Source organism: Vulcaniibacterium thermophilum, from assembly GCF_007923255.1.
GTDB classification, from domain to species: domain Bacteria; phylum Pseudomonadota; class Gammaproteobacteria; order Xanthomonadales; family Xanthomonadaceae; genus Lysobacter_F; species Lysobacter_F thermophilum.
Window position 1 is genome coordinate 1 of sequence record NZ_VOHJ01000006.1, and the last position, 55400, is coordinate 55400.

The following is a 55400-nucleotide window of genomic DNA, read 5'->3' on the forward strand; positions in this document are numbered from 1 at the left end:
GCCACGCCCGCCGCCGCACCGACCGCGCCGCAGCCGTCGGCGACGCCCGCGCCCGGCGCCGATGCCGCGCGGGCGCCGACGCCCGGGGTTTCGCTGATCGGCGAGTTCGCCGGCGGCGGCGTGCGCCTGTCGGTGCGCAGCGATGGCGCGTTCGAACTCGCCCAGGGCGCGGAACGCGTGGAGGGCACCTGGGCGGTGGAGGACGACGGCCGCGTGCTGCGCCTGGATCCGAACAGCAAGGCGCAGGCCGACCGCGTGTTCGACGTGGTCTCCGCCGACACGCTGCGCGCGCGCGGCGAAGCCGGCGTGCTGACGCGCCAGCCGGCGGAGTGAGGCGATGGGCCGCTGGCGACCGCCGCCGGAATCCAGCACCGCGCTGATCACCCGCGAAGGCCATGCGCGGCTGAAGGCCGAGCTGGACGAGCTGTGGCGCGTGCGGCGGCCGGATGTCGTCCGGGCGCTCGCCGCCGCCGCGGCCGAAGGCGACCGCTCGGAGAACGCCGAGTACACGTATCGCAAGAAGCAGCTCGGCGAGATCGACCGCCGCGTGCGCTACCTCAGCAAGCGGCTGGAAGCGCTGAAGGTGGTCGATGCCGCGCCCGCCGACCGCGAGGCGGTGTTCTTCGGCGCGTGGGTGGAGATCGAGCGCGTCAGCGACGGCGAAGTGCAGCGCTACCGCATCGTCGGCCCGGACGAGACCGACCCGAAGCTCGGCTACATCAGCATCGATTCGCCGCTCGCGCGTTCGATGCTGAAGAAGCGCATCGACGACGAGTTCGACGCGCAGTTGCCGGGCGGGCCCGAACGGTTCGTGATCGTCGACGTGCGCTACGGCGCGGGGGACTGAGCGCGCTCGCGCGCGCCCAGGCGGTTGATCCAGGTATTCGAAGGCAGCGGATGACGAGCGAACGCCGACAGCTGGACGCCATCGCCGACGCCCTGCTCGCACCCGGCCGGCAGGCGCAGCGCGAACGTGCCGCGCGCCTGCGCCTGCGGCGGAAACGGCAGCGCAAGCTGTCCGGCGCCGGCGCGATCCTGGGCGTGTCGGTCGGCGGCGTGACCGGCCATGCCGTGAGCGGGCATCTGTTCCCGGGCAACGTCATCGGCGTGTTCGTCGGTGGACTGGCCGGCCATCTGCTTGCCGCCATCCGCCCGGCCGGCGAGTAGGCGCGCTTCACTGCAGCGTGATCGGTGCGGCGATCGCCGCGGCTTCGCTGCCGGGTTGCGGGCGTTGCTGCAGGGCGTCGATCAGCGTCTGCGTGAACACCTCGACGTCGTCCGGCTTGCGGCTGGTGATCAGGATGCCGTCGCGCACGACCGGACTGTCCTCCCAGTGCGCGCCGGCGTTCTCGAGATCGCGCCGCAGCGAGGGCCATGAGGTGACGCGCCGGCCTTCGACCAGACCGGCGTCGATCAGCGTCCACGGGCCGTGGCAGATCGCCGCCACCGGCTTGCCCTGGGCCGCCATGCGGCGGACGAACTCGATCGCCTCCGGGTGCTGGCGCAGCGTATCGGGGTTGATGACGCCGCCCGGCAGCACCAGCGCGTCGTAGTCCTTCGGTTCCACCTCGGCGAGCGCGGCCTCGGCGTCGACGGTCTGGTGCCACTCGCCGTGCTGCCAGCCCCGGATCGGCCGCTTTTCCAGCGAGACCACGTCCACCCGCGCGCCCGCTTCTTCCAGCAGGCGGCGTGGGCCGGTGAGCTCGGAATACTCGAATCCGTCGGTGGCGAGGATCGCCACCGTGCGTCCATCCAACTGCATCGTCATCGCCGGCACCTGCGCTTGCGGGCGCTGCGCCCGCCGGCGCATCGCAGCATGCGCGGCGAAAAGGAGCCGTGAACCGTCAGTCGCGATCCCCGCCGGTGCGCGCGCTGCGCGCGGCGAGTTCGGCCTCGACGAGCGTGGCGGCGTCGGGCGTGTCGCCGAGCAGCACCGGCCCGCTGCGGCGGACGCCGCGTTCTTCGGGCCGATCGACGTAGGCGCCGCCCTCGTCGAGCGCGCGACGCCGGGCGATCAGCGCACCGGTGAGCAGGTTCCAGCTCAGCTCGAACGCGTCGTGCGCGTTGGTCCGCGAGTAGAAGGTGGCGTCCAGACCGATCAGCCGCAGCGCGCCGCGCGCCGGATCCCAGCGGTAGCGGTAGGTGCCCTGCGTCGCGGTGGTGCCGCCGACCAGCTCCTCCAGGATCAGCACGCCTTTCCGCGTCGCCCGCAGTGCGGGCGGGCCGAGGCCGCCCATCTCGAACGTCTCGCGACCGACCACGCCGCGCGACCCGTCGGCACGGGTGGCGAGCACGACCAGCTCGTAGGCGCTGCCGGTGTCGCCGACGAACGCGGTATCGGCCCGGCCGTCGGCGGTGAGGTCGGCATCGACGCGGGCCTCGATCCGGCTGCCGGGCGGCAGGTGCGCGAGCAGGTCGCCGTCTTCGGCCACGGCCGGCGCCGCAAGCGCGCCGCCGGTCAGCAACGACGCGAACATCGCGATGGTGCGCATGGGCCTCTCCCTGTCAGGCGAGGCCGGGCACCTCGCCGTACAGATCATGCTCGTCGCTGCCGAGAATTTCGACATCGACGAACTGGCCGGGCCGCAGCCCCGCCGCCGCGCCGTTCTGGATCTGCACCAGGCCGTCGATCTCGGGCGCATCGGCCTTCGAGCGCGCGATCGCGAGCTCGCCGTCGATGGCATCGACCAGGCAGCGCTGCACGGTGCCGACCTTCGCTTCCAGCCGCGCGGCGGAGATCTCCGCCTGCCGCTCCATGAAGCGCGCCAGGCGTTCCTCCTTGACCTCGTCCGGCACCGGATCGGGCAGCGCGTTCGCGGCCGCGCCCTCGACCGGCGAGTAGGCGAACGCGCCGACGCGGTCGAGCTGCGCTTCGTCGAGGAAGTCGAGCAGCGCCTCGAACTCCTGCTCGGTCTCGCCGGGGAAACCGACGATGAAGGTGCTGCGGATCGTCAGCTCCGGGCAGGTCGCGCGCCAGCGCTGGATGCGCTCGAGCGTTTTCTCCACCGCGCCCGGCCGCTTCATCAGCTTGAGGATGCGCGGGCTGGCGTGCTGGAACGGGATGTCGAGGTACGGCAGCACCCTGCCCTCGGCCATCAGCGGGATGACCTCGTCGACGTGCGGGTACGGGTAGACGTAATGCAGGCGGGTCCACACGCCGAGTTCGGCAAGACCCTCGCACAGCGCGGTCATGCGCGTGGCGTACGACCGGCCGCGCCACTCGCGTTCGGCGTAGCGCAGGTCCACGCCGTAGGCGCTGGTGTCCTGCGAGATGACCAGCAGCTCCTTCACCCCGCCCATCGCCAGCTTCTCGGCCTCGCGCAGCACCTCGTCGACCGGGCGCGAGACCAGGTCGCCGCGCATCGACGGGATGATGCAGAAGCTGCAGCGGTGATTGCAGCCCTCGGAAATCTTCAGGTAGGCGTAGTGCTTCGGCGTCAGCTTGATGCCGGCGGCCGGCACCAGGTCGAGGAACGGATCGTGCTTCGGCGGCAGCGCGGCGTGCACCGCATTCATCACGCTGGCGTAGTCCTGCGGGCCGCTGATCGCCAGCACGTCCGGATGCGTCTCGCGGATCAGCTCCGCGCGCTTGCCGAGGCAGCCGGTGACGATGACCTTGCCGTTCTCGGCGAGCGCCTCGCCGATCGCGTCGAGCGATTCCTCCACCGCGGCGTCGATGAAGCCGCAGGTGTTGACCACGACGACGTCGGCGTCGTCGTAGCTCTGCACGATGTCGTAGCCCTCGACCTTGAGCTGGGTGAGGATGCGCTCGGAATCGACCAGCGCCTTCGGACAGCCGAGGCTGACGAAACCGACTTTCGGGTTCTGTACGGACATGGAGGCGACCGCGGGTGGGGCTCGGGGCGGTCGGACGACGGCCCGGTGCGGGCTGCGGCGGGCGCAGCGGGGTGCGGATTATAGCCGCGGCGGCAGCGCCGGACCGACGGCCGCGCCCGCGCCATGAACGTGGCGCCCGTCCGGCGCGCGACGGCGGGTGGCCACGATGCCGCGCCCGCCACGCCCGCGCTCACTACACTGGCCCACTCCAGCGAGGACACCTGCCCATGGGTCAATGGACCGAACTCGACACCCCGCATGGCCGCATCGGCGCCTGGCGCGCGGATGCGGCGTCGCCGACCGGACGCGCGGTGGTGGTGATCCAGGAGATCTTCGGCGTCAACGCGCACATCCGCGATGTCGCCGACCGCTTCGCCGCCGCCGGTCTCACCGCACTGGCGCCGTGCGCGCTCGACCCGGTGGAACCCGGCGTCGAGCTGGACTACGACGAGGCGGGCATCGCGCGCGGCCGCGCGCTGGTGGCCGAGCTCGGTTTCGAGCGCGCGGTGGACGCGGTGGGCGCGGCGGCGGAGACATTGCGCCGCGAGGGCCTGGCGGTCGGCGCGGTCGGCTTCTGCTGGGGCGGCACGGTGGCGTTCCTGGCGAACACGCGGCTCGGGCTGCCGGCGGTGAGCTACTACGGCGGCCGCAGCGTGCCGTTCCTCGACGAGCCCGCACGCGCGCCGCTGCTGTTCCACTTCGGCGAACGCGACCCGATCATCCCGCCCGAGCACCGCGAACTGCACCGACAGAAGCAGCCGCAGGCCGAGTTCCACGTCTATCCCGCCGGCCACGGCTTCAACTGCGACCGCCGCGGCGACTTCGACCCCGAAAGCGCCGCGCTGGCGTGGACGCGCACGCTCGAGTTCTTCGCGAGGCATCTGCGGTGAGCGGCTGGACGCTGCACCCGCAACTGGCGGCCGACACCCACGCGGTGGCGTCGTGGCCGCTGTGCGAGCTTCTGCTGATGGACGATGCGCAGTATCCGTGGCTGATCCTGGTGCCGCGCGTGGACGGCGCGCGCGAGCTGATCGACCTGGCGCCCTCCGACCGGCACCGGCTGCTGGACGAGATCGCCCGCGCCAGCCGCCTGCTGCAGACCCTGTTCGCGCCCGACAAGCTCAACGTCGCCGCGCTCGGCAACGTGGTGCCGCAGTTGCACGTGCACGTGATCGCGCGCTTCCGCGACGACCCCGCCTGGCCGCGACCGGTGTGGGGCGTGCATCCGCCGCGGCGCCATGCGGCCGAGGCGCTGGAGACGATGCTGCGGCGCCTGCGCGCGGCGGCGGATGCGCCGTGAACGCGGCACGGATCGAACCGCTCGGCGACCACGGCTGGTGCGCGGTGCTGGGCGAACGCATCGACGCGGCGCTGAACGCCCGCGTGCACGCGCTCGCCGCGCGGCTGCGCGAACGCGCGCCGGCCGGGGTCGAGGACATCGTGCCGGCGTACGCGTCGCTGGCGGTATGTTTCGACCCCGAGCGCGCCGACGCCGACGCCGTGCGCGCGGCGATCGCCGACGCGCTTGCGGCGACCGCCGGCGGCGGAACGCCCGCATCGCCTGCGGCCGATGCGCGCGAGATCGAGATCCCGGTCGTCTACGGCGGCGAAGCGGGCCCGGATCTCGCCGACGCGGCGGCCGCGCTCGGGCTGACGCCCGAAACGCTCGCCGCGCGGCATGCCGCCGGCACGTACACGGTGGCGATGCTCGGCTTCGCGCCGGGCTTTCCCTACCTCATCGGCCTCGACCCCGCGCTCGCCCTGCCCCGCCTGCCCACGCCGCGCACGCGCGTGCCGGCCGGCAGCGTGGCGATCGGCGGCGCGCAGACCGGGCTGTATCCGCGCGAAAGCCCGGGCGGCTGGCGGCTGATCGGACGCACGCCGCTGCGGGTGTTCGACCCCGCACGCGCGCCGCCGGCGCTGCTCGCGCCGGGCGATCGCGTGCGCTTCCGTGCGGTGGCGCCGGACGCGGTCGCCCGGGACGACGGCGTGCCCGCGCCCGCCGTGCCCGCGACGGCGCGCGCGATGCGGGTGCTGCGGCCGGGTCCGCTCACCACCGTGCAGGATGCCGGTCGCATCGGATGGCGCCACCTCGGCGTGGGCCGGGCGGGCGCGCTCGATCCGGACGCGGCCGCGCTCGCCAACGCGCTGGTGGGCAATCCGCCGGACGCCGCCGTGCTCGAGCTGACGCTGCAGGGCCCCACGCTCGCGCTCGACGTTCCGGTGCGCGTCGCGCTGTGCGGCGCCGCGGTGGAGGCGCGCTTCGAGGACGCCCACGGCAGGACCGCGCACGTGCCCGGCGGACGGCCGGTCGCGCTGCCGGCGGGAATCCTGCGCCTCGGCGCCCTGCGCGGCGGCGCGCGCGCCTGGATGGCGATCGCGGGCGGAATCGACGTGCCGCCCGTGCTGGGCAGCCGCAGCACCGACCTGCGCGGCGGATTCGGCGGTGTGGCCGGACGCGCGCTGCGCAGCGGCGACGTCCTGCCGCTCGGCGAGTCGCGGGCGCCCGCCGCGGATGCGCCGCACGCACCGGCCTGGTGGATCGACCCCTGCGACGACGAGGACGCGCCCGTGCGCTTCGTGTCCGCACGGACCGGGGACGCCGCGGCGCTCGCGGCCCGCGCGTGGCGCGTGGATCCGCGCAGCGACCGTCAGGGCGTGCGGCTGGCGGGCGAGGCGCTGCCCGCGGCCGCGCACGACGGCGTGTCCGCGCCGGTGGTGCCCGGCACGATCCAGCTTCCCCCCGACGGCCGCCCGATCCTGCTGCTCGCCGATGCGCAGACCACCGGCGGTTATCCGGTGCTGGGGCACGTGATCGCCGCCGACCTGCCGCGGCTTGCGCAGTTGCGCCCGGGCGACGCGCTCGCGCTGCTGCCGGTCGATGCCGGCACCGCGGCGGCGGCGTGGCGCGAGCGCCGCGCGCGTCGGGCGCGGCTGGCGGTCGCCATCGCCATGCGCCTCGAGCGCGACGCGCATCCGTGACCTCCGGCGATTGCCGCGCGGGGGCCGATTCCCTAGGCTCGGCGCGGCATGCGCATCGACCTCAACTGCGACCTCGGCGAAGGCTGCGGCGACGACGCCGCGATCGTGCCGTGGATCAGCTCCGCCAGCATCGCCTGCGGCGGTCATGCCGGCGACGAGGCGACGATGCGGGCGACGCTCGCGCTGTGCCGGACGCACGGGGTCGCGGCCGGTGCGCATCCCGGCTATCCCGACCGCGAGCACTTCGGCCGCCGCGAGCTCGACCTGTCGCCCGGGGCGCTGCGCGAGACGCTGCTGGCGCAGATGGCGCGGCTGCGCGCGGTCGCCGGCGCCGAGGGCGTGCGGCTCGCGCACGTGAAGCCGCACGGCGCGCTGTACAACCGCGCCGCGCGCGATGCCGGGGTGGCCGCCGTGGTGGTCGAAGCCGTGCGCGCGTTCGATCCGGCGCTGACCCTCTACGCGCTGTCCGGCTCCCTGCTGGCCGAGACCGCGGCGCACGCGGGCTTGCGGGTGGCGCACGAAGCCTTCGTCGAGCGCGGCTACGGCGCCGATGGCCACCTGCTGCCGCGCGGCACGCCGGGCGCGGTGCTGGACACGGTCGACGCGGCGGTGGCGCAGGCGCGGGCGCTGCTGCGCGGCGCCCTGCGCGCCCGCGACGGCACGAAGCTTGCGATCCGCGCCGACACCCTCTGCCTGCACGGCGACCGCCCCGACGCTGCGGCGTTCGCCCGCGCGCTGCGCGAAGCGCTCGGGAACGACGGCGTCGCGGTCCTGCCTTTCGGAGCATCCGCATGAACTACTGGCCCCTGCTCGGCGTCGCCGCGGTGGTGCTCGGCTTCGCGCTGCGCCTGAACCCGGCGCTGGTGGTGGTCGCCGCCGGTTTCGTCACCGGGCTTGCCGCGAAGCTCTCGCCGCTGGAGGTGCTCGACATCCTCGGCCGCGCCTTCACCGAGAAGCGCTACCTGCTGCTGCTCCTGCTGACGCTGCCGGTGGTCGGCCTGCTGGAGCGCCACGGATTGAAGGAACACGCGCAGGCGTGGATCGCGAAGCTGCGTGGCGCGACGTTCGGGCGGCTGCTGATCGTCTACCTGTTCCTGCGCCAGCTCAGCGCCGCGCTCGGCCTGACCAGCCTCGGCGGCCATCCGCAGACGGTGCGGCCGCTGCTGGCGCCGATGGCCGAAGGCGCGGTCGAAGCGCGCCACGGCCCGCTGCCGGAAGCCGAGCGCGAGCGCGTGCGGGCGATGTCGGCGGCCACCGACAACGTCGGCCTGTTCTTCGGCGAGGACATCTTCATCGCGTTCGGCGCGGTGCTGCTGATGCAGGGCTTCTTCGCCGACCACGGCATCCGCCTGGAGCCCCTGCAGATCGCGCTGTGGGGCATTCCGACCGCGATCTGCGCGTTCCTCATCCACGCCTTCCGCGTGCGGCGCTTCGAGCGGCGTCTGGCGGCGCGACTGGCGGACCGCGCGTGATCGCCCTCACCCACGCCTACTGGCTGCTGGGCGGCTACGTCGCCGCGCTCGCCTGGCGCGGCTGGCGCGACCGCGGCAACCCGCGCCGCCACACCACCGCGCTGTTCTGGGCGCTGCTGGCGCTGGTGCTGCTGGCCGGCGAGGGGCTGCCGCCGCGGCTGGCCGGGCTGATCGTGGTGACGCTGGCGCTGCTTGCCGGCCTCGGCGGCCTGCGCATGGGCCGCTATGCCGAAGCGAGTGCGGAGGCGAAACGCGCCGAAGCCGCGCGGCTCGGCAACCGGCTGTTCTGGCCGGCGCTGCTGATCCCGCTGCTGACGCTGGCCGGCGCGCTGGGCCTGAAGCACGTGCGCCTGGGCGATGCGCCGCTGCTGGAAACCGCGAACGTCACCCTGATCGCGCTGGCGATCGCCTGCGTGATCGCGCTGGCGGCCGCGTGCCGGCTCACCCGGCAGTCGCCGTGGAGCGCGGTCGAGCAGTCGCGCCGGCTGGTGGACGCGATCGGCTGGGCCGCGCTGCTGCCGCTGCTGCTGGCCACGCTCGGCAGCGTGTTCGAGGCCGCGGGCGTGGGCCAGGCGGTGGCGGGCTTGGTGCGCGCGGTGATCCCGGTCGACAACCCGTTCGTGGTGGTGCTCGCCTATGCGCTCGGCATGGCGCTGTTCACCCTCATCATGGGCAACGCGTTCGCGGCGTTCCCGGTGATGACCGCCGGCATCGCGCTGCCGCTGCTGGTGCAGCAGCACGGCGCCGAACCGGCCTCGCTGGCCGCGATCGGCATGCTCTCCGGCTACTGCGGCACGCTGATGACGCCGATGGCCGCCAACTTCAACATCGTGCCGGCGGCGCTGCTGGAGCTGAAGGATCCGTATGCGGTGATCCGCGCGCAGTGGGCCACCGGCGCGCTGCTGCTCGCCTGCAACGTGGTGCTGATGTACGTGGTCGTGTTCCGATGAACGAGCCGCTTCCCACCGTGCTGCTGACCGGCTTCGAGCCGTTCGGCCGCGATGCCCTCAACCCGAGCTGGGACGCGGTGCGCCGCCTCGAAGACGAAGTGATCGCCGGGCACCGGATCGTTGCCACCTGCCTGCCGGTGGAATTCGGACGCTCGCTCGCCGTGCTGCGCACGCACGTCGAGCGCCTGCGCCCGGCGCTGGTGCTCGCGGTCGGCCTGGCCGGCGGGCGCGCGGCGATCTCGCTCGAGCGCGTGGCGATCAACGTCGACGACGCGCGCATCCCCGACAACGCCGGCCGCCAGCCGGTCGATGAACCGGTCGATCCGGCCGGGCCGGCCGCCTGCTTCGCGCGCCTGCCGCTGAAGGCGATGCTCGCCGCGCTGCGCGAAGCCGGCATTCCGGCCGAGGTCTCGCAGACCGCGGGCACGTTCGTCTGCAACCACGTCTTCTACGGGCTGATGCGCCTGCTCGAAGGCAGCGGCGCGCGCGGCGGTTTCATCCACGTTCCGTATTGCCCTTCGCAGGCGGCGTACCATCCGGGCGCGCCGAGCATGGCGCCGGAGACGGTCATGGAGGCCTTGCGCATCGCGGTGCGCGTGGCGCTCACGGTCGAACACGATCTGCGCCTGACCGCCGGCGCCGAACACTGAAACAGGAGTACGCCCATGCGCCGCATCCTTGCCGCCCTCGCGCTCGCGCTCGCCTTCGCCGTGCCCGCCCAGGCCGGCCTGTTCGAGAAGAAGCCCGAGACCGTCGCCGAAGAGGCCGCGCAGGCCGGCCTGCCGGCGGTGACGGTCTGGGTCGAGACCTCGTGGGGCTTCCGCACCCAGGGCGCCGCCAATGCGCTCAACCGCGCGCACCAGGCCTTCGCCCGCCACGGCTACAAGGTCGTGAGCGTGGAGCCCTACATCGAGAACGGCGATCTGCAGGGCTTCTTCGTCACCTACCAGAAGCCCTGAGCGCTCACGTCTTCGGCAGCGTGACGCCGCGCTGGCCCTGGTACTTGCCGCCGCGGTCCTTGTACGAGGTCTCGCACACCTCGTCCGACTGGTAGAACAGCATCTGCGCGACGCCCTCGCCCGCGTAGATCTTCGCCGGCAGCGGCGTGGTGTTGCTGAACTCCAGCGTCACGTGGCCTTCCCACTCGGGCTCCAGCGGCGTGACGTTGACGATGATCCCGCATCGCGCGTACGTGCTCTTGCCCAGGCACACCACCAGGACGTCGCGCGGAATGCGGAAGTACTCGACCGTGCGCGCCAGCGCGAACGAGTTCGGCGGGATGATGCAGACGTCCGACTCGACGTCGACGAAGCTCTTCGGATCGAAGTTCTTCGGATCGACGATGGTCGAATTGATGTTGGTGAAGACCTTGAACTCGCGCGAGCAGCGCACGTCGTAGCCGTAGCTCGACGTGCCGTAGCTGACGATCGGGTGGCCGTCGGCGGCGCGTTTCACCTGGCCGGGCTCGTACGGCTCGATCATCCCGTGCTGCTCGGCCATCCGCCGGATCCAGCGGTCGCTCTTGATGCTCATACCCGTCCCCACGGCCCCGGCGGGCCGGAAAAGGGCGGATTGTACGGTAGCGCCGCGGCCGCGGCGGGGCTCAGAGCAGGCTGGTGGGAATCGGCCGCCCGGCGCGCGGCCGCGCCTGCAGCGCCTCCACCAGCCGGCGCGCGGCGCCGCGGTATGCCTGCGCGGCCGCCGATGCCGGCTGCGCGGCCACGATCGGCACGCCCGCGTCGGACTGCTCGCGGATGGCCACGTCCAGCGGCAGGCTCGCCAGCAGCGGCACACCGTACTGCGCCGCCATCCGCTCGCCGCCGCCGGTGCCGAACACGTGCTCGGCATGGCCGCAGTTCGAACACACGTGCACGGCCATGTTCTCGATCAGGCCAAGCACGGGCACGTTGACCTTCTCGAACATGCGCAGCGCCTTGCGCGCATCCAGCGTGGCGATCTCCTGCGGCGTGGTCACGATCACCGCGCCGGCGACCGGGATCTTCTGCGCCAGCGTCAGCTGGATGTCGCCGGTGCCCGGCGGCAGATCGACCACCAGCACGTCCAGATCGTCCCAGCGGCTGTCGAGCAGTTGCGTCAGCGCCGAGGTCGCCATCGGCCCGCGCCAGATCATCGGCGTATCGGCGTCCACCAGCAGGCCGATCGACATCGCCTGCAGGCCGTGCGCGCGCATCGGCTCGATCGTCTTGCCGTCGGGACTGTCGGGACGGCCGCTCAGGCCGAGCATGGTCGGAATGCTGGGGCCGTAGATGTCGGCGTCGAGCACGCCCGCGCGCCACCCGTCCTGCGCCAGCGCGAGCGCGAGGTTGACCGCGGTGGTGGACTTGCCGACACCGCCCTTGCCCGAGGCGACCGCCACCAGATTGCGCACGTTGGCGAGCGGCGACAGACCGGGCTGGACGGCGTGGGCGGGCAGACGAGGCATTCTCGTTCGGCGTGTCCGGAGGGGACGGCAGCATACCGCGCGGCGCACCCGCGCTCGCGGTCGCGGCACATCCCGCAAAACGTCCGTCGCAGCCGGAGGGTGCCGGTCCTGCTGCGGCCGCGGCCACAGACCGGCGCTCGCGGCGGGCCCGGATCGGCACCCACGCGCGCCCGCCAGGCTGCGACCGCCAGCGGCTGGGCCTGAGGAGCCCATACGGCGGGATCGGATGCCTTCGCAGCCCGCCGGCGCGCCGTTCGGACACCGCCTCGCGGCCGCTGCAGGATTCCCGGAGCGCCGCGTGGCGTCTTGCACCCTCGAATCCGCGCCGTGCCGCCCCCACCTCGGCTGCTCAGCCCTGGGATCCGCCGCCCATGTCCAAAGCCCCGATCGGCTCGCTGCGCGCGCTGTTGCCCTTCGTGAAGCCGCACCGCGGCCTGCTGGCCGCCTGGCTGCTGGCGCTGGCCGCGTCCAGCACCGCCACGCTCAGCCTGCCGGTGGCGTTCCGGCAGATGATCGACCACGGTTTCGCCGGCGGCGGCGCGGCGATCGACCGCGTGTTCCTGCTGCTGTTCGGCGTGGCGGTGGCGCTCGCGCTGGCGACCGCGGCGCGCTTCTACTTCGTCTCGCTGCTGGGCGAGCGCGTGGTCGCCGACCTGCGCCGCAAGCTCTACGCGCACCTGCTCGAACTCGACGCCGGCTTCTACGACCGCACCCGCAGCGGCGAGCTGGTGTCGCGCCTGACCGCCGACGCCGAGCTGCTGCGCAGCGTGGTCGGCTCGAGCATGTCGGTGGCGCTGCGCAGCACGGTGACGGTGGTCGGCAGCCTGGTGATGCTGTTCGTCACCAGCCCGCGGCTGGCGAGCTACGCGCTGATCGGCATTCCGCTGGCGGTGCTGCCGATCGTGGCCGGCGGGCGCCGGCTGTCGAAGATCTCGCGCGCCAGCCAGGACCGCATCGCCGACGCCAACGCGATCGCCAGCGAGACGCTCGGCGCGGTGCGCACCGTGCAGGCGCACGCGCGCGAGCCCTACGAGCGCGGCCGGTTCGAGAGCGCGATCCGGGTCGCGATCGCCACCGCGCGCAAGCGCATCACCGTGCAGGCGCTGGTCACCGCGGTGGCGATCGTGCTGATCTTCGGCGCGATCACGCTGGTGCTGTGGTCGGGCGCGCACGACGTCGTCGCCGGTCGCATGAGCGGCGGCACGCTGGCGCAGTTCGTGCTGTACGCGCTGATCGGCGGCGGCTCGGTGGGCGCGCTCGCCGAGGTGTGGAACGAGCTGCAGCGCGCCGCCGGCGGCATGAGCCGGATCGGCGAGCTGTTGGCCGAGACGCCGCAGGTGCGCGCGCCGGCGCAGCCGCAGCGGCTGCCGAAGCCGCTGCGCGGCGGCATCGCGTTCGAACGCGTCACCTTCCACTACCCGCAGCGGCCCGATCTGCCGGCGCTGGAGGACTTCAGCCTGCGCGTGCGGCCGGGCGAGACGGTCGCGCTGGTCGGCCCGTCCGGCGCCGGCAAGAGCACGGTGTTCTCGCTGCTGCTGCGCTTCCACGATCCGCAGGCCGGCAGCATCGCCATCGACGGCCACGACCTGCGCACGCTCGATCTGACAGCGTTGCGCGAGGCGATCGCGCTGGTGCCGCAGCAGCCGACCATCTTCGCCGCCAGCGCGCGCGAGAACATCCGCTACGGTCGCCTCGACGCCGACGAGGCCGCGATCCACCACGCGGTGCGCGCCGCGCACGCGGCCGACTTCATCGACGCCCTGCCGCAGGGCCTGGACACCGAGCTCGGCGAGCGCGGCGCGCGCCTGTCAGGCGGCCAGCAGCAGCGCATCGCGATCGCCCGCGCGCTGCTGAAGGATGCGCCGATCCTGTTGCTCGACGAGGCCACCAGCGCGCTCGACGCGCACAGCGAGCGCGCGGTGCAGCAGGCGCTGGAGACGCTGATGGAAGGCCGCACCACGCTGGTGATCGCGCACCGTCTGGCGACGGTGCTGAAGGCCGACCGCATCGTGGTGATGGACCGCGGCCGCATCGTGGCCGAGGGCACGCACGAGGCGCTGATGGCGCAGGGCGGCCTGTATGCCGAGCTGGCGCGGCTGCAGTTCCTCGACGCCGCCGCGCCCGCCTGAGGCCGGGCCGCGGCGGACGGTCAGCGCTGCCGCGCCACGACGGCCTGCGCGCCGCCTGCGGCCTTGGCGGTGTCGGCCTCGACGTGGCTGCAACGCTTCTGACAGGCACCGGCAAGCAACAGGAGGAGCACGTAGATCCCTGCTTTCATGGTGGGGTTTCCTGGACAGGCACGGAGGGGAGGCTGTGCGCTCGCCACGCAGGCAAGCGCCTGCCTGGCGCTGAACAGTGCGCGAACGCCTGTCCATGCCGCGTGACGCCCGTCACCACAAGACCGCTACGAACTGCAAGAAAGCATCGAACACCCCGGCCGGTCGCGCGCCCAGTCGGGCCGCCGCTGGGCGAACGCCTCGCGGCCCGGTTGATCGTCGTAAGGCCGGCGCATCACGTCGAGGAGTTCGTCGATGCCGCCCGGATCGCCCTGCTCCGCGCGGTCGATCGCCTGCTGCGCCAGATAGTTGCGCAGCACGAAGCGCGGATTCGCGCGCCGCATGCGCTCGTGGCGCGCCTCCGGCGGCAGCGGGTCCTCGCGCAGACGCGCGGCGTAGCCGTGCAGCCAGTCGAGCAGCGCCGGCGCGTGCGCCTCGCGCCGGGCGGCGTCGTAGAAGGCCTCTTCGAAAGGTGCGAGCGACGGCGCCTGCGGATCGAACCGCAGCAGCGCGCGGAACCACAGCGTCATGTCCACTTCGGCCAGCGCCAGCAGTCGTTCGAGCGCGCGTTTGCGCTCGACGTCCTCGTCGTTCGCCTCGGAAAGGCCGAGCTTGCGCGCGACGTTGTCGCGGTCGGCGGCGACGTAGGCGTCCACATAGCGCTGCATGCCCGCATGCAACGGCTCGAGCGATGCGAACAGCGGCGCGATGGCATTCGCCAGTTGCCCCAGGTTCCAGTACGCCACCGCCGGCTGCTGGCCGAAGCGGTAGCGGCGGGTATGGCGGTCGGTGGTGTTGGGCGTCCAGTCCGGGTCGTAATCGTCGATCCAGCCGTACGGGCCGTAGTCGATGGTCAGACCGAGGATCGACATGTTGTCGGTGTTCATCACTCCATGCACGAAGCCGACCCGCATCCATTCGGCCATCAGCCGCGCGGTGCGCTCGCAGACCTCGCCGAACCAGTCGCCGAGTACGGTTTCGGTGATGTCGGCCCCTTCCGGCGCCAGGTGCGGGAAGTCGCGGCGGATGCAGAAGCGCGTAAGCGCCCGCAGCAACGCGATCTCGCCGCGCGCGGCAGGCAGTTCGAAGTGGCCGAAGCGGATGAACGAGGGCGCGACGCGGCACACCACCGCGCCCGGCTCCTCGCGCGGATGGCCGTCGTAGAAGATGTCGCGCACCACGCCCTCGCCGGTGGCCACCAGGCACAGCGCGCGCGTGGTCGGCACGCCGAGGTGGTGCATCGCCTCGCTGCACAGGAATTCGCGGATCGACGAACGCAACACGGCGCGACCGTCGGCGAAGCGCGAGTACGGCGTCGGCCCGGCGCCCTTGAGCTGCAGTTCCCAGCGCTCGCCCGCCGCGGTGACGGCCTCGCCGAGCGTGATCGCGCGCCCGTCGCCGAGCTGCCCGGCCCAGGCGCCGAACTGGTGGCCACCGTAGTTGGTGGCATACGGCTGCATGCCGGGCAGCAGTTCGTTGCCGGCGAACACGCGCGCGAAGCGCTCGCCGGTCACGTCCGCCTCGCCGAGCCCCAGCGCCGCCGCCATCTCGCGCGACCACGCCAGCAGCTTCGGCGCACGCACCGGCGTCGGCCTCACGCGCGAGAACAGCGCGCCGCGCACCTCGCGCACGCCCGGCCGCTCCTCGTGCTCGCCGGGCAGCTCACGCACGAATGCATTGTCGAAGTGGAACTCCATCGCGGCAGCTTGCCAGAGGGGCATGGGAGCGCGATGTCTTTTGGCCGCGGATTCGCACGGATGGACACGGCTCGGCCACGGCCGTCTCTCGTTCGCCCGCTCTCCACGCGTTTGGGGCCGAGTCGCACATGCGTCTCCGCACAGGCGGCAGGACAAGTCCCGCCCTACCTGCCCTGGCGCGCATGCTGCGCACAGGCGGCGGGACAAGTCCCGCCCTACCTGCCGGCTGATCCCGCACCGCAGCCGAAACCCCGTCTCCATCCCCCACCCGGTAGACTCGGCGCCCCAACCCCCGACGAGCCCCGCATGAGCAACGACGCCACCCCGCTCCGTTTCGCCGACCTGGGCCTGCCGGAGCCGGTGCTGCGCGCGCTTGTCGAAGTCGGCTACGAGACGCCCTCGCCGATCCAGGCCGCCGCGCTGCCGCCGCTGCTGGAAGGCCGCGACGTGCTCGGCCAGGCGCAGACCGGCACCGGCAAGACCGCGGCGTTCGCGCTGCCGATCCTCGCCCGCCTCGATCCCGCCCAGCGCGAACCGCAGGCGCTGGTGCTGGCGCCCACCCGCGAGCTGGCGCTGCAGGTGGCCGAGGCGTTCCAGCGTTACGCCCACCACCTGCCCGATTTCCACGTCCTGCCGATCTACGGCGGCCAGGGCTATCGCCCGCAGTTGCTCGCGCTCAAGCGCGGCGTGCAGGTCGTGGTCGGCACGCCTGGACGGGTGATCGATCACCTCGAGCGCGGCTCGCTCGATCTTTCGCGGCTGCGCACGCTGGTGCTGGACGAGGCCGACGAGATGCTGCGCATGGGCTTCATCGACGACGTCGAGGCGGTGCTCAAGCGCACGCCCGAGACGCGCCAGGTCGCGCTGTTCTCGGCCACCATGCCGCCGCCGATCCGCCGCATCGCGCAGACCTACCTGCGCGAGCCGGTCGAGATCGCGATCAAGGCGAAGACCACCACCGCCGCCAACATCCGCCAGCGCTACTGGCCGGTCAGCGGCGTGCACAAGCTCGACGCGCTCACCCGCATCATCGAAGCCGAACCGTTCGACGCGATGATCGTGTTCGTGCGCACCAAGATCGCGACCGAGGAACTGGCCGAGAAGCTGGCGGCGCGCGGCATCGCGGCGGCGGCGCTCAACGGCGACGTGCCGCAGGCGCAGCGCGAGAAGACGGTCGGCCAGTTGCGCGAAGGCAGGATCGACGTGCTGGTCGCCACCGACGTCGCCGCGCGCGGGCTCGATGTCGAGCGCATCACCCATGTCGTGAACTACGACATCCCCTACGACACCGAGAGCTACGTCCACCGCATCGGTCGCACCGGCCGCGCCGGGCGCGCGGGCGAGGCAATCCTGTTCGTCTCCCCGCGCGAACGCGGCATGCTGCGCGCGATCGAGCGCGCCACGCGGCAGCCGATCGAGCCGATGACGCTGCCGAGCGTCGAGACCGTCAACGACCAGCGCATCGCCCGCTTCCTCGACCGCATCACCGGCGCGCTGCAGGCGGACGATCTGGACCTGTTCCGCGGCCTGGTCGAACGCTACGAGCGCGAGCGCAACGTGCCGATGGCCGAGATCGCGGCGGCGCTGGCGAAGCTGGTGCAGGGCGACATGCCGCTGCTGCTGGACGCCACCGCCGAGGAGTTGCGTCCGCATCGCGAAGGCCGGCCCGAGCGCAGCCGCGAGCGTCCGGCGCGCGAGGACGATCAGCGCCGCGCGCCGCGCGTCCGCAACGCGGGCGAGGCGGCGTTCGAGGACGACCGCCCGCGCCGCCGCGACGGCGGCGAACCGCGCGCGCCCGAGGCCGGCATGGAGACGTTCCGTATCGAGGTCGGCCATGTCCACGGCGTGAAGCCGGCGAACATCGTCGGCGCGATCGCCAACGAGGCCGAGCTGGAAAGCCGCTACATCGGCCGCATCGACATCCGCCAGGACCACAGCCTGGTCGATCTGCCGGAAGGCATGCCGCGCGAGGTGATGGAGCATCTCAAGCGCGTGCGCGTGGCCGGCCAGCCGCTGCGCATCCGCCGCCTCGACGCCGACCGCCCCGCCCCGCGCAAGCCCTACAAGCCCCGCGGCACGCAGCGCGGCTGATACGCCCCTTCGCCACGCCGCCGTGTCTTACCGTTTCGCGCTCAGCGCCCGCCGCAGATTGGCCCGCGCCTGCGCGTCCAGCCGGGCGTGGAAGAAGTCGCTGAGGAAGATCCGCTCGCGCGCCAGCAGGCCCTTGAGGAACGCGCGCCGGCGCACGCGGTACAGCACTGCCGGCACGTGGCCGCGGTATTCGCGCGCGATGGCGGCGTCGTAGGCGTCGAAGCGCTCCGCCGGCGCGCCGAGGATCGCCATGTCGCAGTCGAGGAACAGCGCCGCTTCGTGGTCCACCTCGCCCGGCGCGAGCGCGCCGTGGCGCGCGGTGAGCAGGATCAGCTTCTCGATGCGGGCGACGTCGAGCCCCGCCTCGGGCAGCCAGCGCCCGACCGCCTCGCGCGCGAGTTCCGCAGAGCGCGCCTCGTTGTCGCCGCGCCCCGGCACGTACACGGCGTCGTGGTACAGCACCGCCAGCCACACCTCACGCCGCTGCCGCCAGCCCGGCCCGCGCGCGACCTCGTCGTAATGCGCCAGCACCTCGCGCACGTGGCCGAAGTGGTGGTAGGCACGCGCCGGCATGCGGTAGGCCGCTTCCAGCTCGGCCCATTGCGCTTCGGGCAGAGCGAGCGGTCCGTCGACCATCACCCCCGCGTTCACGCCGTCCCTCCTCACGGGCCGTTGTCGCCTCGCGCCAGAGTAACCGCACGACGCCGAACGCCGCGCCTGCGGCCCTCACCCTGCCCGCTCCCGCAAGCGGGAGAGGGGCTGAAGCCGTGGACCCGAAGCACCGGCGGCGGGACCAGTCCCGCCCTACCCAACCCACTGGTGGTGCCGCAGGCGCGCATCGCGTCCTCGCACAGGCGGCGGGACAAGTCCCGCCCTACCTGCTGGTGGTGCCGCAGGCGCGCATCGCGTCCTCGCACAGGCGGCGGGATGAGTCCCGCCCTACCTGCGAGCCCATACAGCCGCACCGGCCCCTCACGACCCCCGCTTGCGCGCGATCCAGGCGTCGATGCGCTTCTCCAGCGCCTCCAGCGGCACCGAGCCGGTGGCCAGCACCTCGTCGTTGAACTCGCGCAGGTCGAACTTCGCGCCCAGTTCGCGGCTGGCGCGCTCGCGCAGCTCGGAGATCTTCAACTGGCCGATCTTGTACGCCAGCGCCTGGCCGGGCCAACCGATGTAGCGGTCGATCTCGTTGACGATGTCCTGCTCGGTCTTGGGCGCGTTGTCCATGAAGAACCGGATCGCCTGCTCGCGGCTCCAGCCCTTGCTGTGCATGCCGGTGTCCACCACCAGTCGCACTGCGCGCCACATGTCGTAGGCGAGCTGGCCCATGCGGTCGTAGGGATCGTCGTACAGGCCCATGTCGTAGCCCAGCCGCTCGGCATACAACGCCCAGCCCTCGCCATACGCGGTGAAGTAGCCGATGCGGCGGAACATCGGCACGTCCGGCAACTCCATGCCGCGCGCGAACTGGAAGTGGTGGCCCGGCACCGCCTCGTGCAGCGACAGCGCCATCATCTCCCACTTCGGCCGCACCTCCGGCTTGTAGAGGTTGACGTAGTAGAAGCCCGCGCGGGTGCCGTCCACCGCGCCCGGCTGGTAGTACGCCGTCGTGGTGTCGGGCGCGATGTTGTCGGGAATCGGGCGCACGCCGTACGGCAGACGCGGGATGGTCTTGAAGACCTTCACCAGCTCGGGGTCGATCCGCTTGCTGATCGCCTGGTAGGCGACGAACAGCTCTTCGGGGGTCTTGTAGAAGAACCGCGGGTCGGTGCGCAGGTGCTCGAAGAATTGCGCGAGCGAACCCTGGAAGCCGACCTCGGCCTTCACCTTCTCCATCTCGGCGCGGATGCGCGCGACTTCCTTCAACCCGATCTCGTGGATGCGGTCGGCGCCGAGGTCGGTGGTGGTGAAGCTGCGCGCGAGGAAGTCGTAATACGCCTTGCCGTCGGGCAGGTCGGCGGCGGCGATCGTGGTGCGCGTGTTCGGCAGGTACTCCTGCTCGAAGAAGCGCAGGAAGTCGCGGTACGCAGGCATGATGCGCTCGGCGATGACCGTCTTCGCTTCGGCGGCCAGACGCTCGCGCTCGGCCTGCGGGATGGCGTCCGGGAAGCGCGAGAACGGCTTGAAGAACGGGCTCCTGGCCGGATCGTCGACCAACTGCGCCTTGATCTGCGCCGGTACGCGCTGCATCAGCACGCGCGGCGGCGTGTTGCGCGCCTTGACGCCTTCCCGCATCAGCACCGTGGTCTGCTCGACCAGCGTCGGCAGCGCGCGCATGCGCGAGAGCCAGTCCTCGTAGTCCTTCACCGTGGCGAACGGCAGCACCTCCGCCATCTCCTCCGCGTTCTGCACGCCGCCGCGCTGACTGACCGGGCGCAGATACTCGCGGTACTTCTGTCGTTCCACCGCGTTGCGCAGATCCCACAGCATGACGTCGTAATGCAGCTTGTCGGCCTCCGACAGCGCCTCGCGGTCGAACGCCTGCAGGCGCTCCAGCGCCTTGCGGTCGGCCGCCTCGCGCTGCGCGATCGCCGCCAGACTCATGTCGCTCCAGCGGTCGTTGTAGCGCCTGTCGCCGACGTAGGACGCCTGTTCGGGGCTTTGCCGCAGGCTGCGTTGCCATTCCTCCTCGAAGAAGCGGTACAGCGCCTGCGTGGTCGCATCGCGGGTCTGCGCCTGCGGCGCCGGCGCGGACTGCGCGAACGCGGGGCTGGCCGCGCATGCGGCCATCAGGGCAAGGGCGAGCAGGGTCGGTCGGATCATGCGGCAACTCCCGGACAGGGGAGCCCGAGTCTAGCGGCGGCGCGCCGCATCGCGCGCGTGCCGGCAGCCCGCGCACGGGGCCGCCACGGCGGCGCCGGTAGCGTGAAGCGCGTCGCACCGTGAGGGACACCGTCATGGCCGCACGCGTCCGTTCGCCGTTCGCTGCCGTCCTGTGCGCGGCGCTCGCCGCCTGCTCCGGCAGCGGCACGTCCGGTACCGCCACCCGGCCCGCCGGCACTGCCGAGACGCCTCGCACCAACGCGTTGGAGGCCGGCGCCGCGGCTCTGCAGAACGATGGTCCGCTCGCCAAGCTCGACATCGTCCTGGTCGGCTTCCACCCGCTCAAACACGAGCCGCTGCACGCGATGGAAGCGCACCACTACTGCCGCCAGGTCAACCAGGACTTCGCGCAATGCGTGCTGTTCGACGGCAACACGGTCGATGCCAATCTCAACGGCATCGAGTACATCATCTCCGAGCGGCTGTTCGCCGAGCTGCCCGCCGGCGAACGCCCGTACTGGCACCCGCACAACGGCGAGATCCTGTCGGGCCAGCTGATCGCCCCGAACCTGCCGCGTGCCGCCGAGCACGCGCTGATGCGCGACAAGATCAACAGCTACGGCAAGACCTGGCACACCTGGATGACCGGCAACGCCCGCCAGCAAGGCATGGCGCTGCCGCTCGGCCCCGCGCATCTGGCGTGGTCGTTCAATCGCGAAGGCGAGCTCGACCCCGCGCTGCTGGCCGCGCGCGACCGCCGCTTCGGGATCGACAGCCGCGAGATCGCCCGCTCGCGCCAGGACCTCGTCCCGCTGGCGCGGCCCCAGTCCGGCGTGGACGCCCTGCACGGCCGCTTCCCGTCGCCGACCGCACCGATCCGCGGCGTCGTCGAGGCGGCAGCCGCGGGCCACGACGGCGCTGGCGCACCGTCGCCGTAACGGCCGGGGCGGCGCGTCAGTCGGACTGCATCGGGCCGCGCGGCTCGCGCTCGCCCGAACCGGCGTCGATCGCGTCGTCGTAGCCGCCGGCCACGCCCTTGCTGTGCCGGTCGCGCCGCGCGTCCTCGACGAACTCGCCCGCGGCATCGTGGTTATCGCCCTGCAAGCGGCGGTCCAGGCCGTCCGCGCCCGTGGGATGCCGCAACGGTTCGCGGCGGCCGCCGCTCTCGCCGCCGCGGTCTGCATCGCCGGAAGAGCCTTCGCGTGCGTTCATGGCCAATGCTCCGGATGGGTCGCGTCCACCCTGCCATGCCCGCCGTCGGCACCGCGCCAACGCCGCGGTGACGGCGCGCAACGCGACGCAAGGCAAGCGATGCGGCACCGAACACCGCGCAAGAAAAAAGCGGGCCGAAGCCCGCTTCTTTCGTCGCCAAGAACCCCGCGGCTCACGCCGACGGCAGGCCCTCGCCTTCCTCGACCGCCTTCATCGACAGGCGGATGCGGCCCTGCTTGTCGACTTCCAGCACCTTCACCTTGACCACGTCGCCTTCCTTGAGCTTGTCGGACACCTTCTCGACGCGCTCGTTGGAGATCTGCGAAACGTGCACCAGACCGTCCTTGCCCGGCAGGATGGTGACGAACGCACCGAAGTCCATGATCTTGACGACCTTGCCCTCGTAGATGCGGCCGGGCTCGACGTCGGAGACGATCTGCTCGATGCGCGCCTTCGCGGCCTGCGCGGCGGCGGCGTTGACCGAGGCGATGACGATGGTGCCGTCGTCCTGGATGTCGATCTGGGTGCCGGTGTCCTTGGTGATCGCCTGGATCGTGGCGCCGCCCTTGCCGATCACCTCGCGGATCTTGTCCGGGTGGATCTTCATGGTCAGCAGGCGCGGGGCGTACTCGGACAGCTCCGGACGCGGCGCGCTGATCGCCTTGGCCATCTCGCCGAGGATGTGCAGGCGGCCCTGCTTCGCCTGCGCGAGCGCGATCCGCATGATCTCCTCGGTGATGCCCTGGATCTTGATGTCCATCTGCAGGGCGGTCACGCCCTCGGTGGTGCCGGCCACCTTGAAGTCCATGTCGCCGAGGTGGTCCTCGTCGCCGAGGATGTCCGACAGCACCACGAACTGGTCGCCTTCCTTCACCAGGCCCATCGCGATGCCGGCGACCGGCGCCTTGATCGGCACGCCGGCGTCCATCAGCGCGAGCGACGAGCCGCACACCGACGCCATCGACGAGGAGCCGTTCGACTCGGTGATCTCCGACACCACGCGCACGGTGTAGGGGAACTCCTCGATCGTCGGCATCACCGCCAGCACGCCGCGCTTGGCGAGACGGCCGTGGCCGATCTCACGACGCTTCGGCGCCAGCATGCGGCCGACCTCGCCCACCGAGTACGGCGGGAAGTTGTAGTGGAACAGGAAGTGTTCCTTGTACTCGCCGGCGACCGCGTCGATGATCTGCGCGTCGCGCGCGGTGCCGAGCGTGGCGACCACGATCGCCTGCGTCTCGCCGCGGGTGAACATCGCCGAACCGTGGGTGCGCGGCAGCACGCCGACCTTGCAGGCGATCGGACGCACGGTGTCGAGCGCGCGACCGTCGATGCGGGTCTTCGTCTGCAGCACCGACTGCCGCATGGTCTGGTACTCGAGCTCGCCGAACTCCTTGGTCAGCTCGGCCGGGTTCCAGCCATTGGCCTCGCACTGCGGCAGCAGCGACTCGACCACCTGCTTGCGCAGGTCGCCGATCGCCTGGCGACGCTCCTGCTTGTTGCGGATCTGGAAGGCCTCGGCCAGGCGGTTGCCGATCGCGCCCTTGAGCGCGTCGATCAGCGCCTGGTTCTTGGCCGGCGGCTGCCAGTCCCACGGCTGCACGCCGGCTTCGGCGACGAGCTCGTTGATGGCCTGGATCGCCACCTGCATCTCGCGGTGGCCGAACATCACCGCGCCCAGCATCGCCTCTTCGGACAGCATCTTCGCTTCCGACTCGACCATCAGCACCGCGTCCTTGGTGCCGGCGACCACGAGCTCGAGATCGGAGCTCTGCAGCTCGGTGGTGGTCGGGTTGAGGATGTACTGGCCGTTCTTGTAACCGACCTTCGCCGCGCCGATCGGCCCTTGGAACGGGCAGCCGGTGAGCGCGAGCGCGGCCGAGGCGCCGATCAGCGCCGGGATGTCGCCGTCGATTTCCGGATTGAGCGACATCAGCGTCGCGATGATCTGGACTTCGTTCTTGAAGTCCTCCGGGAACAGCGGGCGGATCGGGCGGTCGATCAGGCGCGAGATCAGCGTTTCCTTCTCCGTCGCGCGGCCCTCGCGCTTGAAGAAGCCGCCGGGGATGCGGCCGCCGGCGTAGAACTTCTCCTGGTAATCCACCGTGAGCGGGAAGAAGTCCTGGCCTTCGCGCGCGGTTTTCGCCGCCACGGCGGTGACCAGCAGCACGGTGCCGTCGACGCTGATCATGACCGCGCCGCCCGCCTGACGGGCGACTTCGCCGGTCTCCAGCGTTACCTGATGCCTGCCGTACTGAAAGGTCTTGGTGATTTTTGCCACGTGTCTTTTTCCTTCGGTTGAATCCGCACCGGACCCCTGCCCGCCGCGGTCGGCCATCACGATGAGGGCCTCAAAAACGAACCGCGGCGCATCGCTGCGCCGCGGTGTGGATCGTGGATCAACGGCGCAGGCCGAGCTTCTCGATCAGGGCCTTGTAGCGCTCGTTGTCCTTGCGCTTGAGGTAGTCGAGCAGGCTGCGACGGCGGTTGACCATCTGCAGCAGGCCACGACGGCTGTGGTGGTCCTGCTTGTGGGTCTTGAAGTGCTCGGTGAGCTGCTCGATGCGCGCGGTGAGCAGGGCGACCTGCACTTCGGGGGAGCCGGTGTCGTTCGGCGCGCGCTTGTGTTCTTCGATGATCTTGGCGGTATCGATGGCCATGGAAACGGTCTCGTAGACGCGGAACCCGCAGAAGCGAATCGCCACGGCCGGGCCGTGGGCGACGCACCGCCTGGTTCGCCGCTGTTGCTAAGGGAAGATGCGTGAAGTGCTTGAAAAAGCGGCGGAAGTGTACCAGACCGGGCCGCCCCGTGGCGACCTCGGCCGGCGCGTCCGCCGGGCAGCCGCCTCGCATCCCCTTGCAGGAGCAGCTTCAGCCGCGAAAGAAACGCCTGCCGTGCTTCGGGTCGCGGCCGAAGCCGCTCCCGCAGGGCCGCTGTCAGCCCGCCGCCCAGCGGAACAGCCGCTGCGGCGCCAGCCGGCCCGCGGCAATCTCCACCAGCCCGAGGCAGCGCCCGTCCGGGCCGTAGGCAGCCGCCATCCCCTCGGTGGTTCCGGCCGGCGCGCGCAGCCGCTGGCCCTGCCCCAGCCGGCGCGCGCCCTCGGCGTCGAGGCGGACCTGCGGGAAGCCGGCCAGCCCGTCCTCCAGCGGCAGCAGGCAGGCGTCCAGCGCGGCTTCGCCCTGCGCCGCGCACGCCGCCAGTTCCTCGAGCGTGTACATCCGCGGCGCACGGAACGGCTCCACCCACAGCCGCCGCAGCATCGCCACGTGCGCGCCGCAACCCAGCGCTTCGCCGAGGTCGCGCACCAGGCTGCGTACGTAGGTGCCTGAACCGCACTCGACGTGCAGCCGCACAGCCTCGGCGGTGCGTTCGAGCACCTCCAGCCGGAACACCTCGACCTTGCGCACCGGCGCCTCCACCGCCTCGCCGCGGCGCGCCCGCGCATACAGCGCCTCGCCGCCCTGCTTCAGCGCGGAATAGATCGGCGCGCGCTGGGCGATGCGCCCGCGCAGCGGCGCGAGCGCGGCTTCGAACGTCGCCTCGTCCAGCGTCGGCACCGGCCGCTCGCGCAGCGGCTGGCCGTCGGCATCGTCGGTATCGGTGGTCACGCCCAGCCGTGCGATGGTCTCGTACGCCTTGCGCGAACCCAGCAGCAGGCCGGCGATCTTGGTCGCCTCGCCGAAGCAGACCGGCAGCAGCCCGGTGGCGAGCGGGTCGAGGCTGCCGGTGTGGCCGGCCTTCTCGGCGCGGAACAGCCGGCGGACCTGCTGCAGGGCCTGGTTGGAACTCAGCCCCTGCGGCTTGTCAAGCAGCAGCAGGCCGTCGAGCGGGCGGTAGCGCGACATCGGCGGGTAAGGACGGATGAAGGGACGCCGGCGCGGAACCGGCGTGCGCGAGCGGCGCGCGTCAGTCTTCGGCAGGCGGCGGCAAGTCGCGCAGCAGCGCGTCGATCCGCTCGCCGCGGTCGACCGAATCGTCGTAATGGAAATGCAGCTCCGGCACCTGCCGGATCTTGAGCATGCGGCCGAGCTCGCGCCGGAACTCGCGCGCCATCGCCTGCAGCGCCTTCACCGCCTCGGTCGCGCGCTCCGGCTGCAGCGCGGTGACGTAGACCTTGGCGTGCGCCAGGTCGCGCGTCACCTCGACGTCGGAGACGCTGACCATCGGCAGCCCCTCCTCGCGCACGGCGGCATGCACCAGCGCGCCCAGCTCCTTGCGGAACTGGGCGGCGAGGCGGTCGGTGCGGTTGAACGACTTGGCAGGCATGGGCTGGCGGGATTGGGTTGGCAGATCCGGGATCCGTTCGTCGCTTCGAAGCTAGCAGAGGCGGCGGAATCGCACGGTCACGGATCCCGCACGCCGGATCCAGGACCTCGGCCTCACAGCGTCCGCGCGACTTCGATGCGCTCGTAGCACTCGATCTTGTCGCCGACCTTGACGTCGTTGTACGCCTTGACGCCGATACCGCATTCGGTGCCTTGGCGCACTTCGTCCACGTTCTCCTTGAAGCGGCGCAGCGATTCCAGCTCGCCCTCGAAGATGACCGTGTTGTCGCGCAGTACGCGGATCGGCTTGCCGCGGCGGATGACGCCTTCCACCACCATGCTGCCGGCGATCGCGCCGAACTTCGAGCTGCGGAACACGTCGCGCACCTCGGCGGTGCCGATGATCTCCTCGCGGATCTCGGTGCCGAGCACGCCGGAGGCGATCTGCTTCACCTGGTCGATCACGTCGTAAATGATCGAGAAGTAGCGCAGGTCGACGCCGTGGTTCTCGATCACCTTGCGCGCCGAGGCGTCGGCACGGACGTTGAAGCCGATGATGGTCGCCTTCGAGGTGGCCGCCAGCATGGCGTCGGACTCGGTGATGCCGCCGACGCCGGAACCGATCACGTTGATGCGGATCTGCTCGTTCGACAGGCCGGTCAGCGCCTCGCGCAGGGCCTGCATCGAGCCGTGCACGTCGGCCTTGACCACCAGGTTGAGCGTCTGCTGGCCCTCGCCCTGGCCCATCTGCGCCAGCACGTCCTCCATGCGGTTGCCGGCCTGGGCGACCAGGCGCGATTCGCGGCGCTTGGCGTCGCGCTGCTGCGCGACGTCCTTGGCCAGACGCTCGTCCTCGACCACCACGAAATCGTCGCCCGCCTCCGGCACGCCGGACAGACCCAGCACCTGCACCGGGATCGACGGGCCGGCCTCCTGGACCTGCTGGCCGCTCTCGTTGAACAGCGCGCGCACGCGGCCGTACTGCACGCCGCAGACCATGTAATCGCCGCGGCGCAGCACGCCCTGCTGGACCAGCACGGTGGCGACCGGGCCGCGGCCCTTGTCGAGCGCGGACTCGAGCACGGTGCCGGTGGCGCGGCCGTCGGCGACCGCGCGCAGGTCCAGCACCTCGGCCTGCAGCAGGATCTTGTCGAGCAGATCGTCGATACCCTGGCCGGTCTTGGCCGACACCTCGGCGACCTGCACGTCGCCGCCGAACTCCTCGGCGACCACGTCGTAGGTCAGCAGTTCGTTCTTCACCCGCAGCGGGTCGGCGTCGGACTTGTCGACCTTGTTGACCGCGACCACGATCGGCACGCCGGCCGCCTTCGCGTGCTGGATCGCCTCGGCCGTCTGCGGCTTGACGCCGTCGTCGGCAGCGACCACCAGCACCACGATGTCGGTGACCTTGGCACCGCGCGCGCGCATCGCCGAGAACGCGGCGTGGCCCGGAGTGTCGAGGAAGCTGATCACCCCCTTCGGCGTGGTCACATGGTACGCGCCGATGTGCTGGGTGATGCCGCCCGCCTCGCCCGCGGCGACGCGGGTGCGGCGGATGTGGTCGAGCAGCGAGGTCTTGCCGTGGTCGACGTGGCCCATGATGGTGACCACCGGCGGACGCGGCTTCTTCTCGCCCTGCACTTCCTCCACATGGGCGAGCAGCGCGGTCTCGGCGTCGGCGTCGCTCGCGCGCACCGCCTTGTGGCCGAGCTCTTCGGTGACCAGCACCGCGGTGTCGTGGTCGATCACCTGGTTGATGGTCGCCATCACGCCCATCTTGAACAGCGCCTTCACCACGTCGCCGCCCTTCATGGCGAGCTTCTGCGCCAGATCGGCCACGGTGATGGTGTCGCCGATCGCGACCTCGCGCACCACCGGCGCGGTCGGCCGCGAGAAGCCGTGCTGGCCGGCGCCCGCGCGCGCGGGCTCCGGACGCTTGTTCTTCGGCTTGCCGCGCATGCTGCTGCTGCGGCGTGCGCGCTCGGAGGCACTCAGGTGGAGCTGGCCGGCGAACCGGCTGACGGTCTCGTCGTCCTCCACCTCGGTCACCATCACGTGCGAGCCGCGGTGCTTGTGGGCCGGCGCGCGACGCTCCTCGGCGGCCTTCGGCGGCGGCGCCTTGTGCACGGTCTTGCGCGCGACTGCGGGCTTGGCGCCCTCCTCGCCGTCCTCGTCGCGCGCGACCGCGGCGGCGCGCGCGGCGGCCTCCGCCTCCTCGGCAGCGCGGCGCGCGGCTTCCTCCGCCTCGCGGCGGGCGCGCTCGGCCTCCTCGGCGCGGCGACGGTCCTCTTCGGCCAGGCGCTGCTGTTCGGCCAGGTTGCGCTGCTTGGATTCCTCCAGCTTGCGGAGGATCTCCGCGCGCTCCTCGTCCACCAGATCGGCGGTCGGCACCTCGGCGGGCTTCACCAGGGTGACCTTCTTGCGCACCACCACGTCGACCGTCTGCCGGCTCTTGCCGCCGCCGACGGTGATTTCCTGCTTGCGGCTGCGGTTGAGCGTGATCTTGCGCGGCGCGGCCTCTTCGGCGGGCCGCTCGGCCTTGCCGTGGGTGCGCCGCAAAAAGCCCAGCAGCTTGACCTTCTCGGTGCTGGTGACGACCTGGTCGGGGCCGCTGAACTTCATGCCGGCCTCGGCCAGCTGTTCGAGCAGCTTCTCGACCGGCGTGTTCACCAGTTCGGCCAGCTTGCGGATGGTGGTTTGCTGCGACATTCGGATTCCATTTCAGCGGGCCGCCGCCGGGGCGGCCGGGAAGAGGAGGATTCTAGCCTGCGGGCCGGAAACGGGACGCGGATCGCCCGCCCACGCGCCTGCACGTTCATTCGAACCAGTGCCGGCGGGCCTCCATGATCAGGGCGGCGGCGTTCTCCTCGTCGAGCCCCTCGATGTCGGCGATCTCGTCGGTCGCCATCTCGGCCAGCTCGTCGCGGGTGCGGATGCCGCGCTCGGCGAGCGCGTAGGCCACCGCCTCGGTCATGCCCGGCAGTTCCAGCAGATCCTCGGCCGGCTGGTTCTCCTCGAGCTTCTCCTCGGCCGCGAGCGCCTCGTTCAGCAGCGCGTCGCGGGCTCGGGCGCGCAGTTCCTCGACGATGTCCTCGTCGAAGCCCTCCACCGCCAGCAGCTCGCCGACCGGCACGTAGGCGATCTCCTCGACGGTCGAGAACCCTTCCGACACCAGGATGCCGGCGATCTCCTCGTCGACCTCCAGCTTGTCCATGAAGAGCTGGCGCGCGGCCGCCTGCTCGGCCTCGCTCTTGGCCTGCACCTGGTCGGCGGTCATCACGTTGAGCTGCCAGCCGGTCAGGCGGCTGGCCAGACGCACGTTCTGGCCGCCCTTGCCGATCGCCTGCGCGAGGCGGTCCTCGGCCACGGCCAGGTCCATCGAGTGCTTCTCCTCGTCGACGATGATCGACTGCACCTCGGCCGGCGCCATCGCGTTGATCACGAACTGCGCCGGGTTGTCCGACCACAGCACGATGTCCACGCGCTCGCCGTTGAGCTCGTTGCTCACCGCCTGCACGCGCGAGCCGCGCATGCCGATGCAGGCGCCGATCGGATCGGTGCGGTTGTCGTGCGCGATCACCGCGATCTTGGCGCGGTCGCCCGGATCTCGCGCGCAGGCTTTGATCGACACCAGGCCCTGGCCGACTTCCGGCACCTCGAGCTTGAACAGCTCCATCATGAACTCGGGCGCGGCGCGGCTGATGAACAGCTGCGGGCCGCGCGGTTCGCTGCGCACGTCGTACAGATAGCCGCGCACGCGGTCGCCGGTGCGCAGGATGTCGCGCGGAATGCCCTTGTCCTTCGGGATGATCGCCTCGGCATTGCCGCCGAGGTCGACGTAGACGTTGCCGCGCTCCACGCGCTTGACCACGCCGGTCACCAGTTCGCCGACGCGATCCTTCCACGCGTCGACCACCTGCTGGCGCTCGGCCTCGCGCACGCGCTGCACGATCACCTGCTTGGCGGCCTGCGCGGCGATGCGGCCGAACTCGGGGTTCTCGATCTGCTCCTCGATGAAGTCGCCGACCTCGACGCCGTCGGCCTCGTCGAGCGCATCCATCAGCCGGATCTGGCGGTCCGGCGACTCCATCACCGCATCGTCGGGCACCACCTCCCAGCGGCGGAAGGTCTGGTAGCTGCCGTCCTTGCGATCGATCTGCACGCGCACGGCGACGTCCTGATCCGGATAGCGCTTCTTCGCGGCGGACGCGAGCGCGGCCTCGATCGCCTCGAAGATCACCTCGCGCGGCACGCCCTTCTCGTTGGCGACGGCGTCGACGACCAGCAACAGTTCCTTGCTCATTCTGGATGCACCTTTGGCAAACCGGAAAACTTCACTTCGGATGCGGAAGCGATTGCTCCACATCCCCCGCCGGTCCTTTCGGACCGGCCGCCCCCTTGACTCGAGGCGGCTGAAAAAACCTCTGCAACTCGGCGGATGCGGAAACTATCCCTCCACATCCCCGCCGGCCCTTCGACCGGCCGCCCCGCGACTCGAGGAGCCCACAAACAGTCGCTTGCGAGCCGCCGTCGTTCCCGCGAATGCGGAGACCCGACATCTTCGGCTGCGACCTCAGCGCGCCTGCTCGCCCTCGCCCGTCTGCCGCCGGCCCGGCTTGCGGCCGCCGGCGTTCTTCGCCTGCCTGCCTGCGCCGTATCCGAGGGCATCCCAGTCCGGCACCAGGCGCGCCTTGTCGATATTGTCCGCGGCGACCGCGAATTCACGGCCATCCAGTTCGAACACCACTGTCCCGCCTTCCACCCGCAGGATGCGCCCCTGCAGCCGGCGGCGACCCTCCTGCGGCAGCTTGAGGTTCACCTTCGCCGATTCGCCGACGAAGCGCGCGAAATGCGCGGGCGTGAACAGCGGCCGGTCGATGCCCGGCGAGGACACCTCCAGCGTGTAGTTGCCGCTGATCGGGTCGGCGACGTCGAGCTGCGCCGACACCTCGCGGCTCACACGCTCGCAGTCGTCGATCGTGACCTGCGCGTCCTCGCCCGCCTCCGCCGGCACGTCGATGTACAGACGCAGCACGCCGCCGCCGGGGGCGGTCAGGTACTCCACGCCCAGCAGCTCCAGTCCCATCGACGCCACGGTCGGCGCGAGCAGGTCGGCGATTTCGCTGGCTTTGTCGACCACTGCCTCTCCACGGATCGAAACGCGGATCCGCACGCGAGAAAAGACAAGGGGCCCGGCGGGCCCCTTGTCCGATACCACTGGATTTCGGTGCGGTGCACGCCGATGGCGTGTCCGCAAAGCCCGAGCCTGGCCGAGAACGGAAAGCCACGGCGACGCCGGAACCTTCCTGACCGAAGCTGGTAGCGGGGGCAGGATTTGAACCTGCGACCTTCGGGTTATGAGCCCGACGAGCTGCCAGACTGCTCCACCCCGCAGCAGGAGCGGAATTATGACAATGTGCGCGGGGCAATGCAAGCCTGCGATGCGGAAGTCGCGTGCATTCCGCGCTCCGCCTTCCGAAAACGGAAAGCCCGGCCGCACGGCCGGGCTTTCGTCTTGCGACTGGCGACTGCGGGAGCGGCCCCAGCCGCGACCCGCGTCCGCGGCGATCAGCCGAACGCGCGCACGCACCAGGCCCAGATCGGGTTCCACGCCAGGCCCAGACCCAGCAGCGCCAGCGCGTTGATGCCGAACACCACCCGCAGCGGCCGATGGCTGCTGGCCGGCTGGGCCTGCCCTTCCGGCTCGTCGAAGTACATCGCCTTGACGATGCGCAGGTAGTAGTACGCGCCCACCACCGCGAACACGACGCCGACCAGCGCCAGCCACAGCATGCCGCCTTCGAGCGCGGCGCGGATCACCGCCAGCTTGGCCCAGAAGCCGAGGAACGGCGGCAGGCCGGCGAGCGAGGCCATCACGCACAGCACCATCGCCGCCATCCACGGATTGCGCGCGTTGAGACCCTTGTAGTCGGCGATCTCGTCGGCCTCAAAGCCGCGGTTGGCCAACACCACGATCACGCCGAACGCCGCCACCGACATCAGCGCGTAGCTCACCGCGTAGAACAGCGCCGCCGCGAAGCCCTGCGCGCCGCCGCCGGCGAAGCCGAGGAACAGGAAGCCGACGTGCGACACCGTCGAGTACGCCAGCAGGCGCTTGAAGTTGCCCTGCACCAGCGCGCCGAGATTGCCGATCGCCAGCGACGCGACCGCCAGCCACGCCAGCAGCATGCGCCAGTCGTCGTCGAGCGGGCCCGCCGCCACTTCCAGCACGCGGTACGCCATCGCGAACGTCGCCAGCTTCGGTGCCGAGCCGATGAACAGCGTCACCGGCGTGGGCGCGCCGTGATACACGTCCGGCAGCCACATGTGGAACGGCGCGGCGCCGAACTTGAACGCGATGCCGGCCACCGCGAACACCACACCGGTCACCAGCATCGCGCTCGGCTGCGCGGCTGCGGCGTTGGCGACCGTCGCCAGATCCAGCGAGCCGGTCGCGCCGTAGATCAGCGACAGGCCGTACAGCAGCAGGCCGGATGCCAGCGAGCCGAGCACGAAGTACTTGATCGCCGCTTCCGAGGCCAGCGGACTGTCGCGGTCGATCGCCACCAGCGCGTACGAGCACAGCGCCAGCATTTCCAGACCCAGGTACACCATCACCAGGCTGTTGGCCGACGCCAGCAGGAACATGCCGGCCACCGCGAACAGCACCAGCACCGCGATCTCGCCCTTGTACAGGCCCCGCTCGCGCAGGAACGGCCACAGGTAGACCATCGACAGCGCCGCGGTCGCGCCCACCGCGACCTTCACCACGTCGGCCGCGGTATCGCGCACGAACATGCCCGCCAGCACCACGCCGTCGCCGCCGACGCCGAACGCCGTCATCAGCGTCGCCGCCACCAGTACGGCGATCGCGAGCACGTGGGTCACCGCACGCTGACGCTCGTTGAGGAACAGATCGAGCATCAGCAGCGCGAACGCGCCGCCCACGAGCGTGAGCTCGGGCAGCAACGGCAGCAGCTCGGCGGCGGAGCGGGAGGTCGGGATCATGGTCAACCCTTGATTCGGTAGTCGCTCAGAGCTTGGAGGCGGCGATCTGCATCGCGAGGTTCGCGATCGACGGCTCCATCAGGTCGGTCAGCGGCTTCGGCCACACGCCGAGGATCAGCACGCCGGCGGCGAACGCGGCCAGCACGAACGCCTCGCGCGCATTGACGTCCTGCAACTCGGCCACGTGCGCGTTGCCGACATCGCCCCAGATCACGCGCCTGACCAGCCACAGCGTGTACGCCGCGCCGACGATCAGCGTGATCGCCGCGGCGACCGCGATCAGCGGGTGATGCTGGAAACTCGACAGGATCACCATGAACTCGCCGACGAAGCCGGAGGTGCCGGGCAAGCCGGAGTTCGCCATCGCGAACAGCACCATGAACGCGGCGAACCACGGCATCACGTTGGCGACGCCGCCGTAGTCCTTGATCATGCGGCTGTGCATGCGGTCGTAGAGCACGCCGACGCAGGAGAACATCGCGCCCGACACGAAGCCGTGGCTGATCATCTGCACCATTGCGCCCTGCAGGCCGAGCCGGGCGGCGTCGGTGTTGCCGTAGTCGCGCACCAGCGCGAAGGCGATGAAGGTGCCGAGCGTGACGAAGCCCATGTGCGACACCGACGAGTACGCGATGAGCTTCTTCATGTCGTCCTGCACCAGCGCGACCAGGCCGACGTAGACCACCGCGATCAGGCTGAGCGCGATCACCAGCCACGCCCAGTCGGCGCTGGCGTCGGGCACGATCGGCAGGTTGAAGCGCAGGAAGCCGTAGCCGCCGATCTTCAGCATGATCGCGGCCAGCACCACCGAGCCGGCGGTCGGCGCCTCGACGTGCGCGTCCGGCAACCAGGTGTGCACCGGGAACATCGGCACCTTGACCGCGAAGGCGACCAGGAACGCGAAGAAGATCCACATCTGCTCGGTCGCGTTCAGCGGCAGCGCGTACAGGTCGGCGAGCTGCCAGCTACCCCCCTTCAGGTAGAGGTAGATCAGCGCCACCAGCATGAACAGCGAGCCGAGGAACGTGTACAGGAAGAACTTCACCGACGCGTACACCCGGCGCGGGCCGCCCCACACGCCGATGATGATGAACATCGGGATCAGCATGCCCTCGAAGAACACGTAGAACAGCACCGCGTCGAGCGCGGCGAACACGCCGACCATCAGGCCTTCGAGGATCAGGAACGCGGCGTAGTACTGGCTGACGCGCTTGTCCACCGAGCCCCAGGCGCCGATCAGCACCAGCACCGAGGTGAACGTCGTCAGGCCGATCAGCGCCGCGGCGATGCCGTCGATGCCGAGGTGGTAGCGGATGTCGTAGGCCGCGATCCACGCGCGGTCCTCGACGAACTGCATGCCGGCATCGGCCAGGTCGAAGCCGGTGAACAGCGGCACGCTCAGCAGCAGGGTGGCGACCGCCACCAGAGTGGCGAACCAGCGTGCGGCGTTGGCGCGCGCGCCGAACGCGAGGGTGGCGAAACCGCCGAGGATCGGCAGCCAGATCAGCAGGCTCAGCAAGGGCCAGGTGGTCACGTCGCGGTCCTTGTCGTCAGGTCAGCGAGCGGATGAGCACGGCCAGCAGCACGATCAGGCCGAGGATCATCGCGAACGCGTAGTGGTAGAGGTAGCCGGATTGCACGCGGCGCGCGAGCCGCGCGGTCAGTTCGACCACGCGCGCGCTCCCGTTGACGAACACGCCGTCGATCACCGCGCTGTCGAACACGCGCGAGAGCTTGCCGAGCACGACGCCACCGCCGGCGAAGCCGTTGATCCACAGGTGGTCGAAGCCGTACTTCGCCTCAAGGATGCGGATCGGCGTGGCGAACAGGCGGCGCGCCCTGGCCGGCAGCTCGGGCTTCCACAGGTACATCACGGTCGCCAGCAGGAAGCCGCCGAACGCCATCGCGAAGGTCGGGGTCACGAAACCGTGCAGCGCGAACGCGAACGGCCCCTTGCCGTTCCAGACCTCGTTCGCGATCGCGACCAGCGGATCGCGCGCGGCGGCGACGTCGATCGCGCCGAGGAAGAACGGAAGCTGCTGCAACTTGCCGGTCCAGTCGGTGCCGAACAGCATGGGCCCAGCGGTGAACATGCCGACGAAGATCGACGGAATCGCCAGCAGGATCAGCGGGATCGTCACCACCTTGGGCGATTCGTGCGGCTCGACCGGGCCGTGGTGACCGTGGTCGTCGTGCGCATGCGCGCCGTGACCGTGCTCGTCGGCGGCGTGCTGCAGATGCGCGTGCGACTCGTGCGCCTGCGCGCCGTGCGCGTCATGACCGTGCGCGTGCGGCTCGCGGAACCGCTCGGGCCCGTGGAAGGTCAGGTACAGCAGGCGGAAGCTGTAGAACGCGGTGACGAACGCGCCCAGCAGCACCGCCCAGTAGGCGTAATCGGCCACCCAACCGGTGCCGTGCTGCGAGGCGTGATGCGCCGCCTCGATGATCGCGTCCTTCGAATAGAAGCCGGAGAACAGCGGCGTGCCCACCAGCGCCAGCGTGCCGATCAGACTCGTCCAGTAGGTGACCGGCATGTGCTTGCGCAGGCCGCCCATCTTGCGCATGTCCTGCTCGTGGTGCATGCCGATGATCACGCTGCCGGCGGCCAGGAACAGCAGCGCCTTGAAGAAGGCATGCGTCATCAGGTGGTACACCGCCGCCGAATACGCGGACACGCCGAGCGCCACCGTCATGTAGCCGAGCTGCGACAGCGTCGAGTACGCCACCACGCGCTTGATGTCGTTCTGCACGATGCCGATCAGGCCGGTGAAGAACGCGGTGGTGGCGCCGACGAAGAGCACCAGCTCGAGCGCGGTCGGGCTCTGCTCGAACAGCGGCGACATGCGCGCGACCATGAAGATGCCGGCGGTCACCATCGTCGCCGCGTGGATCAGCGCGGAGATCGGCGTCGGGCCTTCCATCGAGTCGGGCAGCCAGACGTGCAGCGGCACCTGCGCCGACTTGCCCATCGCGCCGATGAACAGGCAGATGCAGACGAACGTGATCGCGGGCCACTCGACGCCGGTCCACACCGGAAGCGTGCGGCCGGTGATCTCGCCGACGTTGGCGAACACCGTCGCGTAATCGAGCGAGCCGATCGCCCACAGGATGCCGGCGATGCCGAGCAGGAAGCCGAAGTCGCCGACGCGGTTGACCAGGAACGCCTTGAGGTTCGCGAACACCGCGGTCGGCCGCTTGAACCAGAAGCCGATCAGCAGATACGACACCAGGCCGACCGCCTCCCAGCCGAAGAACAACTGCAGGAAGTTGTTGCTCATGACCAGCATGAGCATCGAGAAGGTGAACAGCGAGATGTAGCTGAAGAAGCGCTGGTAACCGGGGTCGTCGGCCATGTAGCCGATCGTGTAGACGTGCACCAGCAGCGAGACGAAGGTGACGACCACCATCATCATCGCCGTCAACCTGTCGACCATGAAGCCGACGTGCGCCTGGAAGCCGCCCACTTCGAACCAGGTGTAGACGTTGGCGTTGAACGGCGCGGCCCCCTGCGCCACCAGTTGCCAGAGCACGTACATCGACAACGCGCAGCTCACTGCGACGCCGGCGATGGTTACCGTGTGCGCGCCGGCGCGGCCGATCCGGCGACCGAACAGCCCGGCGACGATCGCGCCGAACAGCGGCGCGAGCACGATCAGCAGCAGGTGGTTTTGGGAGATCGCCATGATTGCGGTGGTCTTCCTGGTTGGTGCGGTGCGGTTCGTGGCCGAGCCGCGGCCGGTGTTCTTATCGCCTGCAAGACCGCGCCTTTCAAAGGAGCTGCGGCCTCTGCTCCCTCCTCTGCGGATGCAGGGGAGGGTTGGGGTGGGGTCTCATCGTTCCGTGGCCGGATACCGCTGAACCCCCTCCCGGCCTCCCCTGCGAGCACGGGGAGGAGAAATCTCACGAGCGTCCAGCCGCGACCGGGCCCGTTGCTCCCTCCCCTGCGGATGCAGGGGAGGTTTGGGTGGGGTCTCATGGTTCCGACGTGGCCGGATACCCCTGATCCCCTCCCGACCTCCCCCTGCGAACAGGGGGAGGAGAAATCTCACGGGCGCCCAGCCGCGACCGGGCCCGTTGCTCCCTCCCCTGCGGATGCAGGGGAGGGCTGGGGTGGGGTCCTGCGGTTCCGACGTGGCCGGATACCCCTGACCCCCTCCCGACCTCCCCCTGCGAGCAGGGGGAGGAGGAAACCGCGCGGGCGCTCACCCCTTCATCGTGTCGATCTCGGTGACGTTGATGGTCCGCCGGTTGCGGAACAGCGTCACCAGGATCGCCAGGCCGATCGCGGCTTCCGCCGCGGCGACCGTGAGGATGAAGAACACGAAGATCTGTCCCGCCTCGTCGCCGAAGTGGCGCGAGAAGGCGACGAAGTTGATGTTGACGGCGAGCAGCATCAGCTCGATCGCCATCAGCAGCACGATGATGTTCTTCCGGTTGAGGAAGATGCCCGCCACGCTGATGCAGAACAGCGCCGCGCCGAGCGCGAGGTAGTGGCCGAGCGCGAGTTCGGTTCCGAGCAGACTCACGGCTTGATCTCCGTCTGGCCGGCCTCGATCGGCGCCGTGCGCGGCGTCGGCCTGACCGGGTCCATCTTGATCATGCGGATGCGATCCTCGGCGCGCACGCGCGCCTGCTCGCCGGGATCCTGGCGCTTGGCGCCCGGCCGGCGACGCAGCGTCAGCATCACCGCCGCGATCACCGCCACGGTCAGGATGACCGCGGCCGTCTCGAACGGCAGCAGGAACTCGGTGAACAGCCGGCGCGCGATCCACTGCACGTTACTGCCTTCCGGCTCCGGACCGAACGGCAGCGCGACCTGCGCCTTGATCCCGATCAGCGTCAGGATCTCCAGCAGCATCACCACCGCCACCAGCAACCCGAACGGCAGATAGCGCGCGAATCCGGCGCGGAGCGGCTCGACGTCGATGTCGAGCATCATCACCACGAACAGGAACAGCACCATCACCGCGCCCACGTAGACGAGGATCAGCGCGATGCCGAGGAACTCGGCACCGGCGATCAGCCAGGTGCACGCCACCGAGAAGAAGGTCAGCACCAGGCTGAGCACGGCATGCACCGGATTGCGCATGCTGATCACCGCGATGCCGGAGGCGACGGCGATGGCGGCGAAGGCGTAGAAAGCGATCAGAGCCAGATCCATGTCGGCCTCAACGGTATGGCGCGTCGGCGGCGCGGCGTGCGGCGATCTCGGCTTCCAGACGGTCGCCGATCGCCAGCAGTTGCGGCTTCTGCACCAGCGCCTGCTTGCGCAGGTCGAAGTGGTACTCGTGCACGTGCGTCTCGACGATGGAGTCCACCGGACAGGACTCCTCGCAGAAGCCGCAGAAGATGCACTTGAACAGGTCGATCTCGTACTTGGTCGTGCGGCGCGTACCGTCCTCGCGTTTCTCCGAGTCGATCGTGATGGCCAGCGCCGGGCACACCGCCTCGCACAGCTTGCAGGCGATGCAGCGCTCCTCCCCGTTCGGGTAGCGGCGCAGCGCATGCAGGCCGCGGAAGCGCGGCGACTGCGGCGTCTTCTCCATCGGGTACATGAGCGTGTACTTCGGACGGAACAGGTAGCGGAACGTCAGTCCCAGCCCCTTCATCATCTCGAGCAGCAGCAGGCTCTTGAAATAGGCGACGATGCGATTCATGTCGTTACTGCCCCGGCTCGAACACGCCGTAGTACGCCAGCAGGGCGACCACCACGATCCAGGCGATCGTCAACGGGATGAACACTTTCCAGCCCAGGCGCATGATCTGGTCGTAGCGGTAGCGCGGGAACGAGGCACGGAACCAGATGAAGGCGCTGGCGAATACGAACACCTTGGCGAACAGCCACCACCAGCCGCCGGCGGACAGGAACGGGATGCCGAGCCCCTGGAACGGGCTCAGCCAGCCGCCGAGGAAGAAGATCGAGGTCAGGAAGCTGACCAGGATCATGTTCGCGTACTCGGCGAGGAAGAACAGCGCGAACGCCGAACCCGAGTACTCGACCATGTGGCCGGCGACGATCTCCGACTCGCCTTCCACCACGTCGAACGGCGCGCGGTTGGTTTCGGCCACGCCGGAGACGAAATAGACGACGAACAGCGGCAGCATCGGCCACAGGAACCACTCGAACAGGCCGGCATCGCCCGCCTGCGCCATCACGATCTCGGACAGGTTGAGGCTGCCGGCACCGACCATCACCGCTACCAGCGCGAAGCCCATCGCGATCTCGTAGCTGACCACCTGCGCGGCGGCGCGCATCGCGCCGAGGAAGGCGTACTTCGAGTTCGAGGCCCAGCCGGCGAGGATGATGCCGTACACACCCAAGGAGGTCATCGCCAGCAGGTACAGCAGGCCGGCGTTGGCGTTGGACAGCACCAACCGGGCATCGAACGGCACCACCGCCCAGGCGGCGAACGCGGGCGCCAGCGCGATCAGCGGCGCCAGCCAGTACAGCACCGGATGCGCGCGCTGCGGCTGGATGACTTCCTTGAACAGCAGTTTGAAGACGTCGGCGAACGCCTGGAGGATGCCCTTGCCGACGTACATCGGCCCGTGGCGCACGTGCATCCAGCCGATCAGCTTGCGCTCCCAGACCACGTAGAACGCCACCGCGATGATCACCGGCATCGCGATCGTCAGGATCTTCAGCACGATCCAGGCGACCGTGCCGAAATAGCCGAGCGAGAGGAACCACTCGCGGACGGGGTCGATCATGGCGGACATGCTCATGCCTTGCTCACCTGCACGCGACCGGCGCCGAGCGGCGTGGTCGCTCCGTGACCGCGCTCGATCCAGACCGCGCCCGGCGCCACCTTGTCGCTGAGCGCGACCGGAAGCGCCGCGGTGCCGCTGGCGGTACGGAACTTCGCCACTTCGCCGAGCGCGAGGCCGAGCGTCTGCGCATCGCGCGGATGCAGCACCGCGCGCGGCGGCAGATTGAGCGGATGCGACTGCAACGCGGCGGCGCGGCGCACGACCGCGTCGCTGCGGTAGATCGCCGTGGTCACCGCCAGCTCCAGGCCGGTCTCGTCGCGCACGGCGGCGGTGCCGCGCGCCGGGGCGACATCACGACGCTGGAGCTCGCCACGCAGACCGCGCAGGTCCACAAAGTCGAAGCCCGGCACTTCCAGCGCGCCGCCGAGCGCGCGCAGCACGCGCCAGCCGGGGCGCGCCTCGCCCGGCGCCGTACCGCCGGCGACCGCAAGCTGGTCGCGGCCGTCGAGGTTGGTGAGCGTGGCGTCGGTTTCCGGCAGCAGCGCGATCGGCAGGATCACGTCGGCCACCGCGCGGGTCGATTCGCACGCGAAGTGGCTGAACGCGACGACCTGCGCCTGGTTCAGCGCCTTCATCGCGAGCGCGGTGTCGGCGAAGTCGAGGCCGGGCTCGATGCCGTAGATCACGTAGGCGCCGCGCGGGTCGGCCAGCATCGCCTGCGCGTCGCGGCTGCGCGGCAGCACGCCGTGCAGGCTCAGACCGAGCGCATTGGCGCCCAGCGGAATGCGGCACAGCGCGGCACCGGTGGCCGCCGCCAGCTCGCGCGCCGCGGCGCGGATCTCGGCCGCGTGCGGGCCGGATTCGGCGATCTCGCCGACCACGATCGCCGCGCGCGTGGCGCCGCGCAGCACCTCGCGCAGCGCTTCACCGCGCAGCGCGGTGGCGATCTGCGACGGCGCGACGATCGCCTTGCTCGCGGTCTCGAAGGTGAAGTCGAACTCGACCGGATTGACCACGTGCACCTTGGCGCCGCGACGCCAGGCGGTGCGCACGCGGGCGTGCAGCAGCGGCACTTCGTGGCGCAGGTTGCTGCCGACGATGACGATCGCGTCGGCCTGCGACAGCGCAGCGGCCGGCATGCCGAACGGCTCGGCGATGGCGCCGTCGGACAGGTCGTGCTGGGCGATGCGATGGTCGAGGTTGCCAGTGCCGAGCGCGTCGGCCAGCCGCGCCAGCAGCGCGCCCTCCTCGTTCGAGGTCGCCGGGTGCACCAGCATGCCGAGGCGGTCGGCGCCGTTGTCGCGCAGGATCTGCGCGGCGCGCGCCAACGCTTCCTCCCACGATGTCTCGCGCCATTCGCCAGCGTCCTTCACCATCGGCCGCAGCGCGCGGTCGGCGGCGGACAGGCCCTGGTGCGAGTAGCGGTCGCGGTCGGACAGCCAGCACTCGTTGACGTCGTCGTTGTCGCGCGGGACGGTGCGCAGCACCTGGCCGCGGCGCACGTGCAGGAACAGGTTGCTGCCGAGCGCGTCGTGGTAGCCCAGCGACTCGCGCGCGATCAGCTCCCACGGCCGCGCCTTGAACTGGAACACCTTGTTGGTGAGCGCGCCGACCGGGCAGACGTCGATCACGTTGCCGGACAGCTCGGTGGTCAGCGGCTTGCCGTCGTAGGTGCCGATCTGCAGGTTCTCGCCGCGATACATGCCACCGAGCTCGTAGGTGCCGGCGATCTCCGCGGTGAAGCGCACGCAGCGCGTGCACTGGATGCAGCGGGTCATCTCGGTGGCGACCAGCGGACCGATGTCCTCGTCCGGCACCACGCGCTTGCGCTCGGCGAAGCGGCTGACCGAGCGGCCGTAGCCCATCGACAGATCCTGCAGCTCGCACTCGCCGCCCTGGTCGCAGATCGGGCAGTCGAGCGGATGGTTGATCAGCAGGAACTCCATCACGTTGCGCTGCGACTTCAGCGCCTTCTCGCTGCGCGTGCGGACCTTCATGCCGTCCATCACCGGCGTGGCGCAGGCCGGCGCCGGCTTCGGCATCTTCTCCACCTCGACCAGGCACATGCGGCAGTTGGCCGCCACGCTCAGCTTGTCGTGGTAGCAGAAACGCGGGATCGGAATGCCGGCCTTGTCGGCGGCCTGGATGATCATCGAGCCCTTCGGCGCGAACATCTGCACGCCGTCGATCTCGATGGTGACGTGATCCGGCGGTGCGGCCGGGTTGCTGGGCTGCGCGCTCACGCGGCCTCCTTCACCGTGCCGGCCGCCTGGTCGTCGACCAGGAAGCGCTTGTTCACGATCGCGTACTCGAATTCGTTCCAGAAGTGGCGCAGGAAGCCCTGCACCGGCCACGCGGCGGCCTCGCCGAACGCGCAGATGGTGTGGCCTTCGATCTGCCCCGCCGCGGCCTTCAGCATGTGCAGGTCGTCGAGCGTGGCCTGCTTCTCGACGATGCGGGTGAGCATGCGGTACATCCAGCCGGTGCCCTCGCGGCACGGCGTGCACTGGCCGCACGACTCCTTGAAGTAGAACCGCGCGATGCGCTGGCAGGCGCGCACCATGCAGGTGGTCTCGTCCATCACGATGACCGCGCCCGAGCCGAGGCCGGAGCCGGCCTTCTGGATCGAGTCGTAGTCCATCGTGAGTTCCATCATCACGTCGCCCGGCAGCACCGGCATCGAGGAACCGCCCGGGATCACCGCCTTGATGCGGCGGCCGCCGCGCACGCCGCCGGCCATCTCCAGCAGGTCCTTGAACGGCGTGCCGAGGCGGATCTCGTAGTTGCCCGGACGATTGACGTGGCCGGACACCGAGAAGATCTTCGGCCCGCCGTTGTTCGGCTTGCCGAGGTTGAGGAACCACTCCGGGCCGTTGCGGATGATCGCCGGCACCGAGGCGTAGGTCTCGGTGTTGTTGATGGTGGTCGGCTTGCCGTACAGGCCGAAGTTGGCCGGGAACGGCGGCTTGTAGCGCGGCTGGCCCTTCTTGCCTTCCAGCGACTCCATCAGCGCGGTTTCCTCGCCGCAGATGTAGGCGCCGGCGCCGAGCGCGGCGTAGATGTCCACGTCCACGCCGCTGCCGAGGATGTTCCTGCCGAGCCAGCCGTTGGCGTAGGCCTCCTTCAGCGCCTGCTCGAAGTGCTCGAACGGTTCGTGGTGGAACTCGCCGCGCAGGTAGTTGTAGGCGACCGTCGCGCCGGTGGCGTAGCAGGCGATCGCCATGCCCTCCACCACCGCGTGCGGATTGAAGCGCAGGATGTCGCGGTCCTTGGCCGTGCCCGGCTCGGACTCGTCGGAGTTGCAGAGGATGTACTTCTGCCCCGGCCCCTTCGGCATGAACGACCACTTCAGGCCGGTCGGGAAGCCCGCGCCGCCGCGGCCGCGCAGGCCGGACTGCTTGACCATCTCGACGACCTGCTCGGGCGGGATCTTCTCGGTGAGGATCTTCCGCCACGCCGCGTAGCCGCCGGTCTTGAGGTAGTTCTCGTACGACCACGGCGTCTCGAAGTGCAACGTCGTGTAGCAGACGTTGTGCTCCTGCGGAGCCGGACCGACCGGACCGTAGCCCTTGGAATAGTCGTGGTGCGAATGCGCCATCGGCGAGCGCCCTCAATCCAGGCTGTCGAGGATCTCGTCCACCTTCGCGGTGTCGAGCTTCTCGTGGTAATGGCCGTCGACCACCATCATCGGCGCGCCGCAGCACGCGGCCAGGCATTCCTCCTCGACCTTGAGGTAGATGCGGCCGTCGGGCGTGCTCTCGCCGTGCTTGATGCCGAGCTTCTTCTCGCAATGGCGCACGAGATCCTCGGCGCCGTTGAGCCAGCAACTGATGTTGGTGCAGATGGCGACGTTGTGGCGGCCGACCGGCTTCAGCTCGAACATCGAGTAGAAGCTCGCGACCTCGTAGGCCCACACCGGCGGCAGGCCGAGATACTTGGCGACCGCGGCGATCAGCTCGTCGGTGAGCCAGCCGCCGTTTTGCTCCTGCGCCGCGTGCAGGCCCTGCAGCACGGCCGAGCGCTTGCGGTCCGGCGGGAACTTCGCCACCCAGTGGTCGATGTGCGCGCGCGTCTTGTCGCTCAGCACGACCATCGGATCGACGTGCTGGCAGCGTTCGAAATTGCCGGTGGCTTTCATCGGTCGATTTCCCCGAACACGATGTCGTAGGTGCCGATCATCGCGACCACGTCGGCCAGCATGTGGCCCTTCACGATCTCGTCCATCGACGACAGATGGGCGAAGCCGGGCGCGCGCAGCTTGACGCGGAACGGCTTGTTGGCGCCGTCGGAAACCAGGTAGCAGCCGAACTCGCCCTTGGGCGCCTCGACCGCGGCGTAGGTCTCGCCGGCCGGCACGCAGTAGCCCTCGGAGAACAGCTTGAAGTGATGGATGAGGGCTTCCATGTCGTCCTTCATCTCCTCGCGGGAGGGAGGCGCGACCTTGAAGTTCTTGACCATCACCGGACCGGGATTGGCCTTCAGCCACTTCACGCACTGGGCGATGATGCGGTTGGACTCGCGCATCTCGGCGATGCGCACGAGATACCGGTCGTAGCAGTCGCCGTTGACGCCGACCGGGATGTCGAACTCGACCCGGTCGTAGCGCGCGTACGGCTGTTTCTTGCGCAGGTCCCAGGCGATGCCGGAACCGCGCAGCATCGGGCCGGTCATGCCCCAGGCGAGCGCCTGCTCCGGCGTCACCACGCCGACGCCGACGGTGCGCTGCTTCCAGATGCGGTTGTCGGTCAGCAGCGTCTCGTACTCGTCGACGCGCTTGGGGAACTCGCGGGTGAAGTGTTCGAGGAAGTCGAGCAGCGAGCCCTCGCGCGCTTCGTTGAAGCGCTTGAGGTCCTTGCCCTTGCGCCACGGCGACTCGCGGTACTTCGGCATCACGTCCGGCAGGTCGCGATAGACGCCGCCCGGCCGGTAGTACGCCGCGTGCATGCGCGCACCGGAGACCGCCTCGTAGCAGTCCATCAGCTCCTCGCGCTCGCGGAAGGCGTACAGGAACACCGCCATCGCGCCGAGGTCGAGCGCGTTCGAGCCCACCCACATCAGGTGGTTCAGGATCCGCGTGATCTCGTCGAACATCGTGCGGATCCACTGCGCGCGCTCGGGCGCCTCGATGCCGAGCAGGGTCTCGATGGCGCGCACGTAAGCGTGCTCGTTGCACATCATCGAGACGTAGTCGAGCCGGTCCATGTAGCCGATCGACTGGTTGAACGGCTTGCTCTCGGCCAGCTTCTCGGTGCCGCGATGCAGCAGGCCGACGTGCGGGTCGGCGCGCTGCACGACCTCGCCGTCCATCTCCAGGATCAGACGCAGCACGCCGTGCGCGGCGGGATGCTGCGGGCCGAAGTTCATCGTGTAGTTGCGGATCTCGGCGCCGTCGGCGGCCGGCCGCGTCAGATCGGTAGGCGTGGCGCTCATGGCTTCACCTCGCGGCCCACTTGCTGCGTGGCGGTGCTCTCGCCCACCGAGGTCTGGTAGCGGGCATCGTCGCGCACCACGCGCGGCACGCCCACGCGCGGCTCGATCGAGACCGGCTGGTACACCACGCGGCGGCGGTCGGGGTCGTAGATGACTTCGACGTTGCCGATCAGCGGGAAGTCCTTGCGGAACGGATGGCCGACGAAGCCGTAGTCGGTGAGGATGCGGCGCAGGTCCGGATGGCCGTCGAACACGATGCCGTACAGGTCGAACGCCTCGCGTTCGAACCAGTTCACGCCGCGCCAGACCTCGATCAGCGAATCGACCACCGGCAGGTCGTCGTTCGGTGCGAACGTGCGGATGCGGAGCCTGCGGTTGTGCTGCAGCGACAGCAGGTGCGCGACCACGGCGAAGCGGCGCTCCGGCGCGACCGCGCCGAGCGTGGGCTGCTGTCCCCAGGCGAAGCGGCCCGGGCCGCGGCCCTCGACGCCGCGCGAGAAGCCCTCGGAGGACACGTCGGTGTCCCACTCGTCGCTGCCGTAGCCGAGGTAATCGACGCCGCAGAGGTCGATCAGCTGCTCGAAGCCGAACTCGTCGCGCAACGCGCGCGCGGTGGTCAGCCAGTGCGTGCAAGGCACCTCGAGCGTGACCTCGCCGCGCGGTTCGGCCACGGTCACCGCGGCTTCCGGGAAGCGCGCGCGCAACTGGTCGGCGAAGGCGATCGCGAGCTCGCTCATCCGCGCAGCCCCTGACGGTTCGGGCCGAAGTTTGTGCCGCGACGGATCTTCTTCTGCAACTGCAGGATGCCGTATACCAGCGCCTCGGCGGTGGGCGGACAGCCGGGCACGTAGACGTCGACCGGCACGATGCGGTCGCAGCCGCGCACCACGGAGTAGGAGTAGTGGTAGTAGCCGCCGCCGTTGGCGCAACTGCCCATCGAGATCACCCACTTGGGGTCCGGCATCTGGTCGTAGACCTTGCGCAGCGCCGGGGCCATCTTGTTGACCAGGGTGCCGGCGACGATCATCACGTCGGACTGGCGCGGGCTCGGCCGGAACACGACGCCGTAGCGGTCGAGGTCCAGGCGCGCGGCGCCGGCGTGCATCATCTCCACCGCGCAGCACGCCAGGCCGAACGTCATCGGCCACATCGAGCCGGTGCGCGCCCAGTTCCACAGCGCGTCCATGCTGGTGGTGACGTAGCCCTGCTGCATCACCGGGTTGTCGCCCTCGGGGCGCAGGATGTCGTCCAGCCGCCCTTCCGGCAGCGGGTTGTTCATCAGGCCGGCCAGCTTGTCGCCGACGGAGTGGATCACTCCCATTCGAGCGCCCCCTTCTTCCAGACGTACACGAAGCCGAGCAGCAGCATGCCGGCGAAGATCGCCATCTCGACCAGACCGAGCGGGCCGAGCTCACGGAACACCGTGGCCCACGGCACGATGAAGATGATCTCGAGGTCGAAGATGATGAACTGGATGGCGACGAGGTAATAGCGCACGTCGAACTGCATGCGCGCGTCCTCGAACTCGGTGAAGCCGCACTCGTACGGCGCGAGCTTCTCCGGCGTCGGGCGTTTGGGGCCCAGCGTGCGGCCCACCGCGATCAGGGCGACGCCGATCGCGCCGGCGACGATCAGGAACAGCAGGGTCGGCAGATATTCGGCCAGCACTCGCGTTCTCTCGCGGCGCCACCGGGGCGGCGCCTGTTGGCTAAGCCACGTCGCCGTGGCGTTTGGCTTGCGGCCTCACCGGCAGCGGCGAGCCCGCACCCGGCCGCGGTGGACGTCGTTCCGTCCGCCGCGCCATCGCATCCCGCAGCACGGGACGCGGCGACGGGGTGATCGCCCGCCGGGCGCGCGCCGCAGCGTCGCCCGACGCAGCCGGGCGCGTCGCTTTTCGCCCGGCGATTCGAAAAAACGGCCTGACGGCCGCTTGTTCGAAACCCCTGTAATCGTTGGTGCCCAAGGGGGGACTCGAACCCCCACGACTTGCGTCGCTACCACCTCAAGGTAGTGCGTCTACCAATTCCGCCACCTGGGCAATGTGAGCGTCCTGCGTGCGATCCGGGCGCTCCGTCTCGCGTCTCGGTCATCGCTGACCGCGCCTGGCCGTCCGGGCCGGGCGTTGCGGCTCGCTATTGTAGCCGCTGAAACTCAGTTGGTGTTTGCCGGCGCAGGCGTCTGCGGCTGCGCCGGAGCCTGCTGCGGCTGAGCCGGCGCCTGCGGCACCGCCTGCGGCGCAGCGGAAGGCGCCGCGGGAACCGCGCCGTTCGCGGCCGGAGCCGGCGCCTGCTGCGCGGGCGCCTGGGGCACCTGCGACATCACCCCGAGATCGACCGCAGCGGCGCCCTGGCGCGCCTGCCGGCTGGCGTGCCACGCCATGCCGAGGCTGATGACGAAGAACAGGATCGCCAGCCACCTGGTCGCCTTGGAGAGGAAGTTCGCCGCGCCGCGCGCGCCGAACACCGTCGCCGACGCGCCGGCGCCGAAGCCGGTGCCAGCCTGCGCACCCGCACCGCGCTGCATGAGAATCAGCGCGATCATCGCGATCGCGATGAGCACGTACAGCACGTTGAGCAGCGTCATCATCGGTGGCTTGCCTCGGTTCTGCGTCGCGCGCGTCTGCCTGTCGCTCAGCCAGCCGCGCGCACGATGGCGTTGAAATCGGCCGCGACCAGCGAGGCGCCGCCGACCAGGCCGCCGTCGACGTCCGGCTGCGCGAACAGCGCGGCGGCGTTGTCGGCCTTCACGCTGCCGCCGTACAGGATCGGCAGCGAGCTCGCAATTCTAGCATTACGCGCGCCGATTTCGCTACGCAGGAACGCGTGCACCTCCTGCGCCTGCTCCGGGGTGGCGGTACGGCCGGTGCCGATCGCCCAGACCGGCTCGTAGGCGACGATCGCGCCCTCGAAGGCGTCGTCGCCGGCCAGTTCGAACACGGGCTCGAGCTGCTGCTCCAGGCGCCATTCGGTCTGGCCGTCCTCGCGCTCGCTGAGGGTCTCGCCTACGCACAGGATCGGCGTGAGGCCCGCCTTCTTCGCGGCGACGAACTTGCGCGCGACGATCTCGCTGCTTTCGCCGTGGTACTGGCGCCGCTCCGAATGGCCGACCAGACCGTAGCGCGCGCCGACGTCGAGCAGCATCGCCGCGGAGACCTCGCCGGTGAACGCCCCCTTTTCGTTGGCGCTGACGTCCTGCGCGCCGAACTGCAGCCCGCGCGGGCCGTAGCGCTCCACCAGCTCGGCCAGATACGGCAGCGGCGGCAGGATCAACCGCTCCACGCCCTCCGGCGCGGCCTCGGCGGCGATGGCGTCGAGCAGCTCGAAGGCGAACCGGCGGGTGCCGTGCAGCTTCCAGTTACCGGCAACGATCTTTCGGCGCATATCCGCTCTCGGTCGGAAACAGGCGCGGAAGTGTAGCGGAGCGCGGGGGTCCGGCGGCGCGCGCTGGCCGGCGCGGGCGCGGCCGCGTCGCGGCGCTCCGGTCGCATCGCCGGCGCGGGAACGTGCGGACCGCTGGCGTGTGCGCTGTCCGGCACTGCCGCGTGGAGCCACCACGTCCTGCCCGACGGGGCCGCGCCAGCGGCTTCATCGACGTCGTCCACGTCGGGCGACCCGGGCTTTTCCCGCGTGCGCGGCAACGACGAGCCGCGTTTTCCGCGACCTCACGGCGCTTGACGGGTCGCACCTCGCGGCGGGGCGGTGCGTCACCGGCCGCTCACGGCGGACGGCGGTACAACCCACGGTCCAGCCACCCGCCGTGCACCGATGAAAGCGCTCTGGCACCGCAACGCCACCGTGTACCAGGTCGATCCGTCGCTGTTCAAGGACGGCAACGGCGACGGATGCGGGGACTTCGTGGGCCTGCGCTCGCGCCTGGATCACCTGCGCATGCTCGGCGTCGATTGCCTCTGGCTGCTGCCGTTCTACCGCTCGCCGTTCCGCGACGGCGGCTACGACGTGAGCGACCACATGCGGGTGGATCCGCGCTTCGGCGACGTGAGCGATTTCATCGCCCTGCTGGAACGCGCCGACCAGCTCGGCATCCGCGTCATCGTCGAGCTGGTCGCGCAGCACACCTCCGACCAGCACCTGTGGTTCCAGGACGCGCGCCACCACCGACGCTCGCGCTATCGCGACTATTACGTGTGGTCCGACGAGCCGGTCGAGACCGGGTTCAAGCCGGCCTTTCCCGATGTCGAGCCGAGCGTCTGGACCTGGGACGAACAGGCGCAGCAGTTCTACCGGCACGTGTTCTACTCGCACGAGCCCGACCTCAACACCGCCAACCCCGCGGTGCGCGAGGAGATCCGCCGCATCCTCGCGTACTGGCTTCGCCTCGGTGTGTCGGGCTTCCGCGTCGACGCCGCTCCGCACATGGTGCGGCAGGCGCGCCTGGCGAACAGCCACCTGCAGGGGATGTGGTGGCTCAACGAGATCAACGCGTTCGTTTCGCAGCGCAATCCGCTGGCGATCCTGATGGGCGAGGCGGACGTCGGCGTGCACGAGTACTCCTCGTACTTCGACAAGGGCGAGCGGCTGACGTGGCTGCTCGACTTCTGGCTCAACAACCATCTGTTCCTGGCGCTGGCGCGCGGCGAGGCCGAACCGCTGATCCAGGCGATCAACGAACGCACGCCGGCGCCGGGCGACTGCAGCCACGCGGCCTGGCTGCGCAACCACGACCAGCTCGATCTGGACCAGTTGCGACCGCCCGAGCGCGAGGAGGTGCTGGCCGCGTTCGCGCCCGATCCGCGCATGCGCGCCTACCGCACCGGCATCCGCCGCCGGTTGGCGCCGATGCTCGGCGGCGATGCGAGACGCCTGGCGATGGCGCACGCCCTGCTGTTCGCGCTGCCCGGCGTGCCGATCCTGCGCTACGGCGAGGAGATCGGCATGGGCGAGGATCTGGCGCTGCCCGAGCGCAACGCGGTGCGCACACCGATGCAGTGGAGCGCGGGCCCGAACGGCGGCTTCTCCAGCGCACCGCGCGAGGCGCTGGTCGCTCCGCCGATCGAAGAAGGGCCGTTCGGCTATCCGCGGGTGAACGTGGAAAGCCAGCTCGGGCGGCACGATTCGCTGCTCGGCGTCACGCAGGCGCTGATCCGCGCGCGGCAGGGCCTGCGGGAAATGCTGGGCATCGCCCGGCTGGCGCGCTTCGAGGCGCGAACCGTATTCGGGCTGCGCTACGACGATCCGGAGACGGGCTCCAGCGCGTTGTGCTTCGTCAATCTGGGCCGTGAGGCGGTCGAATTCGACCTGCGCGAGGACGACCTCGACGCGCTGTTCGACGTGGTCGCCGATCGCGCCTACCCGCCACCGTCGGGAATGCCGCTGCGGCTTTTCCTCGACGGCCACGGCTACCGCTGGCTGCGGTGCCGGGAGCCGACGCGGCCGGCCGCGCCCTGAGCGGCGCGCTCAGCCGGAACGCAACGCCGGCAGCACGCGTTCGCCGAAGGCGTCGATGAATGCTTCCTGCGCGGGATGCACGTTGTGCAACAGCAGCTGGTCGAATCCCAGCTCGAGGTCTTCCTGCAGCCACGCCAGATGGCGCTGCACGTCGGCGGAGACGCGCACGGCCCGGCGCACGTCCTCCGGCCGCACGAAGGCGGCGGCGGCCTCGAAGTCGGCCGGCGTGCGCAGCTCCTCGGACAGCGCGCCTTCGAACACGTTCGTGCGCCACTGCCGGTGCGCGCCGGCGAGCGCGTCTTCCTCGCTGGCGGCGTACGCCAGCTTGACCTGCAGGCGCACCGGCTTGTCGCCGGCGCTTTCGCGGAAGGCGTCGAGCACGGCGCACAGCTTGTCGCGCGGCATCGAGATGGTGATCAGGCCGTCGGCCCAGCCCCCTACCCAGCGCGCGGTCTCCGGGCTCAGCGCGGCGGCGAAGATCGGCGGCGCCTGCTCCGGGCGCGTGTAGAGGCGCGCTCTCTCGACCGTGATCGAACCGCGATGGGTGACCTCCTCGCCGCGCCAGAGCGCGCGCATCACCTGCACCGCCTCGAACAGGCGGCGGTTCCGCAGATCCTTGGCCGGCCAGGTCTCGCCGGTGATCGTCTCGTTGAGCGCCTCGCCGCTGCCGGCCGCGATCCAGAACCGCCCTTCGAACATCTGCGCCAGGGTCGCCGCCGCCTGCGCGATCACCGCCGGGTGGTAGCGGCCCACCGGCGCGTTGACCACGCCGAACGGCAGCGCCGTGGTCGCCATTGCGGCCCCGAGCCAGGACCAGGCATGGCCGCTCTGGCCCTGCTCGCCGCTCCACGGATGGAAGTGGTCGGAGCACATCGCGGCGTCGAAGCCCGCCTGCTCGGCGCGGCGCACCCAACGCAGGAGATCGCGCGGGGGGAACTGTTCGTGCGAGGCGTGGTAACCGATCGACGGCATGCCCGGCTCCTCATGCGGGAAAGGCGGTGGTCAGCAGGCCGGCATTGCACCGTGCCCGCGTGTCCTGGCGCGTGAACTGCGCGACCACGGGGCGATCGCTTTCGATCAGCAGCCCGTAGGGCACGTCCAGACGCACCGCTTCGGGAAAGATCAGGTCGTTGATGCGCAGCCGCCGCAGCCTTCGCGCGGCCACGCCGATGCGGAACGGTCCGACCGGCTCGCGGCGGGCGTAGAACACGGTGACGCGCACGTTGGCGAGCGCATCGCCGGCATTCAGCAGGCTCAGCTCGTCGCGGCTGGTGAACTCGGGCTCCGGCCCCGTCGAGGCCGATGGGATGCATCCGGCCGGGATCGCCCAGCGGCAGCGGCCGATCGCGCTCATGCCGCCACCCCCAGTAGGCGCCGCAACTGCGGCGTCAGGAAGGTACCGTCGGGGTCGAACTGCGCGCGCACGTCCTGGAAGTGCATCCAGCGCGGGTACAGCGCCGCAAGACGCTCACCGCGCAGCGAATGCTTCTTCGCCCAATGCGGCCGCCCGGCGTGATCGCGGAAGATCGGCTCGATGTCGGCGAAGAACGCGCGCCACGGCAGCGACGCGTTCTGGTGCAGCGAGACCGTCACCGTGTCGCGGCCGGAGGCGGTGCTGAGGTCGGCGTCGTCGGCCGCCACCGTGCGATAGAGCACGCGCCAGCCGACCACGCGACGCCAACGCGCCAGGATGCGCTCGCGCACGGCACGGAAGCAGGCGACGCCGGCGTCGGCCGGCATCGCGTACTCGCATTCCTCGAACAGGTGCGGCAGGCCGCTGTGGGTCGGAATGAGCTGGTGCGCGTAACCGCCGCGGCGTTCCAGCAGGCGCGCGTACGGCAGATCGCGCGTGCCGCCGCCGACCGGGTTGACCAGCCGCAGCTTGACATCGTCGCGCCGCGGGTACCAGTAGAAGTCGAAGCTGTAGTTGTGCGCGGCGAGTTCGTCCAGATGCGCGAGCGCGGCGTCGGTGCTGGTCGCGTACTCGCGCCGCTCGACGTCGAACGCCGGGACCAGCGCCAGGCGCAGCTCGGTGAAGATGCCCAAGGCGCCGAGCGCCACGCGCGCGGCGCGCAGGCGCTCGACGTCGGTGGCATCGATCTCGCGCACCTGCCCGCGCCCGTCCACCAGGCGCGCGCCGATCAGCATCTGCGAGAGGTTGTGCAGCCGGCGCCCGCTGCCGTGCGTGCCGGTGCCGATCGCGCCGCCGATCGTCTGGGTGGCGACGTCGCCGTAGTTCGGCAGCGCGAGGTCATGCTCGTAAAGCAGGCGGCCGAGCTCCTCCAACGTCGTCCCGGGAAGCACACGCGCCTCGCAGCGCGTGCGATCCGCCTCGATCACGCCGGACAGGCGCTCGAGCGTCACCAGCACGTCGGGACCGACCAGGATGCCGTTCGACGAGTGCCCGCTGCCCACCACCCGGACGCTCCGGCCCTGCGCGTTCGCCTCGCGCACCACGACCGCGATCTCGTCCTCGCTGTGCGCCCGGACGCGACGCGCCGGAGAGAAGCGAACGCTGCCCGACCAGTTGCGCCACGCCTCGCCCATCGGTCAATCGCACGGGAACGCGATCGTCGTCATCAGCGCGTTCTCGGCCTGACGCGAATCGAGCCGGGTGTGCTGCACCACGATCGGCACGTCGCTCTCGATCACGCTCGCGTAGGGCGTATCGCGCGGGATCGGCTCCGGATCCTTCAGTTCGTTGAAGCGCAGATGCCGGGTCCTTCTCGCCTGCACGTTGACGGTGTAGGGGCCGGCCGGCTCGCGATCCTCGAAATAGACCATCAGGCGCACCAGCGCGTCGCGGTCGCCGGTGTTGAGGATGCAGCAGGTCTCGTGGCTTTCCAGTTCCGGCTTGGGCCCGGTGCTGCGGCCGGGAATGTACCCCTCGGCGATGGCCCAGCGCCTGCGTCCGAGCGGCTCGGTCATGCGTACCTCCTGCGGCGGTCGTCCGCCTCGACACTAGGCGCGCGCACGCGAATGCGCCGTGAGCCCGCGCGTGGGTGCGGCGCCGCTGCCGAGCGCACGGTCGTGCCGCGCCGCCGGAATCGCGGCCGGCGATGTCCGGCCATCCCCCGGCGTGGGGTTCACGTTCGCGCGTTCCGCAGGCGCTGTCGCGAAGCGGCGCGGCGGTCGCTTCGCGCCTGCGGCGTCCGCCCCTCGCTGCGGACGGGGCGGGCCGCGGGGGATCCCGGCGTCGTCCCGACGAGGCGCGGAAAGGAGCCACGATCCTCACGGCCGGCGCAGCTTCGGCACAATGACGCCCTCCCACTGCGACGCCGTCCGATGACGCCCTCCGACTTCCCATGCGCGCTCACCATCGCCGGCTCCGACTCCGGCGGCGGCGCGGGCATCCAGGCCGATCTGAAGACCTTCGCCGCGCACGGCGTCCACGGCCTGAGCGCGATCGCGGCGCTGACCGCCCAGCACACGCGCGCCGTGAACGCGGTGCACGTGCCCGATGCGCGCTTCCTGCGCGCGCAGATCGACGCGTGTTTCGACGACTTCGCGATCGGCGCGGTGAAGCTGGGCATGCTCGCCACCGCCGGGATCATCCACGCGGTCGCCGACGCGCTCGAACATCACCGCCCGCCGGCGCTGGTACTCGATCCCGTGATGGTCGCGACCTCCGGCGCTCGCCTGCTCGAAACCGAGGCGCTCGAGGCCCTGCGGCACCGGCTGCTGCCGATGGCGACCGTGGTCACGCCGAACCTGCCCGAAGCGTCGCTGCTGCTGGGACGCGAGATCCGCAGCGTGGCGGCGATGCACGAGGCGGTTTCGGCGCTGCGCGGACTCGGCGCGCACGCGGTGCTGCTGAAGGGCGGCCATCTGGACGAGGGCGAGGAGGTCGTCGATCTGATCGGCGTCGATGCGACCGTGCGCGAAATCCGGCATCGCCGGCTGGCGGTGCGGGCGCACGGCACCGGCTGCACGCTCGCCTCGGCGGTCGCGGCGCAACTGTGCCGGGGCCGCACGCTGATCGAGGCCTGCCGCCTCGCAGGCGACTACGTGCACCGCGGGTTGCTGTCGGGCTATCGACCTGGACGCAGCGACGTGCTGGTGCTCGACCACTTCGGGGCGGCGCCCGATGCGTGAGCATGCGCCCGCGCCGCTGGAGCTGGAGGCGAACGCAGGCCCGCATCGCTGGCGTCTCATCGCCCGCGTCCCCGCCTCACCCGCAGGCGCGCTGTTCTGGCTGCCCGCATTGGGCGTCGCCGCCCGCCATTACCTGCCCTTCGCCGATGCCCTCGCCACCCGCGGCATCGCCGTGTTCGTGCACGAGTGGCGTGGGCTCGGTACCAGCAACCTGCGTGCCGGCCGCCAGTGCGACTGGGGATATCCGGCAGTGCTGCTGGAGGACATTCCGGCGTCGCTGCAGGCGATCGAGCGTGCCGGCTTCGCACTCTCGCATCTGGGCGGGCACAGTCTCGGTGGGCAACTGGCCTGCTGCACGCTCGCGCTGTGGCATGCCGGCCGAACGAGCCCACAGGCGCCGCCTCACGGGCTATGGCTGGTCGCGAGCGGCGCGCCCTACTGGCGCGCTTTCCCGCCGCCGCTGCGTTACGGTCTGCCGCTCGCCTACCGCTTCCTCCCCTGGCTTGCCCAACGCGTCGGCGCGCTGCCCGGCCGCCTGCTGGCCTTCGGCGGCAACGAAGCGCGGACGCTGATCCGCGACTGGGCACGCACCGGCCTCAGCGGCCGCTACGCCGCCGAAGGCATCCCCGACGATCTCGAGGCCGGCATGGCCCCGCTGTCCCCGCACGTGGTCGGCATCGTCCTGCGCCGCGACCGGCTGGCACCACGCTCCTCGCTCGACTACCTGCTCGACAAGCTCCCGCGCGCGCGGCGCACGATCGT

At 70.6% G+C, this 55400-nt stretch carries 53 protein-coding genes, 2 tRNA genes and 2 pseudogenes (1 of these 57 running past the window's edge); 17 read left to right on the forward strand and 40 right to left on the reverse strand.

Translation table 11 applies throughout. The features are described 5' to 3' along the window. From FQY64_RS14685 to FQY64_RS03885, 3 genes are all read left to right on the forward strand, one after another. A partial coding sequence (locus tag FQY64_RS14685) for a hypothetical protein (protein ID WP_222431749.1) occupies positions 1-333 on the forward strand: 333 nt, incomplete at its 5' end. A gap of 4 nt (positions 334-337) precedes the next feature. Beyond that, positions 338-847, forward strand: coding sequence for a transcription elongation factor GreB (gene greB, locus FQY64_RS03880; protein ID WP_146472403.1), 510 nt, complete (start codon positions 338-340; stop codon positions 845-847). A gap of 50 nt (positions 848-897) precedes the next feature. Next, positions 898-1167 (forward strand): hypothetical protein, encoded by a 270-nt coding sequence (locus tag FQY64_RS03885; protein ID WP_146472404.1) that lies wholly within the window; start codon positions 898-900, stop codon positions 1165-1167. A gap of 7 nt (positions 1168-1174) precedes the next feature. On the opposite strand, the gene FQY64_RS03890 is transcribed toward FQY64_RS03885, so the two are convergent. From FQY64_RS03890 to rimO, 3 genes are all read right to left on the reverse strand, one after another. Then, entirely contained in the window at positions 1175-1768 is a 594-nt protein-coding gene (locus FQY64_RS03890; RefSeq protein ID WP_146472494.1) for a type 1 glutamine amidotransferase domain-containing protein, read from the reverse strand. Between the two features lie 76 nt (positions 1769-1844). Further along, positions 1845-2492 (reverse strand): hypothetical protein, encoded by a 648-nt coding sequence (locus FQY64_RS03895; RefSeq protein ID WP_146472405.1) that lies wholly within the window; start codon positions 2490-2492, stop codon positions 1845-1847. A 13-nt stretch (positions 2493-2505) separates the two neighbouring features. Next, positions 2506-3837, reverse strand: coding sequence for a 30S ribosomal protein S12 methylthiotransferase RimO (gene rimO / locus FQY64_RS03900; RefSeq protein ID WP_146472406.1), 1332 nt, complete (start codon positions 3835-3837; stop codon positions 2506-2508). Positions 3838-4064: 227 nt separating this feature from the next. Between rimO and FQY64_RS03905 the strand changes: the two genes are divergently transcribed. Genes FQY64_RS03905 through FQY64_RS03935 form a run of 8 tightly spaced genes read left to right on the forward strand, consistent with a single transcriptional unit; the run spans position 4065 to position 10200 of the window. Continuing rightward, positions 4065-4727: a dienelactone hydrolase family protein gene (locus FQY64_RS03905; RefSeq protein WP_146472407.1), complete on the forward strand. Its 663-nt coding sequence runs from the start codon at positions 4065-4067 to the stop codon at positions 4725-4727. Further along, positions 4724-5137 carry an HIT domain-containing protein gene (locus tag FQY64_RS14690; RefSeq protein WP_186760845.1) on the forward strand — a complete coding sequence of 138 codons (414 nt, stop codon included), beginning with the start codon at positions 4724-4726 and terminating at the stop codon, positions 5135-5137. Before FQY64_RS03905 ends, FQY64_RS14690 begins: the two co-directional genes overlap by 4 nt. Further along, the gene (gene pxpB / locus FQY64_RS03910; protein WP_186760846.1) at positions 5134-6819 is read left to right on the forward strand and encodes a 5-oxoprolinase subunit PxpB; all 1686 of its coding nucleotides are present in this window, start codon (positions 5134-5136) and stop codon (positions 6817-6819) included. Before FQY64_RS14690 ends, pxpB begins: the two co-directional genes overlap by 4 nt. Before the next feature lie 48 nt (positions 6820-6867). After that, positions 6868-7614: a 5-oxoprolinase subunit PxpA gene (locus FQY64_RS03915; protein WP_146472409.1), complete on the forward strand. Its 747-nt coding sequence runs from the start codon at positions 6868-6870 to the stop codon at positions 7612-7614. Further along, positions 7611-8291, forward strand: a complete 681-nt coding sequence (locus FQY64_RS03920) for a DUF969 domain-containing protein (RefSeq protein ID WP_146472410.1) — start codon at positions 7611-7613, stop codon at positions 8289-8291. Before FQY64_RS03915 ends, FQY64_RS03920 begins: the two co-directional genes overlap by 4 nt. Further along, entirely contained in the window at positions 8288-9241 is a 954-nt protein-coding gene (locus tag FQY64_RS03925) for a DUF979 domain-containing protein (protein WP_222431750.1), read from the forward strand. The genes FQY64_RS03920 and FQY64_RS03925 overlap by 4 nt, the downstream gene beginning before the upstream one ends. Continuing rightward, positions 9238-9891, forward strand: a complete 654-nt coding sequence (pcp, locus tag FQY64_RS03930; protein ID WP_146472412.1) for a pyroglutamyl-peptidase I — start codon at positions 9238-9240, stop codon at positions 9889-9891. Before FQY64_RS03925 ends, pcp begins: the two co-directional genes overlap by 4 nt. A 15-nt stretch (positions 9892-9906) precedes the next feature. Continuing rightward, positions 9907-10200, forward strand: a complete 294-nt coding sequence (locus FQY64_RS03935) for a hypothetical protein (RefSeq protein ID WP_146472413.1) — start codon at positions 9907-9909, stop codon at positions 10198-10200. A 4-nt stretch (positions 10201-10204) separates the two neighbouring features. Here FQY64_RS03935 and dcd read toward each other — a convergent pair whose 3' ends face one another. Beyond that, the gene (gene dcd / locus FQY64_RS03940; protein WP_146472414.1) at positions 10205-10774 is read right to left on the reverse strand and encodes a dCTP deaminase; all 570 of its coding nucleotides are present in this window, start codon (positions 10772-10774) and stop codon (positions 10205-10207) included. A 70-nt stretch (positions 10775-10844) separates the two neighbouring features. Next, entirely contained in the window at positions 10845-11684 is an 840-nt protein-coding gene (gene apbC / locus FQY64_RS03945) for an iron-sulfur cluster carrier protein ApbC (protein ID WP_146472415.1), read from the reverse strand. Between the two features lie 371 nt (positions 11685-12055). Here apbC and FQY64_RS03950 point away from each other — a divergent pair, with 371 nt between their 5' ends. After that, positions 12056-13813, forward strand: a complete 1758-nt coding sequence (locus FQY64_RS03950; RefSeq protein WP_146472416.1) for an ABC transporter transmembrane domain-containing protein — start codon at positions 12056-12058, stop codon at positions 13811-13813. A 20-nt stretch (positions 13814-13833) separates the two neighbouring features. Here the strand turns inward: FQY64_RS03950 and FQY64_RS15165 are convergent, their stop codons facing one another. After that, positions 13834-13962, reverse strand: a complete 129-nt coding sequence (locus FQY64_RS15165) for a hypothetical protein (RefSeq protein WP_268245305.1) — start codon at positions 13960-13962, stop codon at positions 13834-13836. Between the two features lie 126 nt (positions 13963-14088). Next, the gene (locus tag FQY64_RS03955) at positions 14089-15681 is read right to left on the reverse strand and encodes a protein adenylyltransferase SelO (RefSeq protein ID WP_186760848.1); all 1593 of its coding nucleotides are present in this window, start codon (positions 15679-15681) and stop codon (positions 14089-14091) included. A 282-nt stretch (positions 15682-15963) separates the two neighbouring features. Between FQY64_RS03955 and FQY64_RS03960 the strand changes: the two genes are divergently transcribed. Then, complete coding sequence (locus tag FQY64_RS03960) at positions 15964-17748, forward strand: DEAD/DEAH box helicase (protein WP_146472417.1); 1785 nt, start codon at positions 15964-15966, stop codon at positions 17746-17748. 27 nt (positions 17749-17775) lie between these two features. On the opposite strand, the gene FQY64_RS03965 is transcribed toward FQY64_RS03960, so the two are convergent. Both FQY64_RS03965 and FQY64_RS03970 read right to left on the reverse strand, forming a co-directional pair. Next, positions 17776-18384 carry an HD domain-containing protein gene (locus tag FQY64_RS03965; protein ID WP_146472496.1) on the reverse strand — a complete coding sequence of 203 codons (609 nt, stop codon included), beginning with the start codon at positions 18382-18384 and terminating at the stop codon, positions 17776-17778. A gap of 336 nt (positions 18385-18720) precedes the next feature. Then, entirely contained in the window at positions 18721-20511 is a 1791-nt protein-coding gene (locus FQY64_RS03970; RefSeq protein ID WP_146472418.1) for a DUF885 domain-containing protein, read from the reverse strand. A gap of 134 nt (positions 20512-20645) precedes the next feature. On the opposite strand from FQY64_RS03970, the gene FQY64_RS03975 reads away from it, so the two are divergent. Next, positions 20646-21449 (forward strand): OBAP family protein, encoded by an 804-nt coding sequence (locus FQY64_RS03975; protein WP_146472419.1) that lies wholly within the window; start codon positions 20646-20648, stop codon positions 21447-21449. Between the two features lie 16 nt (positions 21450-21465). Here FQY64_RS03975 and FQY64_RS03980 read toward each other — a convergent pair whose 3' ends face one another. From FQY64_RS03980 to tpiA, 27 genes and pseudogenes are all read right to left on the reverse strand, one after another. Continuing rightward, positions 21466-21723 carry a hypothetical protein gene (locus tag FQY64_RS03980; RefSeq protein ID WP_146472420.1) on the reverse strand — a complete coding sequence of 86 codons (258 nt, stop codon included), beginning with the start codon at positions 21721-21723 and terminating at the stop codon, positions 21466-21468. A 172-nt stretch (positions 21724-21895) separates the two neighbouring features. After that, complete coding sequence (gene pnp, locus FQY64_RS03985; RefSeq protein WP_146472421.1) at positions 21896-24004, reverse strand: polyribonucleotide nucleotidyltransferase; 2109 nt, start codon at positions 24002-24004, stop codon at positions 21896-21898. Between the two features lie 118 nt (positions 24005-24122). Continuing rightward, positions 24123-24383, reverse strand: a complete 261-nt coding sequence (gene rpsO / locus FQY64_RS03990; protein WP_146472422.1) for a 30S ribosomal protein S15 — start codon at positions 24381-24383, stop codon at positions 24123-24125. Between the two features lie 277 nt (positions 24384-24660). Then, positions 24661-25569: a tRNA pseudouridine(55) synthase TruB gene (truB, locus tag FQY64_RS03995; protein WP_146472423.1), complete on the reverse strand. Its 909-nt coding sequence runs from the start codon at positions 25567-25569 to the stop codon at positions 24661-24663. A 61-nt stretch (positions 25570-25630) separates the two neighbouring features. After that, on the reverse strand, positions 25631-25990 hold the full coding sequence (gene rbfA, locus FQY64_RS04000; protein WP_146472424.1) for a 30S ribosome-binding factor RbfA: 360 nt from the start codon (positions 25988-25990) through the stop codon (positions 25631-25633). 113 nt (positions 25991-26103) lie between these two features. Continuing rightward, positions 26104-28074 (reverse strand): annotated as a pseudogene (infB, locus tag FQY64_RS04005) (translation initiation factor IF-2); the annotation flags it as partial. A gap of 126 nt (positions 28075-28200) precedes the next feature. After that, positions 28201-28698: pseudogene (locus FQY64_RS15230) on the reverse strand (translation initiation factor IF-2); the annotation flags it as partial. Between the two features lie 106 nt (positions 28699-28804). Then, on the reverse strand, positions 28805-30292 hold the full coding sequence (gene nusA, locus FQY64_RS04010; protein WP_146472426.1) for a transcription termination factor NusA: 1488 nt from the start codon (positions 30290-30292) through the stop codon (positions 28805-28807). A gap of 270 nt (positions 30293-30562) precedes the next feature. Further along, positions 30563-31129 (reverse strand): ribosome maturation factor RimP, encoded by a 567-nt coding sequence (gene rimP, locus FQY64_RS04015; protein WP_146472427.1) that lies wholly within the window; start codon positions 31127-31129, stop codon positions 30563-30565. A gap of 177 nt (positions 31130-31306) precedes the next feature. Then, positions 31307-31383, reverse strand: a tRNA-Met gene (locus FQY64_RS04020). Positions 31384-31557: 174 nt separating this feature from the next. Beyond that, positions 31558-32997: an NADH-quinone oxidoreductase subunit NuoN gene (gene nuoN, locus FQY64_RS04025; RefSeq protein WP_146472428.1), complete on the reverse strand. Its 1440-nt coding sequence runs from the start codon at positions 32995-32997 to the stop codon at positions 31558-31560. 25 nt (positions 32998-33022) lie between these two features. Continuing rightward, the gene (locus FQY64_RS04030) at positions 33023-34531 is read right to left on the reverse strand and encodes an NADH-quinone oxidoreductase subunit M (protein WP_146472429.1); all 1509 of its coding nucleotides are present in this window, start codon (positions 34529-34531) and stop codon (positions 33023-33025) included. 16 nt (positions 34532-34547) lie between these two features. After that, positions 34548-36680 carry an NADH-quinone oxidoreductase subunit L gene (gene nuoL, locus FQY64_RS04035; protein WP_146472430.1) on the reverse strand — a complete coding sequence of 711 codons (2133 nt, stop codon included), beginning with the start codon at positions 36678-36680 and terminating at the stop codon, positions 34548-34550. A 519-nt stretch (positions 36681-37199) separates the two neighbouring features. After that, positions 37200-37517 (reverse strand): NADH-quinone oxidoreductase subunit NuoK, encoded by a 318-nt coding sequence (gene nuoK / locus FQY64_RS04040; protein ID WP_146472497.1) that lies wholly within the window; start codon positions 37515-37517, stop codon positions 37200-37202. Between the two features lie 2 nt (positions 37518-37519). Beyond that, positions 37520-38158 carry an NADH-quinone oxidoreductase subunit J gene (locus FQY64_RS04045; protein WP_146472431.1) on the reverse strand — a complete coding sequence of 213 codons (639 nt, stop codon included), beginning with the start codon at positions 38156-38158 and terminating at the stop codon, positions 37520-37522. 7 nt (positions 38159-38165) lie between these two features. Next, positions 38166-38654, reverse strand: a complete 489-nt coding sequence (gene nuoI, locus FQY64_RS04050) for an NADH-quinone oxidoreductase subunit NuoI (RefSeq protein ID WP_146472432.1) — start codon at positions 38652-38654, stop codon at positions 38166-38168. Positions 38655-38658: 4 nt separating this feature from the next. Then, on the reverse strand, positions 38659-39723 hold the full coding sequence (nuoH, locus tag FQY64_RS04055) for an NADH-quinone oxidoreductase subunit NuoH (protein WP_146472433.1): 1065 nt from the start codon (positions 39721-39723) through the stop codon (positions 38659-38661). Continuing rightward, a complete protein-coding gene (gene nuoG, locus FQY64_RS04060; RefSeq protein ID WP_146472434.1) occupies positions 39720-41951 on the reverse strand; it encodes an NADH-quinone oxidoreductase subunit NuoG in 2232 nt (743 codons plus the stop codon). The genes nuoH and nuoG overlap by 4 nt, the downstream gene beginning before the upstream one ends. After that, positions 41948-43306: an NADH-quinone oxidoreductase subunit NuoF gene (gene nuoF, locus FQY64_RS04065; RefSeq protein ID WP_146472435.1), complete on the reverse strand. Its 1359-nt coding sequence runs from the start codon at positions 43304-43306 to the stop codon at positions 41948-41950. Before nuoF ends, nuoG begins: the two co-directional genes overlap by 4 nt. Positions 43307-43318: 12 nt before the next feature. Continuing rightward, a complete protein-coding gene (gene nuoE / locus FQY64_RS04070; RefSeq protein WP_146472436.1) occupies positions 43319-43846 on the reverse strand; it encodes an NADH-quinone oxidoreductase subunit NuoE in 528 nt (175 codons plus the stop codon). Next, positions 43843-45138: an NADH-quinone oxidoreductase subunit D gene (locus FQY64_RS04075; protein WP_146472437.1), complete on the reverse strand. Its 1296-nt coding sequence runs from the start codon at positions 45136-45138 to the stop codon at positions 43843-43845. Before FQY64_RS04075 ends, nuoE begins: the two co-directional genes overlap by 4 nt. After that, positions 45135-45875: an NADH-quinone oxidoreductase subunit C gene (locus tag FQY64_RS04080; RefSeq protein ID WP_146472438.1), complete on the reverse strand. Its 741-nt coding sequence runs from the start codon at positions 45873-45875 to the stop codon at positions 45135-45137. The genes FQY64_RS04075 and FQY64_RS04080 overlap by 4 nt, the downstream gene beginning before the upstream one ends. Further along, positions 45872-46459, reverse strand: a complete 588-nt coding sequence (locus FQY64_RS04085) for a NuoB/complex I 20 kDa subunit family protein (protein ID WP_146472439.1) — start codon at positions 46457-46459, stop codon at positions 45872-45874. Before FQY64_RS04085 ends, FQY64_RS04080 begins: the two co-directional genes overlap by 4 nt. After that, the gene (locus tag FQY64_RS04090; protein ID WP_146472440.1) at positions 46450-46806 is read right to left on the reverse strand and encodes an NADH-quinone oxidoreductase subunit A; all 357 of its coding nucleotides are present in this window, start codon (positions 46804-46806) and stop codon (positions 46450-46452) included. The genes FQY64_RS04085 and FQY64_RS04090 overlap by 10 nt, the downstream gene beginning before the upstream one ends. A 285-nt stretch (positions 46807-47091) precedes the next feature. Beyond that, positions 47092-47176 (reverse strand) — tRNA-Leu (locus tag FQY64_RS04095). Between the two features lie 113 nt (positions 47177-47289). Beyond that, positions 47290-47724, reverse strand: coding sequence for a preprotein translocase subunit SecG (secG, locus tag FQY64_RS04100; RefSeq protein ID WP_146472441.1), 435 nt, complete (start codon positions 47722-47724; stop codon positions 47290-47292). Between the two features lie 44 nt (positions 47725-47768). Beyond that, positions 47769-48518 (reverse strand): triose-phosphate isomerase, encoded by a 750-nt coding sequence (tpiA, locus tag FQY64_RS04105; RefSeq protein WP_146472442.1) that lies wholly within the window; start codon positions 48516-48518, stop codon positions 47769-47771. Positions 48519-48902: 384 nt separating this feature from the next. Here tpiA and FQY64_RS04110 point away from each other — a divergent pair, with 384 nt between their 5' ends. After that, the gene (locus FQY64_RS04110) at positions 48903-50543 is read left to right on the forward strand and encodes an alpha-amylase family protein (protein WP_146472443.1); all 1641 of its coding nucleotides are present in this window, start codon (positions 48903-48905) and stop codon (positions 50541-50543) included. Between the two features lie 9 nt (positions 50544-50552). Here the strand turns inward: FQY64_RS04110 and FQY64_RS04115 are convergent, their stop codons facing one another. From FQY64_RS04115 to FQY64_RS04130, 4 genes are read right to left on the reverse strand one after another with little or no spacing between them, the layout of a single operon-like run. Continuing rightward, positions 50553-51515: a TIGR03885 family FMN-dependent LLM class oxidoreductase gene (locus FQY64_RS04115; protein WP_146472444.1), complete on the reverse strand. Its 963-nt coding sequence runs from the start codon at positions 51513-51515 to the stop codon at positions 50553-50555. A 10-nt stretch (positions 51516-51525) separates the two neighbouring features. Further along, complete coding sequence (locus FQY64_RS04120) at positions 51526-51897, reverse strand: sensory rhodopsin transducer (RefSeq protein ID WP_146472445.1); 372 nt, start codon at positions 51895-51897, stop codon at positions 51526-51528. Next, on the reverse strand, positions 51894-53090 hold the full coding sequence (locus FQY64_RS04125; RefSeq protein WP_146472446.1) for a D-arabinono-1,4-lactone oxidase: 1197 nt from the start codon (positions 53088-53090) through the stop codon (positions 51894-51896). Before FQY64_RS04125 ends, FQY64_RS04120 begins: the two co-directional genes overlap by 4 nt. 3 nt (positions 53091-53093) lie before the next feature. Further along, positions 53094-53471 (reverse strand): sensory rhodopsin transducer, encoded by a 378-nt coding sequence (locus FQY64_RS04130; protein WP_146472447.1) that lies wholly within the window; start codon positions 53469-53471, stop codon positions 53094-53096. 357 nt (positions 53472-53828) lie between these two features. Between FQY64_RS04130 and thiD the strand changes: the two genes are divergently transcribed. Then, positions 53829-54638: a bifunctional hydroxymethylpyrimidine kinase/phosphomethylpyrimidine kinase gene (gene thiD / locus FQY64_RS04135; RefSeq protein WP_146472448.1), complete on the forward strand. Its 810-nt coding sequence runs from the start codon at positions 53829-53831 to the stop codon at positions 54636-54638. After that, positions 54631-55400 carry the 5' portion of an alpha/beta hydrolase family protein gene (locus tag FQY64_RS04140; RefSeq protein WP_146472449.1) on the forward strand. Its footprint extends 115 nt past the window's final position, so the window shows 770 of its 885 coding nt (coding positions 1-770); its start codon is at positions 54631-54633; the stop codon falls past the right edge of the window. The genes thiD and FQY64_RS04140 overlap by 8 nt, the downstream gene beginning before the upstream one ends.

Excerpts from the sequence above, each read along its gene's own strand:
- FQY64_RS04120 (WP_146472445.1), bottom strand. The coding sequence starts at position 51,897 with ATGAGCGCGATCGGCCGCTGCCGCTGGGCGATCCCGGCCGGATGCATC.
- FQY64_RS04075 (WP_146472437.1), bottom strand. The coding sequence starts at position 45,138 with ATGAGCGCCACGCCTACCGATCTGACGCGGCCGGCCGCCGACGGCGCC.
- FQY64_RS03920 (WP_146472410.1), top strand. The coding sequence starts at position 7,611 with ATGAACTACTGGCCCCTGCTCGGCGTCGCCGCGGTGGTGCTCGGCTTC.
- nuoH (WP_146472433.1), bottom strand. The coding sequence starts at position 39,723 with ATGAGCATGTCCGCCATGATCGACCCCGTCCGCGAGTGGTTCCTCTCG.
- tpiA (WP_146472442.1), bottom strand. The coding sequence starts at position 48,518 with ATGCGCCGAAAGATCGTTGCCGGTAACTGGAAGCTGCACGGCACCCGC.
- FQY64_RS03970 (WP_146472418.1), bottom strand. The coding sequence starts at position 20,511 with ATGATCCGACCGACCCTGCTCGCCCTTGCCCTGATGGCCGCATGCGCG.
- nuoL (WP_146472430.1), bottom strand. The coding sequence starts at position 36,680 with ATGGCGATCTCCCAAAACCACCTGCTGCTGATCGTGCTCGCGCCGCTG.
- FQY64_RS04085 (WP_146472439.1), bottom strand. The coding sequence starts at position 46,459 with ATGGGAGTGATCCACTCCGTCGGCGACAAGCTGGCCGGCCTGATGAAC.
- FQY64_RS03890 (WP_146472494.1), bottom strand. The coding sequence starts at position 1,768 with ATGACGATGCAGTTGGATGGACGCACGGTGGCGATCCTCGCCACCGAC.
- secG (WP_146472441.1), bottom strand. The coding sequence starts at position 47,724 with ATGATGACGCTGCTCAACGTGCTGTACGTGCTCATCGCGATCGCGATG.
- FQY64_RS03980 (WP_146472420.1), bottom strand. The coding sequence starts at position 21,723 with ATGAACGCACGCGAAGGCTCTTCCGGCGATGCAGACCGCGGCGGCGAG.
- pcp (WP_146472412.1), top strand. The coding sequence starts at position 9,238 with ATGAACGAGCCGCTTCCCACCGTGCTGCTGACCGGCTTCGAGCCGTTC.
- FQY64_RS04110 (WP_146472443.1), top strand. The coding sequence starts at position 48,903 with ATGAAAGCGCTCTGGCACCGCAACGCCACCGTGTACCAGGTCGATCCG.
- apbC (WP_146472415.1), bottom strand. The coding sequence starts at position 11,684 with ATGCCTCGTCTGCCCGCCCACGCCGTCCAGCCCGGTCTGTCGCCGCTC.
- nuoN (WP_146472428.1), bottom strand. The coding sequence starts at position 32,997 with ATGATCCCGACCTCCCGCTCCGCCGCCGAGCTGCTGCCGTTGCTGCCC.
- FQY64_RS03975 (WP_146472419.1), top strand. The coding sequence starts at position 20,646 with ATGGCCGCACGCGTCCGTTCGCCGTTCGCTGCCGTCCTGTGCGCGGCG.
- FQY64_RS04130 (WP_146472447.1), bottom strand. The coding sequence starts at position 53,471 with ATGACCGAGCCGCTCGGACGCAGGCGCTGGGCCATCGCCGAGGGGTAC.
- dcd (WP_146472414.1), bottom strand. The coding sequence starts at position 10,774 with ATGAGCATCAAGAGCGACCGCTGGATCCGGCGGATGGCCGAGCAGCAC.
- thiD (WP_146472448.1), top strand. The coding sequence starts at position 53,829 with ATGACGCCCTCCGACTTCCCATGCGCGCTCACCATCGCCGGCTCCGAC.
- nuoI (WP_146472432.1), bottom strand. The coding sequence starts at position 38,654 with ATGAATCGCATCGTCGCCTATTTCAAGAGCCTGCTGCTGCTCGAGATG.
- FQY64_RS03965 (WP_146472496.1), bottom strand. The coding sequence starts at position 18,384 with ATGGTCGACGGACCGCTCGCTCTGCCCGAAGCGCAATGGGCCGAGCTG.
- rbfA (WP_146472424.1), bottom strand. The coding sequence starts at position 25,990 with ATGCCTGCCAAGTCGTTCAACCGCACCGACCGCCTCGCCGCCCAGTTC.
- FQY64_RS03935 (WP_146472413.1), top strand. The coding sequence starts at position 9,907 with ATGCGCCGCATCCTTGCCGCCCTCGCGCTCGCGCTCGCCTTCGCCGTG.
- FQY64_RS03885 (WP_146472404.1), top strand. The coding sequence starts at position 898 with ATGACGAGCGAACGCCGACAGCTGGACGCCATCGCCGACGCCCTGCTC.
- FQY64_RS03960 (WP_146472417.1), top strand. The coding sequence starts at position 15,964 with ATGAGCAACGACGCCACCCCGCTCCGTTTCGCCGACCTGGGCCTGCCG.
- FQY64_RS04080 (WP_146472438.1), bottom strand. The coding sequence starts at position 45,875 with ATGAGCGAGCTCGCGATCGCCTTCGCCGACCAGTTGCGCGCGCGCTTC.
- FQY64_RS03955 (WP_186760848.1), bottom strand. The coding sequence starts at position 15,681 with ATGCCCCTCTGGCAAGCTGCCGCGATGGAGTTCCACTTCGACAATGCA.
- nusA (WP_146472426.1), bottom strand. The coding sequence starts at position 30,292 with ATGAGCAAGGAACTGTTGCTGGTCGTCGACGCCGTCGCCAACGAGAAG.
- nuoF (WP_146472435.1), bottom strand. The coding sequence starts at position 43,306 with ATGGCGCATTCGCACCACGACTATTCCAAGGGCTACGGTCCGGTCGGT.
- FQY64_RS15165 (WP_268245305.1), bottom strand. The coding sequence starts at position 13,962 with ATGAAAGCAGGGATCTACGTGCTCCTCCTGTTGCTTGCCGGTGCCTGT.
- FQY64_RS04125 (WP_146472446.1), bottom strand. The coding sequence starts at position 53,090 with ATGGGCGAGGCGTGGCGCAACTGGTCGGGCAGCGTTCGCTTCTCTCCG.
- rpsO (WP_146472422.1), bottom strand. The coding sequence starts at position 24,383 with ATGGCCATCGATACCGCCAAGATCATCGAAGAACACAAGCGCGCGCCG.
- greB (WP_146472403.1), top strand. The coding sequence starts at position 338 with ATGGGCCGCTGGCGACCGCCGCCGGAATCCAGCACCGCGCTGATCACC.
- FQY64_RS03905 (WP_146472407.1), top strand. The coding sequence starts at position 4,065 with ATGGGTCAATGGACCGAACTCGACACCCCGCATGGCCGCATCGGCGCC.
- FQY64_RS03895 (WP_146472405.1), bottom strand. The coding sequence starts at position 2,492 with ATGCGCACCATCGCGATGTTCGCGTCGTTGCTGACCGGCGGCGCGCTT.
- FQY64_RS03915 (WP_146472409.1), top strand. The coding sequence starts at position 6,868 with ATGCGCATCGACCTCAACTGCGACCTCGGCGAAGGCTGCGGCGACGAC.
- FQY64_RS03950 (WP_146472416.1), top strand. The coding sequence starts at position 12,056 with ATGTCCAAAGCCCCGATCGGCTCGCTGCGCGCGCTGTTGCCCTTCGTG.
- nuoE (WP_146472436.1), bottom strand. The coding sequence starts at position 43,846 with ATGAAAGCCACCGGCAATTTCGAACGCTGCCAGCACGTCGATCCGATG.
- rimO (WP_146472406.1), bottom strand. The coding sequence starts at position 3,837 with ATGTCCGTACAGAACCCGAAAGTCGGTTTCGTCAGCCTCGGCTGTCCG.
- truB (WP_146472423.1), bottom strand. The coding sequence starts at position 25,569 with ATGTCGCGCTACCGCCCGCTCGACGGCCTGCTGCTGCTTGACAAGCCG.
- FQY64_RS04045 (WP_146472431.1), bottom strand. The coding sequence starts at position 38,158 with ATGGATCTGGCTCTGATCGCTTTCTACGCCTTCGCCGCCATCGCCGTC.
- FQY64_RS04115 (WP_146472444.1), bottom strand. The coding sequence starts at position 51,515 with ATGCCGTCGATCGGTTACCACGCCTCGCACGAACAGTTCCCCCCGCGC.